Here is a 56,531-nt window from a genome sequence, read left to right on the forward strand (position 1 = left end):
ACACCGCTCTCAGTGGAGGCTTCAACGGCCCGGGTCCAGAAAGGCGTCGTAGCCCCGCGCTCGAACAGTCCGGCGCGAGTGTGGTCCCCGCTACTGGAGCTGTTCACAAGGAATTAGGGCCTCCTGGATCTCGGTTGGCTTCGCAACCCCGAGCTACCAAGAGGCCCTTCATGCCCGCGGCCAGCAGCGATCACCCGATCGAGACTCCCGTTCGAGAGCCGGCCCTCAAGATCGGAACGACAACAGCCACTAATGGGCGGCCCCTCCCTCTTGGCACCCGACCACAGGTCAGCGTGGGTCCGCCTGGGGATCCAAGCCGAGTAATTCCGAGGCCGCCCCGAGCAGGGGGTGGAGACGTGTAAATGTCCCCATCAGACATGGTCCGCGGCTGGTTCGACCAGGCCCAGAACCGCGATCGAGTGACGGTGCGGGAAGGTACTGGGCGAGCGTCGCCTCAGGGCAGTCGCTTCATGAAGCGCAGCCCCATCCAGTAGGCGGGTACCGCGAGGGCGATGCTGATGATGGTGGCAAGACGGTGAGCCCAGTCGGGAAAAGCCCGGCTGGTCCACTCCAGCGCCGCCGGGTTGGCCAGGAAGAAGACCGCCCAGGCGGCAAAGGCCGCCCCAGCTTTGTCCTTGGTCCAGCCGGGGCGCCTTGGTATTTCGTCGCTCACGCCGCAGTTCAAGCGAACGCCTGGTTGATCAGCAAGAGGCCAGCCCTCAGCAGGGTCCGGAGCAGTCACAGGCAAGGCCCCGATCACAGGACGACTCCCGCGCCCGCCGGCGCCTTCACGGGGCGCAATCCATCTTGCGTCTTGAGCGCCCACATCTCCAACTGCGGCCTCGTCACGTACTGGCGGTTCCCTCACACCACCGCAAACACGAGCGCCCCTACCCCACCCCCACCAGCGGAACTACACCCTCGCTGGGGCGATGCGGTAGAGCACGTTCGGCCGCAGTGGCCCTTCGGGCGCGGTGGGGTCGTCGGCCGGGTCCCGGGTCATGCCGATCCGGCGCATCACCGCCTGGGAACGGAAGTTGGCGGCTGTCGTGACAGCGAGGATCTCGGGAAGCCCAAGAGTGTCGAAGCCGTGGGCCAGGACTGTCAGCGCAGCCTCGGTGGAGTAGCCCTGGCCCCAGGCCGAGTGGGCGAGCCGCCAGCCGATCTCCACTCCGGTGAACGGCATGTCGTCGTCCACGTCGTCCAGGCCTGCGAAGCCAATGAACTCGCCCGTGGCCTGCACCTCAACCGCCCACCACCCGTAGCCTCGCTGGTCGAACTCGGCCTGGAAGCGCGCCACGGACGCATCGCTCTGTTCGCGGGTAAGCAGGTCCCCCGAGTGCTCGCGAACCACAGGGTCGGCATTCATAGCCGCCCACGGGTCAAGGTCGGAGTCACGCCATCGGCGCAGGACAAGGCGATCGGTTCGCAGTTCAGCCATCCTGCTCAGCCAACGTGACCTCTATCCCCGAGGCAATTTCTTTGTCTTCTGGGTGGCGCCGACGCCCAGAGGCGCGGATCGCTCCCGGGGCGAACACGGTGAGCCCCAACCCAGCGGACCGATGCGGTCAAAGCACGTGGTCACTGCCCTCCAACCGTGCACGGCAAAGGGGTCTTCCCATGGTTTCTTCCCTCGGCTCCGCGACGTCGGCGATCCGCACGGACCAACCGTTCCTGGTGCGGTTTCTCCGTGATCCTCAAGGTTTCGTGATCGCGACTGTGCAGTGGGGGGCGCATCACCTAGTTTCCTGGAGCCCTATAGCCATCCCAGCGTTGACCCTCTTCCTGAGCACGCTGCTCGCCGCCCGATGGTGGTGGAGTCTGCGTTGTAGACGATCGATGGCCTCCAACGCCCATGTCGTACAGATCCTTCCGCCGCCGGTCGCCGATCCCGCCGGCGCTCTCGCCCTGTGGTCACACCTCATCGGCCTGCTCCGTCCGGCCTGGCGTAGGTTCCTGCTCGGGCAACCGCATCTGGCTTGGGAGTACGTCCTGAGCCGTGACACGGCGAGGATCCAACTCTGGGTGCCCGGCGGCATCCCGCAGGGGATGATTGAGCGCGCCGTCGAAGCGGCATGGCCCGGTGCCCGAACGCGCACAGCACCGGCAACGCCGCCGGTCCGTACCGCTTCCCCGCTCGAGTCCGCCACCGGCGAGCTCCGTCTGGCCCGCAATGAGGGCCTGCCGATTCGCACCGACTTCGCCACCGACCCCCTGCGGGCCCTGCTCGGGGCACCATTCGGCCTCGACCGGTGCGAACAGGTCGTCGTACAGGTCCTCGCCCGACCGACCACCGGCCGAAGGCGCAGGAAGGCACGCCGATCCGCGCGCCAGGTGCACGCCCAAGGTTCAGCAACCCCGGCGAGCCGCCTGTTGGACCTCTTCACACCCAGCACGCGTTCAAGCGACCTCCGAGCGCCACTACCTGGCCAGCACCAATCATCCCTAGAAACCTCCGTCCAGGACCGGGCGATCGTTACCAAGCAGCGCGGCGGCGCGTACGAAGGCCGCATCCGCTACGCGGTCACAGACCTCCACAGCCAGGAGAACCGCACCGACATCCGCGCCCGGCTTCGCGGCCACGCCCACGCCGTCGCCGGCGTCTACTCCATCTACACCGACCACAATTACTTCCGCCGCAAGCGACCGCGCCGGCTGCTGCGCTCGCTTTCCGAACGCCGCCTCGGCCAGGGCGACTTGTGGTCCGTGGCGGAGCTGTCGGCGCTCGCACACCTGCCGTGGGACGCGGCCGTTCCCGGTCTGCAACGCGCCGGCGCCCGGGCAGTTTCTCCACCGCCCGGCATCGCATCGCCCGGACCATCAACCAAGCCGATTGGGCTGTCCGACACCGCAGGCCATCAATCAGTCGCCCTGCAAACCGCCGACGCACGCCACCACATCCATCTCCTCGGCGCCACCGGCTCGGGCAAGTCCCACCTCCTCGCACACATGATCCTTGCCGACGCCGATGCGGGACGCGGCCAGGTCGTCATCGACCCCAAGGGCGATCTCGTGGTGGACGTCCTCACCCGCCTGCCGGAACACCTCGGCGACAAGGTCGTCCTCCTCGACGCGGACAGCCGTTCCCACCCGCCGATCCTCAACCCGCTCGACGGCGACAACACCGCACGGACCGTGGACAACCTGGTCTCGATCTTCTCCCGCGTCTACGCCGCATCCTGGGGCCCACGAACCGACGACATCCTGCGCGCCGGCCTCCTCACCCTCCGAGCCCTGCCCGGCACGCCGCTCCTCACCGACCTGCCGAAACTCCTGTCCAACGAGGTTTTCCGCCACCGTGCCACGGCCCAGATCGACGACGAAATCCTGCGCGGCTTCTGGTCCTGGTACGACGACCTCTCCACTGCGGCTCGCGCCCACGTCACCGCACCATTGATGAACAAACTCCGCGGCTTCCTGCTACGCCCCTTCGTCCGCGAGGCCCTCTCCGGAGGTCCCTCGACCATCGACATGGACCACCTGCTCGACGACGGCGGCGTCTGCCTCGTACGCATCACTCGTGGCGCCCTCGGACCGGAGACGGCCCACCTCATCGGCTCGGTCGTCGTCGCCCGCACCTGGCTGTCAGCAACTCGCCGCGCCCGCCTCCCCCAAGCCCAACGCCGCGACGCCTCCCTCTACATCGACGAGGCGCACCACTTCCTCAACCTCCCCTACCCGCTGGAGGACATGCTCGCCGAGGCCCGCGGCTACCGCCTCTCGATGGTCCTCGCCCACCAATACCTCCGCCAGCTCCCCAAAGAGCTCGAGGAAGGCATCAGCGCCAACGCCCGCACCAAGATCTTCTTCAATTCCTCGCCAGAAGACGCCCGCGTCCTCGCCCAGCACACCGAGCCCCGCCTCACGGCTCACGATCTCTCGAACCTCGACGCGTTCCACGTGGCCGTACGCCCCGTCCTGAACGGCACCGAAGCACCCGCCTTCACCGCGGTCACCATGCCGCTCCCCCCACCGATACCAGGCCGGGCCCGACACATCCGCGCCGCCGCACGCCGCAACGCCCGCCCCACCGTCACGCGCGCAGCCGAGCGGCAGACGGAGGCCCAATCATCCGATCCACGCCGTGCACGGCCTTCACCAGGAGGTGAACTCCCTTGATCTCCAACGCCGTTCCGCCGCACACGCATCGCACCCATCGCCCCAAACGGGTCAGCCACCGAGCCGCCGCTACCAGCGACTACCTCGCACGCCTCGCCCCGCGTCTGACCTCGCGTGATCGCTGGTTGATCCGGATGCTGTACGAGCACCGGGTCTTCACCTCGGGCCAGATCACGGATCTCGCCTGGCCCTCCGTGCGGGCCGCCAACCATCGGCTCCACCAGCTGTACGTGTGGCGGGTCATCGACCGCTTCAAGCCGTTCGTCTCCTACGGCTCGGCCCCCATGCACTACGTCCTCGACGTAGCCGGCGCCACCGTGCTCGCCCATGAGGAGTGCCTGGAGGTTCGCTCCCTCGGCTACCGCCACGAGCGCGCGATGGGCATCGCCTACTCGCTCATGCTGGCCCACGCGGTAGGCGCCAACGGCTTCTTCACCGACCTGGTCGCCCTGTCCCGCCAAGCGGACACGCATGGGCATCTGGCAGCGTGGTGGTCCGAAGCGCGCTGCCGACGCCACTTCGGCGACGTCGTATGTCCCGACGGTTACGGCCGCTGGCAGGCGCCCGACGGGGAATTCGAGTGGTTCCTGGAGTACGACCGCGGAACCGAGCGCCCAGCCAAGCGAGTGGGCGACAAGCTGCCCCGGTACGCGAAGCTCGCCGAGAACACCGGCATCATCACGCCGGTCCTCGTATGGACCCCGACACTGCGTCGGGAGACCGCCGTCCGCCACGCACTCGACCAGGCCCTCGCAGCTCTGCCCGATCCGGCGGCTGTCCCCGTAGCCGTCACCAATGGTGAACTCATCGCAGATGGCGACGCGTTGAGCGCCCGCTGGCTGCCCTTGACCGCCTGCTCCGCGAACCGTCTCCGGCTGTCCGACCTGAGCTCGGCCTGGCCACAGCTGCCACCTCTTCCGGCCACCCCGGACGAACCCGCGGGCAGGAGCGGGACCGCCTCGCTCCTGCCGCCGCCCATCCCGCAGTGCCCGAAGGCCGGGAGCGATCGCGGGTGGTGGTGACTCGATGCTCAAACACGCCCTGCTCGCTATGGGGGCGCTGCTCCTTGCCATCGTGGTCACGGCCGCCGGAGCGGGCGGCATGCTCTCAACCCTCGGCGGACAGGGCGCTGGTCCGAGCGCTTATGCCGCTGCCGACATCCCGGCGGACTACCTGCTGCTCTACCGGCAGGCGGCAACGACCTGCCCGGGGCTGGACTGGTCCGTGCCCGCCGCGATCGGCAAGGTGGAGACCGACCACGGCCGCTCCACGCTCCCCGGCGTCCACAACGGGACCAACTACGCCGGGGCGCGCGGCCCGATGCAGTTCCTCGGCTCCACCTTCGCCCAGGTCATCGCGAAGCACCCACTGCCGCGCTTCGCATCTCACATGCCGTCCCCCTACGACCCGCGGGACTCGATCTACGCGGCCGTCGCCCTGCTCTGCGACGCCGGCGCACGCAACAAGCACGACCTCCAGCACGCGATCTTCGCCTACAACCACGCGAACTGGTACGTGGCAAAAGTTCTCGCCGTGGCTCAGTCGTACCGTCGAAGCAGCCCAAGCACGTCGAGCGCTGCAGCGCTCCAGGCCGTCAACTACGCCACGGGCCAACTCGGCCTGCCATACGTCTGGGGCGGCAACGGTCCCACCGCCGGAGACGCCGGATTCGACTGCTCCGGCCTTACCAAGGAGGCTTACGCGAGCGCTCACATCGTCCTGCCGCGCACCGCGCAACAGCAATTCGACGCAGGACCGCGGGTGGCCGGACCATCCGCCCTCTCACCAGGCGACCTGGTCTTCTACGGCCACTCGTCCAACGGAATCCACCACGTCGGCCTCTACATCGGCGAAGGACAGGTGATCGACGCACCCGCCCCGGGTACGAAGATCCGCATCGAGCCGTACCGCTACCCCGGCGACGACTATGCAGGTGCTACGCGACCTGCCACGTGATTGCTAAAGGCCCAGGTCGCCGTGCTGCCCGAAGATCTGAAGCAGGTGTCGTCCGGGCATCCTTTCACTCGGCTGCACTGCGACGGTGAACACCTCCAGGTCACCGAACACGGGATCCCCGCTTGGGCGTCGGGTGTACGCCTTGAAGCCGTAGTCCACTCCATCCTGCGCATCACAGGTCATCCAGGTGATCGCTTCTCTTTCCCCTTCTCTCAGGGGCAGATTCGAAACCGCGCGCGCTGCTATGCCGCCCTCAATCAGCGCCAACACCTGTGGCACGGCCAATGCCCACCGGACGGCGTGGATCTCCTGTGCTCGCTGGGCGGCCCGTTCCTCGAACGCAACGGCCGTGGCGTCATCGCGGAGATAGTCGTAGTCGGACAGCACCAGCGATCGCTCCCCCTCGAGCGAGACAATGGCCGGACACTGCCGGTCCTCGATCCCTCGCTCCAAGCGGGTCACGACATCACGCAGGAGGGCCTCGGTCTCGGGGTTCACCCGAGATCCTTACCTCCCGGCTCGTCACGTTCCTTGAAGACGTAGTACGCGTCCATGATTTCGACCGACGCACGATCGCCGAGGTGGGCCAGACGCTGGAGCGTGCGGCTCACCTCGGTGCGTTGTGCCCGGCCCGCGCGCGTCGGCGTCTCATCCACGGCAGTCCCGTCGAGTGCTTCCAGCGCAGCGGAAAGCTCCCTAACGGTCGCCCGGGCCTTACTCAGGTCGATCTCCACAGGCGCTTCCTCCTGGCTCGTCGAGTACTCGAGCAGGAGGTTAGCCCGACAGACGGCTTGACGCAGGGCAGCGAAGCGGCTCAGAGACCGTTCGGTGCCTCCGCCTCAGCCAACGGTGCTCACAGCAGCTCTTGGAGCTCGTCCGCCAGGTCATACGCCGGGTCGCCCGGGAATCGGTTCGCCAGATCGGGCCACAGGGCCTGCCAGACCGTTGGGGCCGCTCCGTAGACAAGGCGGATGACGCCCAACTCTTCCGGATGACTCACCAATCGCAATCGCAGGTCGAGCCCAAGCTCAAGGAGGTTGCGGACCTGGAGTCCGGCGGACGGCGGTGTGTCGTTCTCGCTCAGTGCTTCAGCGAGCAAGTCCAGCACACCGGCCGAGGCCGCCGGGCCCAGCCCGGAAACGGCGAGTTCATAGTCACGGCCACCGCTTCGGTGCAGGCCGATCGTGTAAGCGAAGGGGCGAGCACCGGTTTCCGGGTCGCCTCCCACGTACTGCACGGCATGGCCATAGTTGGCGATGATCGCCTTGATGGCGCGGAGGTACGTGTCTTCCAACATCATGGTGATCCTTCTTGGGGTGCGTCACGGAGGACGGAGGGCCCCTTCCGGGAGCGAATCGGAAGAGGGCCCTCCCCACCCCGGCGGGGGGATGGCCGACGGCAGGGAATGCAGCAAAGCTGCCGCCGGGTCCGGTGGTTGCGGCGGGACTCGAACCCGCGACCCAGGACTTATAAGATCCGCGCTCTACCAACTGAGCTACGCAACCGAGCAGTTCGACCACATCCGGTTCAGAGCGGTGCGTCCTTGAGGCGTCCGGAGGAGGGGGAACTGCTCCTCCGGACGCCGTTCATGGGGTGGCGGTTACCGGGCCCGCGTGCTTGTGGACGACCCAGGTGACCGCCTGCACGGTGCTCGGCAGTTCACCGAGGCGTCGCGCCGCCTCGCGGTAGCAGTCCGCAAGCAGCGAATACCGCCGGGAGTTGGACAGACCCCGGCCACGGTTGCCGTAGGTTTCGCCCACGGCGATGTCGTGGGCGTGCCGATCGATGACCACCGCATCCGGGTCTTCGGGATCCGCGATACACCGGAAGAACATCCCTGTCTTGCGCTCTATCGGGAGCACTTCCAGGGGATCCGCCCCTGCGATGATCTTCGAGGCTTTATTCAAGGCATCGCCGACATGCCCGGACGGAATCCCTGTCGCCATTGCCCGCTGGGCCAACTGGCAGTTCTGCGCCCATGACTTGTTCGCCGAGAGCGCGGCGAGTACGCCAGCGCCGGAACGTACGTCACCGTTGGCGATGAGCGCGGCCAGTTGGTGAGCGGCCCTGTACCAGGTTCGCCCCCGCTCCTCCTGAGCGGGTGTTGCTGCATGCCAGACGCCGATGATGTTGCGCACATATCGCTCTCGCGTCTCCTGCGAAGCACGTCCAGAGACCAATGGGTCCTCCTCTCTCGCCCTCACTCAAATACGGCGCGGGAAAGTACCCAATTACCGATCTCTGAACAGAATCCAGCCCCGAGTCCCGCATTCCCTCACGAGGGCCGGAGGGGATGCGGGACGCACCATAGGTCGCGACCGAACTTCACGCCAAACCGAATTGAAGATCGGCAAGCAGATCCGAATTCCCCTTGCGAACGGCCCACCGACGCATGCCGTCGACCCGATGCGGGTGGAACGGGGCCCAATCCGTGGGCGCGACACGCAGGAACTCTCGACTTTCATGTTCCTCAATGGTCGAGATCACTCGCAGCAAATCCGCGTACAGGTCTTCGTCCGTCGATTCTTTCACCACGATCGGGAATTCCGCATACGCGCTGATCTCGTCCGGGTACCCGCTTCGGGCCTGATCCCGGTTGCTGTTGCGTGCCGGATAGCTCACCCGAACGGCAATGGTTCCCTCGAACCGGTTTACGTGATCGCGGGCTTCGAACGACCAGCCCGGCTTGTAGATCACGCGATGGATGAGTTCAATGGCGCTCGCATTCTCCATGATTCCCTCCGATCGACTGACGCTCACATAAATACGCCAGCCAAAAGGCCTCGATTACCGATCAGGACGGGACTTTCTCACGGCAGAACCGACGCCGGGTTCCGAATCCTGAGATCCGGAACCCGGCCGCCAGAGCAAGGAGCGGCTAGTCGATTTCCCCTACTCCGGCGCCGCGGTACACAAGGTCTTCTCGCACGGCGTCGAGCGACGCCGTAAGCGCGCGCCATTCCTTCAGCGCGACGTCTTTGGCCCGCTGCACCTTCGAAGAGGAGTTGAGAGGCCCTCCGTACAGCTCTTGGGCGGCCCTGCCCATAATGCCAGCGCGCCCTAAGTCGGTCGCCTTTTCGGCGATGGCGAGAACACTGCGCAATGCGGGATACCCGCTGCCGTCACCCCAAGCAGTGCGAAAGATGATTTCGCCGAGGCCCGACAGATAGGGAGCGGACGCAAGAGTGGAGAGTTTGTCGGCGCGCGCAACGCCACGGATCAGCTGCACTCCGGGCGCAGCGTCGACCCCCCTCGCGTATGCGTCCAGCCGGTACCCGTTCCTAGCAGCCGCATCCCTTACCGCCCAGTACTGGATCGCCTTACGGGTCACGACGATCGTCTCTCCGTCGCGCCGCACGTACTGCCAAGCAGACGGTTCGCGCGTTGCCACCCACACCGCTGCAACCTCGCAGTTCACTATGATCTCGCGAAGCCGCTTCGCAAACATCAAGACGGCGTCCTGCGCGACATCGTCGCTCACATCGTCTGTGCCGTACAGCGCGCTCCCATTCCGCGCAGCTGTGCTGCTGCCATCCATCCGCTTACGCGACCGAGTGGAGTCGACGGCACGACAATATCCACGCGCCGCCTTTTGCAGATCCCTGAAGTCCTCCGGCGTCACGCGCTTCATGTCATCTGCCGTAACGTCCGCACCTCGACCAGATTTCGAGGTTTCCCTCGAAAGGGATTGGTTCACGAGGATCGTCTCCGATCGCTCCCGGCGCGCGCCCGATGCGCTGCGCCTTACCAATTCCATTTTCCCGCAATTCGAGAGCAATTCAAGAGGCGAAAGCAAGATTCTTGAGAATTGGGCACCGGCAATTGAACTGTCCAGGATTGAGTGTTGCGACTCAAAACACCCAACAAAGTCGACCAATCTAGATAAGAGTTCGAAAATAACAAATCATTCACACCGTAGAAGACTTGCCAGGAATCCCGGATAACTCAACCAGTTTCATATTCATTTTCCAGAACACGCCGGCTTTGTTCCCCTCCCCCTCGCGGCCACCTGCTGACAGAAGACCTGTCTCAGACAAAGTTGCAGGATGCGCAGGAAGCCCCTCTGGCACCGCTGACCTGCAAGAAGACACGCTCAGGGGGCTACCGCTCAAGCAGGGGGAGGCATTGGCAGACCTGTAGGAAGGGTGGACGGTACCCCCAAGTTCACAGCACCGCGGACCATTTGCCCCGGGACAAACGGGTCTGTCCGTCGGGCGTGATGAGGACATTGGCACCGCGCAGAGGGAGTTCGCCGTGCTGAAGCCAGTAAGCGCGGATCTCGTCGAGCGTGTCCCACAGTCGCCGGGGGCCGCTCTGGTGCACGGTCGGCCGCTCACTACCCAGAGCCGTCGCCCTTGCCCAGGACCCGTCCTCATGCGCCAGCCACGTCGTATGCCGCTCCCCCATCTCCTCATAGCCGTGGAGGATTCCCGGCACGGTGATTTCGAGCATGGAAGCCAGATCCCAGGCCTGTTCTGTGTCGATGACGGGATAGGGGCCGGTGTGGATCTCCTCTCCTTCCGCCGTGCGCGCCATGTCGACCAGGGCATCGGACCGCGGTAGGAAGTCCTCACCCTCTCGAGTCCGCATGAAGCCGGCCCGATCCCACTCGACTCGACCGACGGCGCTGCCGTCACCGCGTTTGTCCGCCGTCACGATCAACGAGGTGCCACCGATCGTGGTCACAAGCCGCCCGCTCGGCTTGAGCGCAGCCAACCAACTGGCGGGGATGGGTCGGACGCCGACAGTGGCGACGATGCGGTCGTAGCCTCCGGGCAGTTCGTCGGTGGCGTCTGCGAGCACGACGTGGGGACGCAATTGAAGACGCTCCAAGCGCCGTCGGGCGGCGTCGACGAGGTAGGGATCCACGTCGACGCTGGTGACACGATGGTTGCCGAGACGCTGAGCGACCAGGGCGGTGCCATACCCAGACCCGGTGCCGACATCCAGCAGTTCGTCACAGTCGTCGAGGCGCGCGTGCTGGAACATCCGCACGAGCAGGCTCGGCAGCGTGGCCGACGACGTGGGCATGCCCTGCGGTTGGTCGTCCGGCTTCGCGTGGTCGGCATGCAAGGGGCCGACCCGCGTGATCAGTGAGATGTCCCGGTAACCGACTGCCAGCCAGGTACGCGTGTCGTCCGCTCCGCGCTGAAGTGCCCAGCCAGCCGGGGTGCGCTGCCACCAGTTGGGGACGAACTGGTGGCGCGGCACCGAGGCAACGGGGCCACGCCAGCGGGACGTGTGGTGGGTCACGCGCGTCGCGAGTGCGGCGGCATGCGGCTGCCAGTTCATGCCCAGAAACCGTACGCCGGGTCACAGGCCGGAGTGTTCGCCGGATCGCAGTCGCCGGAGTCGTCCGGTGTACAACCCCCGCCAAAGGCGACCGGGACTGCACGGCGGGCTTCAGCCCAGCGGGCCCCGGAGAGGACTTCCTTCAGCGGCTGCTCCTTGACGTTCCCGGTGGGCAGGAAACGGCTGAGGATGCAGCCGTACACCTCGCCGTCCGGGGAGACGGCAACGCGATGGTGGAAGCAGTGCCCGCACAACTGGTCGACGCCCGGGATCACGGAGGCGCGCTCGGCAGCCCGACCCACCTTCCTCTCCCCGTCCACTTGGATCCGAGTCACGCCGAGCGCTCGCAGTTCAGCCTCAGCCTGCTCGACCCGCTGTCCGTGAAGGACTCGTACGATTCCGACCCGCAGTGGGATCCCGCGCTCCAGCGCTTCGGCGATGTTGGCGCGGATACGGGCGTGGGTCCCCCGGGTGCCCGTGATCTGGTCGTGCTCGGTCGCAGTATCGCTGTAGTAGCTCGTGGCCAGACGTACGCCATCCTGGGCCAGGGTCTCCCACAGGATGGGACGGATGTGCACGAGGTTGGAGTACACCTCGACGGCCAGTCCCCGCGAGCGGGCGCAGTCGATCAGTTCGATCTGACGCGGGTAGAGCGTCGGCTCACCGCCAATGAACTGGATGCCGGGAATGCCGAGTTCAGCGACGGAGTGTACGACCTTCACCCAGCCGTCATGGGTCATGGTGCCGGGGCCCGCCTTCGGACCGGAATCGGTGCAGCAATGCCGGCACCGCTGCTGGCAGCGGGCGGTCAGCTCGCACTCGACGGAAAGGATCCCATCGGCAGGGGAAGGAATGCGCGCAGACGCGCCTACGACAGTGCTCACGGCGGAACCCTCCTGGTGTGAGAAATGATGAACTGGCCCCGCCCCGGCCGGGGAGCCCTGGGCTGACCGGGGCGGGAGTTTGTGTCCCTCTCCGGCCAGCCTTGCGGCGAAGGCTCGGCCCTGGAGAAGGCGATGGAATCGGATGTGCCCCTGTCTCGCTGAGGCGCAGCCGCCTACAGCTCGTCGAGCCTCGCCTTGTGTACGAGGAGGGCCTCGACAGACCGGGCGAGACCTTGTGCGTACCTGGTCTCACTCGTGAATGTGGAGCCCACAGCGAGTCCAAGACGTCGCCGCGCTTCTTCCACGCCAGCGGTGGCGGGGGCGCTCACGGTGACCTGGACACCCGGTCGGTTGGATCGGTCCTCGATCTCCGGGATCAGCGCTGTCAGGTAGCCGCGCAAGTCAAGCATCAGGCTCAACATCGCTTGTCGCTCTGGGAGTTCGGCATCATCGGCGATCAGGTGCCGAGCGACCGTGAGCATCCCCGCTGGGCTCGCGGCGACGTGCAGGATCTCCTCCAGCGCTCTTCGCAGCGTCGCCGCCCGGGTGATGCCACGTTTGGGAGGGACGAGCCAGTACGGACCCGGAGGTGAATCCTTACCAGCGGGTGGCAGTACGACGTAAGCGTGTGTGCCGAGCCGGCGAGTGTGCGGGACGTCCCAACCTTCCGTGCTGCCGGGCGGTAGAAGGAAGTAGAGGACCGGCTCGGCGCATGCAGGATCGACAGCAACGGCTCCGGGCTGAGCGATCCGTTCGATGGCCTGTACGCCGAGATAGCGGCCGACCCGAACGGCATCCCAGTCGATTCCCGCCGGCGTCAACCGCATGCCGGTCGCCCACGTGATGTCTTCCGCGTTGCTGATCATTTGTTCCGTCCTTCATCGCGCTGTGCGGTGAAGGTAGAAGAAGAGCAACGGCGCGCCCCGAACTGAGAGTTCGGGCGAACCACGGGTTCGTGTCAGACGAGTTGGAGTCGTTGGGTGAGATCCGTGACCTGACGACGGAATGTGGGGCGGACTCGCTTCTGCAGGTCAAGGATCATGCTGCGTGCGAGCGCGCTGCGTACAAGGTCTTCGGGCGCAATCTCTTCGAGGTCGAGGAGGTGCACGAGCACCGCGGCATCTTCGCGGCGCAGGTCATGGCACCGAGCCAGCTCCAGTCCGAACGTGAACTGCCGCTCCCGGCTGGGTAGTCGGCTGGTGTCGATCTGATCAGCCACGCGGAGTCCTTCGACGGCTTCTCCGGCCAGCATCTCGATACTCATTGCGTGCATCTCGACGTTGGTCGGCCCGAAAACCGTCCATTGGACATTGCCCTCGCCGACCTGACGGGCAAGCGGGGCGGCGTGCTGCTCAAGCCGCTGCCGCGCTTCCCACCAGCGATGTCGGCGCGCATCGGATACGACCGCGACAAGTTCGAGAGCACCCTCAACTGCCTTGCTCGCGATAGTGACCGGTGCCTGCCTCAGTTGTGCGACCGCCGAAAGGGCAACGTCCTTGGCCTCGTCGACTGCTCCTGGCTCGTCGTGGGACAACAGGACATGGCCAAGATTCCATTGCGCGGCAGCAATACGCACCGGGTCATCGGCACTCTCTGCTGCACGGATCGCCCGATCGGCGACCATCAGCGACAGGTCCAGCCGTCCCGCGCGGCGGCAGTACGAGCGCAACAGACCGTACAAGTCCGCTGCCACCCGCAGGACTTCGCGCCGTGCCGCAGCGTCATTTCCCGTCCGGTGGGCCCGTACGGCCAGCTCCACCTCGGTGATCAGATCGGGCAGAATCTCTGCGGCCTCGGTGAACCGAGTCCGTGAGGACTGCCATATCCCCCAGGCCTCTCCCACGCGCTCCCGCAATTCCGCGGCGTCCGGAGGCTCATCGTTGCGTGGCGGCCCGCATCCCATGAGCGCGCGAGCCACCGCCGGCGCGGCGGTGAGTGGTGCCGTGGGACACACGACAGGCTCGTCGGCGAGCAGCGCGGCGACGGGGACTCCGAGCTCTGCGGCAAGGCGGGACAGAACACGGGCGGACGGAACCTTCGTACCGGCTTCGATCTGCTGAAGGTAGCGCTCTGTGATGCCGCACAGGCCGGCCACGGCCGCCTGGGAACGGTTGCCGTTCTTGCGCCGGTAGTACTTCACTCGCGCACCAACCGGCAGTGTCGCCGGGTCCACTCCTGGGCCCCCTTCCGCAATCACGGCTCCTGGAGTCAGCGTAGAACGGGAAAGGCGCGCTCGAGCATGATCCGTGCACCCCGACGTGACATCTTGTTACCAGCAGCGGACGGGAAGTTGAGGCTCTCCATGGCATGGCTGGTTCTCTGGGACATCGACCACACCTTGATCGATACCCGCGGTGTCGGCCGCGAGCTGTCGGCCTCGGCGTTCGAACGCACCACGGGACGGGCGATGCGTGAGCAGGCGAAGATCGACGGCATCACGGAGCCCGTCATCTTCCGCGAAACGGCGAAGCTGCACGGACTGTCGACGAACCGGACGGACTTCGAGCGCTTCGCCGAGGCACTGGCCGACGAACACGTGAAGCGCGCGGAAGATCTCCAAGTACGGGGTCTTGCGCTCCCGGGCGCCGCAGCGGCCCTGCACGCGCTCGACGCCGCCGGTTTCCAACAGACCGTCGTGTCCGGAAACATCAAGGCCGTTGCCGAGCTCAAGCTGCGGGTATTCGACCTCGACCGGCACATCCGCTGGGAACTCGGCGCGTACGGAGAGGACGACGACACGCGCGCCGAACTCGTCCGGTTGTCCCTCCAGCGCGCCGGCGCAACTGCCGCGGACTCGGTCCTGATCGGTGACACCCCAGCCGACGTGGAAGGCGCGCACGCCAACGGAGTGCGGGTGATCGCGGTGGCGTCGGGCCGCAGCAATGAATCAACGCTTCAGGCCGAGGGTGCAGAGGCGGTGCTGTCCGATCTGCGCGATACCGAAGTGCTCGTAAAACTCGTGCGTGGCGATGACCGGCAATCGAAGTGACTGTCGCGAGGTCGCGAGGTTCTACGATCCGCACCTCAATGGTCGGGTGGCCCGAGGGAGTCTCACCCCCGGGCTCCCACAGAACGGAGCGTGACAGTCTCCCGTCACTCCGCTCTTGTCACTCTGATCACCAGAAACACGGCGTCCATGCCCAGTGGGCGAAGAGCCTGGGATGCCGGCTGGTGATGCGCTGCCAGCACCTGTGGGCTGCCTTGAACGACCGAAATCGCTTGTACTTCTTGCGGATCCAGCGCATCAGGTAGGCGCTGATACGCCGCAGGAGGGGCAGCAGTTCGGAGCGGTAGAACGCTCCGTAGTACTGCATCCAGCCGCGCACGATCGGGTTGATCCTGCGGGCCAGTTCGGCGAAGGTGAGGCCGATCCGCAGGTGAAGCCGCCAGGAGCGGACCTCCCCGCTGATCTTCTTCAGGGCCTCCTTGCTGATCGCGGGCAGGAAGTTGGTGAAGTTCTTCCCCTTCCTGTTCCGCGCTCTGCGGGCTTGGAACGTGAACCCGAGGAACGTGAACGACGTGTGCTCGTAAGCGCCGCGCCGATTCCCGTCCTTGCAGTACACGATCTTGGTCTTGTCGGGGTGCAACCGCAGCCCGACCTCTTCCATCCTGTTCCTGAGCGCTGTCAGGACCTGTTGAGCCTGGCGCTCGCTGACGCAGTGCACGACCGCGTCATCGGCATACCGTTCGAACTGGACATCCCGGAAGTTGCGGGCCAGCCACAGGTCGAACGCGTAGTGCATGAACAGGTTCGCCAGCACGGGCGAGACCGCGGAGCCCTGCGGGGTCCCCCGGTCCCGCTTCTGCAAGGAACCGTCGGGCAGTTGAAGCGGCGCCTGGAGCCACCGCTTAACATATAAAATCACCCAGACGGCATCGGTGTGAGCCTCCACGGCCTTGACGATGAGGTCCCACCGGACGCTGTCGAAGAACTTCTGAATGTCGAGATCGATCACCCAGTCCTTCCTCCAACACCGTGTCCGGCAGCGCTCCACCGCATCCAGAGCCGACCGTCTTGGCCGGTAGCCATAGGAATCCTCGTGGAACGCAGGCTCCACCCGAACTCCGAGATGCCTGGCCACCACCGTTTGCGCAACGCGGTCGGCGACAGTGGGAATGCCGAGCATTCTTGTGCCGCCACCATGCTGCTTCGGGATCTCCACCGCTCGCACCGGAGGGGGAAAGTACGTCCCCGATGACATCCGATTCCAGATCTTGTACAGGTTGCCCCGCAGATCTGATTCGAAGTCAGCGATGGACTGCCCGTCTACCCCTGGCGCTCCCTGATTCCTCTTTACCTCCTGGAACCCCTCCCAGACTTCCCACTTCGAGATCTCAAACGACTTCTCCGGTGACTTCAACTGGTTCATCGACTCCTCCCGGAGAGCGTCCGGTTGGTCAAACTCCCACAGTCACGAGTGACCCGGCCCCTTCGCTCCACCCCCATTACAGGGGCTTCAGCACTACTACGGGCCGGTCCGCCGACATGCCCCGCGCCGGTACTCAGCTCCTCACGGTGTTCGCCGCTTGGAGTGCTCCCTCTCGCGCCCCCACCGGGATGCAGTGTCGGGGCATGACTTCCCACGTTCCGTACAAGAGCATTAGATCAGACTCACGTCACCTCCATGCCGGACACCGCCTGGCCAATAAACGGGAACCCGCCAGACTCATCCCGAAGCAAAAGCCATCGCCCCGGTTTTGATGCCACTTGAGTTGGATAACGACACGTCGTCAGTGATTCGCTCGCGCTCGTCTTCCTGATCCCTACCTGACACTTCAAAGAGTGCCTTTTCCACATCGCTCACCACAGTCGCGTCGCCGCTCCCGCAGCATGTGGCGGTTTGAAGCCTCCCCCCGCAGGGCGGCTCCGAAGGGCCAAATCCTTCATCTCTTGCACAGCATCAATCGCAGCGGCTCTCCTACATTGAGCCCCTCCTCTTGTTCGTGGCACACGGCCAATTCCAACCTGAACACGCTGGTCATGGGGCTGGTGTGAGTGGTGGGTGGGATTTTCGTGCTGGTCGCAGCACAGATCGCTGGCAGGTGATCGTCTGTCACGGGGCGGTTCCTGTGGATCCCGTCGAGCAAGTTCGGTTGTTCGCAGGGTCGCTCCCGGGAGAGACGTTTGTCCACGCGGGGTCATGAACCTGCCGATCGGACTGTAGCCGGCGTCAGTCGGCTGACGGCGGGGGCAGGGTGTCGACGAGGCTGAGGAGCCTTCGCAGTGCCGGCGCGGCGCTTGCCGACTGGTGGGCCAGGGCGAGGTCCACGGTGGGCATGGGCGCGGCCACGCGCTTGAGCCGCACCCCTGGTATGCGCAGCGCACGGGCACGCCCCTCGGGCACCGGGGCGATGCCGGTGCCCGCGGCGACGCTGAGGAGGAGTTGCTCGTCGTCGGGTTCTTCCCGCACGATGCGCGGCCCGCTGTCGGGCCACAGCTGCCGGGTGATCAGGTCGTGCATTCCGGGGGCGTTCTCGCGCGGCCAGAGGATCACGGGTTCGGCGGCGATGCGTCCGCGGGTGATCCTGCGTTCGCGGGCGAGGGGATGATCGGCGGGGACGGCCACGAGGAGTTCCTCGCGGGCGATGTGCCGACACTCCAGGCCCTCGCTGTCCAGCGGTGGCCGTACGAAGGCGGCGTCCAGTCTTCCGGCCAGCAGCTCGGTGATGTTGTGCGCGGTCCACCCCGTCCGTACGACGAGTTCCACGTCCGGATGGAGGGTGCGGAACGCGGCGAGGAGTGCGTCGACGGGGCCGCCGCGGGCGGAGCGGGTCAGGGCTAGGCGGAGCTGCCCCTGCCGTCCGCCGACGGCTGCCTGGATACGTTCCTTCGCCGCGGCCGCGTGGGCCAGCAGTCCGCTGGATTCGTGGGCTACGACCCCGCCGACGACGGTCAACCGGCAGCCGCGGCTGCCCCGTTCGAGCAGTGGAGCGCCGATGTCCCGTTCCAGTGCCTTGATCTGCTGGCTCAGGGCGGGCTGGGCGATGTGCAGTCGGTGCGCGGCCCGCGTGAAGTTCAACTCCTCGGCCAGCACGAGGAAGTACCGCAGCCGCCGCAAGTCCATCCGCCAACTATAAGCGCGGCTTATTGCATTGAACGTGACTGGTCTTGGACAGGCCGTCAGCTCCCCGCCGACAGTGGCAACACACGGTTCGGCGATCGAGGGGGAGACATGGGCGACAGGTTCGACGCGGTCGTCGTCGGCGCCGGGGTCATCGGGCTCACCACCGCACTGCGCCTGCAGCAGGCCGGTTCCCGCGTCGCCGTGGTCACGGCCGAACCGCCCGCCGAGACGACGTCCTCCGTCGCCGCGGCGGTATGGTACCCGACCCACACCCGGTTCGAACCGCGCGTGCTGGAGTGGGCCACCCACACCCACGACGAGTTCGCCCGCCAGGCGGCGGACGGGGTGCCCGGCGTGGTCATGCGCCCCACCCGAATGCTGCTGCGCGGCCCGATCCACGACATCCCCTGGTGGGCCTCCGCCCTTCCCGACCTCCGCACCCTGCGCGGGGACGAGGTAGGGGCCCCGTTCACCGGCGCCTGGGCGTTCACCGTTCCGACCGTGGAGATGTCCCACTACCTGCCCTGGCTCCAGCAGAGCCTCGCCGCGGCGGGCGGCACGCTGATCCATCGCCGTATCGACGCCCTGGAGCAGGCATGCACATGGGCTCCCGTGGTGGTGAACGCATCCGGCCTGGCGACCCGCGCTCTCTGCGGCGACACCGAAATACGGCCGGCACGAGGACAGTTGGTCCTCGTCGCTAACCCCGGGCTGTCCACATCCGTGCGCGACGAGGACAACGCCGACGGCTACACATACGTCCACCCCCGCAGCACGGACGTCGTCCTCGGCGGCACCTTCGAGATCGGCGAGTGGGACACCACGCCGTCCCCCGCCACCGCCGCCGCGATCCTGCGCCGCTGCACCGAACTGCTGCCGGAACTGGCGGGCGCCCCGGTCCTGGGCCACCAGGTGGGCCTACGTCCCTTTCGCGACAGCGGAGTTCGCCTGGAGGCCGACCCGCGCCCGCCCGGCCGGATACGCCGGCTCGTGCACAACTACGGCCATGGGGGCGCCGGAGTCACCCTCGCCTGGGGCTGCGCGGACGCCGCGACCGCCCTTGTGCACCAGCCCCGTTAGCACCGCTCCCCTACTCAGGAACCGGGTGTACGCCGATGGATTCCACCGAACCCGCCAAGACCGACACGCCCGCCACGTCTGTCGGCGGGACACCACCGCAACCCGGCCGGCCGCCGACGGGGCCCCGCGCCAAGGTGCGGCGCCGCACGCTGCTGCTCGCCGCGCTCGGTCTGACCGCCGTCACCGTCACGTTCGCGGAGATCGAGTCGAGAGCGGGCGACGACGAACCCCGCAAGATCGTGTTCACCGTCCCCGACGGCCACGCCCGCAGCGTGGCGTTCAGCCCGGACGGCAAGACACTCGTCGCCGGCCTGTCCGGAGTCCGGGGTATCAACAGCACGCTGCGGTCGTGGAACCTCGCCAAGGGCGCCGCGACCACCCCCTGGCCCCACCAGGTCGAGGACGTCACAAAGCTGGCCTTCAGCCCGGACGGCAGGACGCTGGCCGTGGCCGGCACCCTTCAAGTGTCCCTGTGGAACGTGGCGAAACCCACCGGCGTCGCGCTGCCCATTCCCACCCTGGACCTGGCGTTCGCCCCGAACGGCAAGACCATGGCCACCGGCGGCCGCGACGGCGTGGCCCGGCTGTGGGACCTGGCCACCGGCACCGTCACCGACACCCTGACGCCCGAGGGCATGACCGTGGTCAACGCAGTGGCGTTCAGCGCGAACGGATACATCCTGGCCACGGGCGGCGACGACCGGAGCGACAGCCCGGTACGGCTGTGGGACCTGCTCGACCCCCTCGGCGACGCCACCCTCGAACTTCCGCATGGGCACGGCTTCAAGCCCCTCGCGTTCAGTCCGGTCGGCGACCTGCTGGCCACGGGCGGCGCCGACGGCACCGTACGCGTGTGGGAGACGCCCGAGACGGACACCGCAGTCGCCACACTCACCGGCCACACCGGCCCGGTGACCGCGGTGGCGTTCAGCCCGGACGGGGACACCCTGGCAACCGGCAGCGACGACAGGACCGTGCGGTTGTGGGACACGAGCTCGCTCGACGTCGTCCCCGTCGACACCCTCACCGGCCAGACCGACAAGGTGACATCAGTGGCGTTCAGCCCGGACGGCAGGACCGTGGCCTCGGGCAGCCTCGACGGCACGGTGCGGCTGTGGCCGAACCGGTGACCACGACTCCCTTGTAGACCACGCCAGTCGACCATTGTGGGGACCAAGTGATGACTGTCAGAGACGCGGAGCCCGCAGCCGGAACGATGTTGCGCGGCAGAGGCGGAACAGCCCACCTGAAACGCAAGGCCGTCGCGTTGGACTGGGCAGGCATCCGGCTGGTCATTCCCCTCCACGCGATCGAGGCCGTCCATGTCGCCAGGAACAAGCGCCCAACTGCCGAGATCCGGCTGAACTCGGCGGCCGCCGGAGCCCGTGCGGCAACGGTCTGCGCGATCAGCTCCCGCAGCATCAAAGAGGTGGAAGCCTTCGCCAACGCCGTCAACGCCGCCCTCCCGCAACGGGACGAGGCCGAAAGACGCATCGACGGCGCGGCCCTGGTGAAGGCGTAGGAACGCCCCCCCACGCCCAGAACACCCCGCAGACCATTCCTGTCCACGGACGAATGGTGGGCCTGCTCCGCGCTCACCTTTCTCTTCGCCCTCGGCCTGCTGCTCCCCGCGCGGGCGGGAGACGGGCACCTCGCCAAGTTGTGGGCCGCCACCTTCGCGGGAGTTGTGTTCGGCTGCGCAGTAGCCCGCAGCACGTGGCGCGCCACGGTGACCTGGTGGCTGCTGCACCGGTACGGCGTGACAACCATCGCCACATACGCGGACTACATGCCCGGGGATGACGACAACACCCCCGGGATCGTGGTGTACGAGTTCACCGACACCGCCGGCACGACTCACGAAGTCCGTCGCAGCGGCGCGCGCTCGGCTCCCGACAACATAGCGATCTCCTACGACCCAGCCAGACCCGACTTCGCCATGGGACCGGGACAACCGTGGGTCAGGACCCTGATCCTGCTGATCCGCCTCCTCGTCGGCGTGCCGATCACGCTCGCCATGGCCGCCTTCCTGCTGTGGTACTTCACCACCGCGATGCACGCGTAGAGCAGGCACAAGCCCCTCCGTCCGACCGCCGAACGATCGGCCCGCGTGGCATTGAGCAAGGGTTTCCATCTCCGCGTGGATCGGTGCAGGCAGCCTCAACCGTGGCTATCAGCCGGTACATCGCCTGATCCGTTGTCACGTCTGCATCGAGGCGTGGTTCCAGTGAGCCTGCGTCATCTTGAAGTTGTAGGTCACGGGGCTGGCGTGGGTCGAGGCTGGGATGCTTGTACTGGTCGTGGGCGTGATCGGTAGCGGGTGATCGTCTGGCGGCGGTGGGCCTCGGCGTTCGTCAGTACGAGGAGAGCCGCAGCGGCGTGGTCGCGTGCCGCGCGTTCATGCGCACTTTGGTGAGCAATCGCCAGACACCTCACGTTGCCAACGTGTCAAGCAGCGGTGGGGAAAGCGGTGCGTTCGTCGAACAACTCGTGCTTCTGAAGACAGTGATAGAGCTGTCCGAGCATTCGATTGAACAGGTTCCGCCGGGCGGCGGCGTTCCAGTCGCCGTGTTCGTCGCGGCGTCGACGGTAGTGGGCTTTGGCCCCGGGTGATCCGTTCGGAGCGGCGAAGGCCCATAGGTAGCCGGCGTGGTTGAGCCGGTCGTTCTTCACCCAGCGGCGGGTGATGCTCGTCTTCTTGCCAGAGGCCCGGGTGATGGGCGAGGAGCCTGCGTATGCCTTCAGCCCCCGGGCGTCGGCGAAGCGGGTGCGGTCGTCCCCGATCTCGGCGAGGATCCGGGCGGCGAGCTGGATGCCGAGCCCGGGAAAGCTCGTCAGGATGTCGGCGTCCGGGTGCTGAGGGAACGCTTCTTCCACCGCCTGGGCGAGTTGATCGGCGGCAGCGCAGGCGGCGTCGAGCTGCATCAGGAGGGCGAGCATCTGCTTGCCGAGGGCGTCCTCGATGAGCGGGGGCTGGTGGGCCCACTCAGCGTGGAAGACGTCGCGGAGCCGGTCGGCCTCGGCTGCAAGACCACGCTGGCGGCCGGCGCGCTTGAGGGCCGCCTGGAGCTGGCTGCGGGTCAGTCGTGCCGCCCGCGTCGGGGTCGGGGCGGTCTTGAGGAGTTCGCGTGCCTCGGGGCGGCACAGGCCGTTGGTCCAGGTAGCGAAGGCGTCCAGGGCGGCCGGATAGTACTCCCGGAGCAGGGAGCGTAGTTGGTTGGCGAGCTGCTGCCGGTTCCACAGGGCGTCCTGCTGGGCACGGGCGAGGACGGCGATCGCCCGGCCGAGGTCGGAGTCGTCGGGCAGCGGCCGGTGTGCGTGCATGTCGGTGCGCAGGATGTTCGCCAGGACGAGGGCATCGCCGGGGTCGGACTTCTTGCGCGAGACGCTGTGCCTGTCGCGGTAGCGGGCGGCGGCCAGCGGATTGATCGCGTACACCTTCCGCTTCCCGGTCCGCAGCACGGCGACGAGCAGGCCGCGGGAGGTCTCGATGGCCACCGGGATCGGGTTCTCCTCGGTGTCGCCGTGCTCGGCGAGCAGCTCGAGCAGCAGCTTGTAGCCGACGGCGTCGTCGGTTATGTGCCGCTTGGCAACTAACGTGCCGGCGTCGTCGACCAGGGCGACGTCGTGGGTGCGTTCGGCCCAGTCGATTCCGCAGTAGATCAAGGCAGTTCCTTCCCGATGTGCTGATGTTTACGCTGGTCACGAGCGCATGCGGGCCACGCGTCGCACTAATCCCAGGCATCAACCGCCACTGCGGATGTGCCGCCACCTCACGAGCCGTTCGTGGCACCAGCGCACCCCACGGGCCTCGGTCTGCGCAGGAGCTCGAACGGCCCGGGCGTATCAAGAAGTCACCGCGGAGTGGGCTCACACCACCAACACCAACGAGCGGCCGAGGTGTTGGGTGTTGACGCTCGCGGGTGCTGGATGTCACCGGTCTGGCGAGAGGCATCAAGGCCCGTTCTTCAGAAGGCATACGTCCAGCACCCGACTCGAACACCCAAGGAACGACGGGGCTCCCTCGGGTTGCCCTTGAAAAGGGATTAGTTCTTCAGGTCGGCGAAGCCGTGCTCGTTCGCCGCTCGCTCGCGGCTGTCCAGCTGGTTCGCTTCCTTCTGGGCGGCAGTGAGCGGATGGCCGCGGGGCGCCCGTCGGCCGGTGATGAACCGGTCCAATCCGTACACGACTTCCTTGGACGCAACCGAGGATGGGCACGAGAGTGGGCATCGTCATCTCATGTATCAGCTGTTCATAGCAGGTCTCGTCATAGCCGCCGTGATGCTCTCGGTGCTGGTCGTCGGGTTCCTGGCGGTGACTGTCAGATTGTGGGACGCCTGGTGGGCCAGAGCGGCCCATGCCTTGGTCTTCCTGGCGGCCGCGGCGGCCGTGGCGTTCGGGATCCACTGGGTGATCCATGCCCTGCCGCCGGGCGGATGCGTGCACCATCCATGCGTCACCGCCCCCGGCGACTAGTCGGCACGGGCCTCGATCGCGTTGCGGACCTCCTGTCGACAGAACTCCTCGCGACATCGCAGGTCACCTCAACCCACCACCTTCCCCAGCTCCCATCCCGCGCACGCCACCCCTCGCCGGCGCCCCCGCCATCTCGGAGCCCGAGCGCCCCCGCCGGAGGCTGCTCTGACCGTGGCCGCTCTCCACGGTGATCGACCCATGACCCGGCTAGCCTCGTGGGCACGCGTCGGCGCAGCGTGAGCGGAGCGGCCGGCGGGAGTGCGGTGCAGCCAGCCCCGGTCCGCCAGGCGCTTGAGCCTGTCACGGACCGGCTCGACCTGCCCGGGCCCAGTACCCTTGCCGAGCTGGATACTGACGTCCTTGGCCCGGACAGGCTCCGAGGCTGCGGCCACGATCTTCCTGATTGCCTGGTAGCCGGCGGGCAGCACGCTCTCGTCCATGCTTGGCTAGCGGTGCGGGACCAGAAGCATCCCGCCAGCCCCCGGAGTGGCCGCGATCCGTTCCAACTCCTCGGCCATGGCGGGGTCATCGACCTGCCCCTCCGCTCGGCCTCGATGAACCGACCGATCACCACCTCGGCGGCATCCAGCCGGGCCACCTCGGCATCGATCTCTACGAGCTCCTTACGCAACCGCTCGGCGCGGTCGGCCAGCACGACCCTCCGCTCCATCACCCAGACCAGTACATCCACCACCAGCAGCCCCTTCCCGCCCGGATCTTCGCGGAGCCTACGAGGCACTCGAACCCAGGACCCCGATTCCGGTGAAGAGGCCCCGCGGCAGACGATCACCTGCTACCGATCACGCCCGCGACCACCACGAGCATCCCAGCCCCAACCCACGCCAGGCTACTGGGTCCATCGACACGTCAAGAGGAAGGTCACCGCAGACCAGGGCACGTTCCTTGAGTCGGTGGGACTCGAACCCACGGCCAACGGATTATGAGTCCGGTGGTCACGGCCCCACGTCAAGGGCCTCGCTGTATCGCGCAGCGCCAGCTCCGGCCAACCCATCAGGCCTGGTCGCCTCGTAAGCTGACACCCCCATGTCCACGCAGCAGCGCCTCACACAGCCCGATGGTGCTTGGGCTAGGTTCCTCCTCTATCTCTGCAAGACTCCTTTTGAGCAGCTCGAGGGTCCGGCGGACAGCATCCAAAAGCCCCAACTGCGCCTGTAGGCGTGCGATATCTCGATAGATCGCCTCGTTATAGGTGTCCCGCTCTCGCGCACGCTCCAAGAGATGCAGTGCCTGACGTGGATCGGTCCGACTTACATGGCGCACCACGGCCGAGACAGCGTCCAAGAAGTCCCGCCTCAATGCCTCTCGAGGCGTTTCCGCCCACTCGGCGGAGACATCTTCGGCGAAGTCTCCCGTATAGAGGTCGACTGCTTGATGCAGTGCCGCGCTCGCCCTCTCCTCGTCGTCCACGAGCTGGCGGGATAGCGCAAGAGCGGCCCTGAACTCCCACAGATCCACGACCACATGGTCCTTGTCCAGGGCGTAGCGGCTGTCGCTCTGCACGGTCACATCCGTGAGGCCGCCATGCGTCACCGTACGGAGGGCTCGGCGCACCTGGCTCAGTGTCGCGTGCAGGCTGTTGTACGGGCGGCTGTGAGGGGCTTGGGGCCACAACGTGGCAGCGACCGTTTCCCGGCGTGCTCCCTCTTGGCGCAGAGACAGAAATGCCATCAGTTCACGCTGCTTGTGAGCAAACGCGTTGGTGATTCCCACAGCCACGGGAGAGTCAGGCGGGACATATCTCAGGCAAACAGCGCCAAGGACACTGACCTGGACTACAGGCTCGTGGCTCTGGGCCGTTGAGCGCGGAACGGCTTCTTCGTCGGGTGGATGCTCGGGAGTCGGGTGACGATGGATAGGCTCCGGGACCTGTGCCTCCGAAGTCGCTGCTTCCGCTTCGATCAGTAGCTCAACCAACGCACCCGCGTCCTCGGTTGACAGCCTGAACAGCCGGGCCCCAGCGAAGGCACCTTCTGAATCGGCAGGCACAGCAACCGCGACGCTACCGTCCTCTCGAATGCGCAGCGTAGTCCCCGACGGCCACTGTCCGATCAAAATGCCCGCCATGCCGAGCGTGGAGCCGTTGTCGAGTACGGCTTGCAGGCGACGTTCATCCATGGCCTGCGCCGTAGCGACGAGCACGAGTTCGGTCCAGCCGGTGTCACTGACCCCCTCTTGTCCGTGCCTTGCGCGCGCACGGGAGAGCAACTCGCCCTCCATCACGTTCAGCGCCTCATCTTGGTCGGCGACAACACGAAGTCGGCCCATCGGCCTCAGCGTGCTCGCTTCTCTGCCCAGAAGGCGCGATACATCGGGTGCCGGGACTACGAGTTCGACCTCACCCTGGCCTGGAAGCCGTTGTTCGCCCAGCAGTTGGACCAGCAGAGCACGTGCGGCGTCCAGGGCGCCCGGTCCGACCAGCCCCAGCCCTCGAGTCCGCGCCAGGTCCCAAGCGAGTGCACGCCCCTCCTTGGCTCCGACGACGTGCGTGGGCTTCCCGAACTCGGACAACACAGGGGCGCCGCTTGGCGTTTCACGTTCATCCGGCGCCTTCTCCTGAGCCTGCCGCAGAGCTCGGATCACGGGCGCGAAGTGGACGTCGTCGCGTCTGCCGCTCCCCGGTCGGTAGCGCATCCTCCGGCGTCGTCGTACGACCACGAGGGCCACCACGATCGCCGTGGCCAAGCCAAGCCCTACCAATGCGCCGTCCGGCAAACTGACTCCCGGAGCCGATCCATTGCCCCGCTTATCGGAGTTGGTGGCAGAACTCGAGGCTGAGTGCTCGGTCGGTGTTGGCGAACCCGACGATGGCAATGGCGACCCAGCGTTGGGCGAGCCGCCCGGCTTTTGACCAGCGTGGTCGTCGTCCGGGGTCGGGGCGGACGGCACGGGCAGGCGCAGTATCCAACCCGGCTGGATGAGGTTCGGGTGTGTGAGTGCCCCGCCGTCGGGCTGTGTCCGGTTGCGGTTCAGCTCGAAGATCTGCGGCCAGAGCGAACCGTCACCCAGCCGACGCTCGGCGATGCGCCAGAGGCTGTCGTGGATACCGTTGCGGGGTGTCCGTACCACGACGGTCGTGTTCGTGTCGTTCGCTACGCCGTCTGGTCCACGTAGGCTTCTGCCCGATATCCCTGCCTCCCAAGGGGAGTTGGGCGATCCACTGTCGGCCAAAGGGTGCTTCTGGACCGCCAGTGCCCAGTGAAGGTCACGCGTGGGTGTGAGCGCCAGCACGACGCCACTGACGAGCGCCGCGGCCAATACCCTCAACGGCCCTGTCCTGGACACGCGAGTGCGCAAGCGAGGCAACAGGCATGCGGCCTCGCCGAGCACGTTGAGAACGGCGGCGGCAAAGGCAGCCCAGAGCACCCACAGGGCACACTCGAGCGCATCGAGCAGCATGCCGGTGCTCAACGGCGAAGCCAGGAACGAAACCACTTCCCCGATCCGCGGCAGACGGCGCGGCAAAGGCCAACCGACATACCGAGCCAATCCCCACGGGATCCCTACGACGAGAAGTGCAAGAACGCCGACCGCCAGGATGCCGCGCGCCAAGGCGCCCCCGCGTCGCAAAGTCTGTGCCCCCATCTCAGCCCCATGTTTACGGTGCCCGGACCGCGACTCCGCGTACTGGGCGGGCGCTGCCGACGGCAGTGACGGTGAGCTCATCAACGCCGAAGAACCGGAGGAACTCGGTGGATTGGCGGGCCGTGACGGTCACATTCACGGTCGTGGTCGTCGCGGCGACGCTGCCCTCATCACCTGTGGACGACAGGTAGGTGCGCGCACGCTTCCGTGCCTCGTTGGGGGCCAACGCCCACGTCCCGTCACGGCGATACGCGGCAATGTCGATGGCCTGGGCACCTGCTCGAGCCGCCTCCTGAGCCTCGCCGAGAGCACGGCTCTTGGCCGCCAGCGCGAGGCCGCCGTCGAGGACCAGGCCCGCGAACATCACGGTCGCCGCAGTGATGACTACGCCGAAGACCGCAATCTGGCCCTTGTCGTCGTACGGCCCACGGCGTGCGAAGCCAGTCACGGAGTCCCGCCTTCCTGGATCGTCGCCCGAGAGTCGGCTGTCGGAAAGGCCGTAGGTTCAGGTTCTGAAGCATCTCCATGAATCATGCGGATCTTCCGAAATCCATGAAGCACCGGCACTCCTGGTGAACTGGAGCGGTCATGACGCTTGACCAATACGCACTGGCTCTTGCCACCGCGGACGCGGGAGACAGCTTGTGCACCAGCCAAGTACGCAACCTTCGACTCGTTGACGTCAGCGCCGGCTGGCTCCACATCGACGACCGCAAGATCCCCCTGGCCGATCCGGTTCGCGAACGGATCGCCGCCTATCTGGACTACCGCACCGCCACCAGGCCCAACATCGCCGAGCCGCACCTGCTCATCAACCCGGGCAGGACCCTGGAATCCCGCAACGTCGGCATCCGCGCCGAAGCGATGGCCAGCACCGGAGACGCCAAGCGTCTGCTCAACATGTTCGGCCTTTCCATAAGCGCCAGGCTCCGCTACGCCGACGTCGTCGGCCACCCCGGCTTCACCGACGCCGCCCCGTCGACCTGATCGAGCAACCTCCCCCCGAGCTTGAAGTCCACCCGCTCCCGTAACCTCACGGCTATGCCCACCGGTCACACTGCCTGCCACTGCGTCGCCTGCCAGGACACCAACGAACTGGACCCACGCACTCAGTCGACCGTCGACGCCATCCATCAGCACGGCTGGCAAGTCGTGATGATCCCCACCGATGACCACGGACCAGGCTGGGCCTACACCATCGGCCTGTGGCACTGCCACCGGATACCCGAGCTTGCGATGTTCGGCCTGGACATCCACCTGATGCACACAGTCCTCAACGACCTCGGTCAGCGCGCCGTCGAAGGACAACCTCTGGAGGCCGACCAGGAGCGGCACGACGTCGCCAGCGTCCCGGTCGTCCTCAAACCCGTCGACTACCGCTGGTACAAGGCGTTCTTCGGCACCGCGATCGGCTACTACCGCAAGCCGCCGTTCCCGTTCCTCCAGGTCGTCTGGCCCAACCGCGACGGAGCCTTCCCCTGGGAGCCCGGCGGAGAAAATCTGTTCAGCCGCCAACCCCAGCTGTCGCTGCACCCCGACGAACACCCTGTCGGGGTCTGGACGCAAGATCTGTGAAGAGGCGACCGGGACGCCCTCACGGACAATGACGCCATGACGCGCTGGTTCCGCGCCTACTGGGCCGAGGAAGACACCTGGTTCTACTTTGAGGTCGACGCAGACGGCTGGGTCACTCGCCAGGTCGAACTCGCTGGACCGCTCGAGAAGCCCATCGCCGCAGCGTCGTTGGCCGAATGGGAAGCCGCCCAGCAAGCCGGAACCCTTCGAGACTACGAAGCAACGTTCGGCTTCACCGCGGAGATTGCCGTCCACGAGTGGGACGCACACGAGCCGCAAACCCTCGCAGCCGGAGAGTTTGAGACCGTCTGGCTCACAGCACGAGCAGCCTGCCAAGCAAGAGCTCGAGCACGCTCCACGCACGGAATATGAACGAAAGCATTCCCGCGCACTCACGGCTCAGCACCCACACTTCGGTTCGGCCCCCATGGCACTTGAGAATTTGCGAACCCAAGAGCACTACCTCGGTACACATCGACCGGAGAGGCCATGGAGACACGGATGATCGCAGTGCCCGGCACCTGCAGCAGGGCCAAATCGCTGAGATCGACGAGACACGTGACCACGGCGGTGACGGTGTCCCCCGGCTGCAGGCCGCCCTCAACCTCGACGTCCAGTGACCGACAAACAACGCCCGCATCCCCCAGCGCGGCAGCGGCGGTAGCGCGGGCCCGGTTCTTCGCGACGCCGACGGAGGGAGCCGTACTCGCCGCTCGGGCGGCTTGATGTGCAGCATCGGCGACGCGCAGGCGGGACTCCGTCACACGTCCGCAGAGAACCATGAAGGCCAGCATGAGCAGAGGCACAGCAACGACCATCACAAGCTCCACTGTCGCCAGTCCACTGTCCGTCCGACTGTGCTGACTGCCGCGTCCTCTCGTGCGCCGCTTCCGCACAGGAGCAGCCCTTGTCATGGCTGCCCTCCCCTACCTTCGAACGCCTCGACTGGGCCGGCCGCCCGTGCACTCACTGAGATACGAACGAACGGAACGACACTCGTTACCTCGCCCAACACACGGACCTCGGCCCGGTCCTCTCCTCGGCGCACCGCAACCTGCGTGTGGTGAAGAGGCCCGCGCCCTATCTGGTCGAGGACGTAATGGGCCTCGTCCTCCCCCGCCGCTGCGCTGCCGTTCTCCACCCGGGTGACCGCCAGTGCGTGCGAGGCCGCCGCCTGCGCTATGTGGGCCGCGTGGAAGTACAGGGCGGTCTGGGCGAGCAGGAGGACGAGGAGGAACATGAGCGGCATGCCGATCACCATCTCCACCGTGGCGCTCCCGTCGCCGCGACGCCGCTCTACTTGAACAGGGTTTCCCGGGCTGCCGCCAGGATCTGCGGACCCCAGAGCGATGTGACCGCGAGTGCCAGTGCCGCACCGAAGGCCGTCCAGATCACCATTTCCGGTGTGACGGAACCGTCGTCGTACGACATCCCTCGAAGAACAGCTCGACGGAGAACCCCGACGATGCGAGCGATCAAACTCCCTCGCGTGGTGAACAGACACATGACCGAACTCCTCTCTGCGCCGTGGCGGGGTCATAGCGACGCCGTGATCTGTGTGAAGGCCGGATAGAAGACGAAAATGACGAAGCCGAAGGCCATGAGCATGCAGGGCAACGCCATGCGTTCGGTCGCCGCGTTGGCGCGGCCTTCGGCTTCGGCGCCGTCCCGATGACGCATGGCGGCTGCCTTGGCCGACAGCGATGCGCGGATCTTGGATCCCTCGGAGCCGGCGAGGGAGAGGGCGGCGGCGAGTTCGGTCAACTCCTCGATCCCCAGCCTCGTGCCGAGTCCACCCAACGCTCTCCAGGGCGAACTGCGCGTGATCCGGGCCGTGTTGAGGGTCCGACGGAGTTGCTCGAAAGCCCATCCCTGCCCGATGTCGACGGCGTCGTGCAGCGCGGATTCGAGTCCTGCGCCGCCGGCCAGAAGGATGTGAATGAGGTTGAGGTACGAGCCGAGAGCGTGGCGGAATGCTGCGCGTCGACGTCGTGCCCTGGCCCGTACGGTCATATCGGGGAGCAGGAATCCAGCGGTCGCGAAGGCCAGGGCAGCGCCTGCGGGTACGGCCCACGGCTGCGCGTTGCCGTCGAGTGCGACCATGGTTTGGACAGTCGTGGGGAGGAGGAGGCCTATCAGGCCGAGGCTTGCCTTCTCTGCGAGATGGGAGTCGGCCGACTGTTCGGTGAGGGCCAGATCCGCCGCGATGCCTCGGCGGGGCAGCCCGAGAGATCGCAGCGGCCCGATGAAGGGCGTCCCCAACCGGGCGGCCCAGCCTTCCTGTTGGGCCATCGGCCGGATCGCGGGTTTCGCGTGGGAGCGCAGCCGTGCGACCAGGTGGGCCAGGCGCGGTCTCGGTGGGACGAGCCACACGATCAGCGCCCAGAGTCCCAGGCCGACTCCCGCTCCCAGAAGCATGGTCAGCTTCATCGTCTGACCTCCCGGCTCGCCGATCGAGCCCTGTCAGGGGCACCGGCTGGACCTTCGAGTCGGCCCAAGAAGCGATCCGGGTCATCGGATCGGGCCAGGTGTCGAAGCCACAGGAACCCGCAGCCGAACAGCCCGCCGATGGACGCCAGGACCAACTGTCCGGCAAAGGTGTCGTACGGATCCAAGAAGGGCCGGTTGAGCAGTACGAGCCCCAGCGCGAAGGACAAGGACGTGATGACGACGACGCGCACGGTCGTCCGCGTACGGGCTCTGGCCGCGTCCACGCGCTGGTCGATGGCCACCTGGGCACGCGCCGTTGCCGCGAGTTCGCCCAACAGAGAGGACAACCGCCGGGCCGGGTGCTGTGAAGACAGCACGAGCGCGGCCAGGACGAGGTCGGCCGTCGGCTCTGCCAGTTCATCGGCAAGGAGTCGTGCCGCAGTGGCGAGGCCTTCGCCACGCTCCAGACGCACTGAAAGCTCCAGGATCTGGGGCCGGATCGACTCAGGCGCAGCACTGGCCGTGGCGACGATCGACTGCTCCAGACCCGCAGCCGCAGCGAGGGTGTCGCGCAGCATCTCGCTCCAGGCCGCCATGCCTTCGATCCGCGCGAGTCGCCGCTGGTCGACCGTGGCCAAGCCGAACAACGCCGGCAGGCTCCAGACAGCCATGGCAGCCAGCAGGCCTCCCGCCACCCAGCCCGTAAGAGCCCCGCACGCCAGACCCGCGGCAAAGGACACAGCGAGCCGACGGCCGAGGCGGGCCCGCTGTTCCCGGGACAACAGGCGCCGTCGGACGGCCACAACCGGTGCGGGTTCACCAGAGCGACGCCATCCTCGTACGACGAGAAGCAGCCCCAGGCCGAAGCCGAACCCGAGCAGGGCGGCGGCCGAGACCGCGTCGGCGCTCACGGCAGCCGCCCCCACTCCCCTGGCTCTGGCTCTGGCTCCAATCGATCGGGGTCGAGCCCGGCCGTCTCCAGCTCGTCCAGCGTCTCGGACCGCAGGGGTACACCGGGTATTGCTCGTCGGTCAGGTCCCGGTCTGAACACCTCGTTGGAGACGATTTGTGGGCCGTCGGCGTCGACAACCTCCCGTATGGAGGAGACCACACGCAGACCGGCCTCCCCGAGCGGACGGTCCAAGTGCACGACGAAGTCCAGCGCGGAGGCGACCAGAAGGTTGGTGGCCTCCAGAGGCAACTGTTCGGCCCCCTGCACCGCGTACGCGGCAAGCCGAGTGAACGCGCCCCGGCTGCTCGAGGCGTGCAAAGTAGCCATGGACCCGTCGTTGCCTTGGCTCATCGCGTTGCACATGGGGATGACTTCGGGCCCGCGTACCTCACCGACGATGACCCGGTCCGGCGCCATGCGCAGGGCCCAGCGCACCAACTCGGCCTGGCTGATGGCTCCTTCGCCCTCGATATTCGCTTCACGGGCCTGCATCGCGACGACATCGGGATGAGCTTCGGAGTCGGCATCCAAGCCGAGTTCGAAGACGTCCTCGATGGTGACGAGGCGCTCCCATGGTGGGATCTCTGCCGCGAGCGCACGCAGAAGCGTGGTTTTGCCGATCGATGTTCCGCCGGTGATCAGCACGTTCTTCCTGGCCCGGACAATCGCTGCCAGGAATGCTTCCAGTCGACGGTCGAGGGTCCCGTTCCTACGCAGCTCAGCAAGGGAAACCGCCTTGTATCGATGGCGCCGGATCGACACCGACGGACGAGGCGTCACCGCCATGACAGCGAACACTCGCTCACCGCCTGGGAGTTGGAAGCTCACTCCGGGGCTTCCTCGGTCGAAACGCCGCTCCTCCACGCCGGAGCGCGCTGCCAGTTCCCGGATGAGCTGGACCAGTTCGGCATCGGAGCCCACAGGGGACGGCTGCTCTCCTCGGCGGCCGTCGGAGTGGCGTACGAAGACTCGATCGCCGTTGATGTTGATGTTCTCGATGTCGGGGTTATGGAGCAGCGGTTCGAGGCCGGCCAGGCCGAAGAGTTCGTCGAGCACGGTCGCGATCACACGCTGCTCGACATCAGGCGGCACGACCCGCCCACCCCTGGTCATCTGTTCCCGGGCGTACTCCTCGGCTGCATCGGCGAGGATCTCGTCCGCTGCTGCCCTGCGGGCGGTGGCGGTCCAATGGGTCTTACCCGCGCCTTCCTTCGCACGGATGCGCTCGGCAAGCCCTTCGGACACCTGGAGGCGAAGTCGCTCTCGGAGCCGTTCCGCGGCGCTGTTCTCGTCTGACCGCATGCCCGGCACGTCGGACGGATCGTGTACGCCCGAGCCCGGCAGCGAGTGCGGCAGTCCGTTGTGCCTCGGAGAACCGTAGATCTTGGACTCACGCACCTCTTCCGCCGTCATCACGCCACTCCTGCTTCCGAAGCCGCGGCCTCACTCCTGGGCTCCGCGGCCGCCTTGTCGACGAGTCGTACCGCGAGGACGGCCAGTGCTTTGCCGAGCTCCGACCGCACGAGAGCCGAACGCCGGCGGCCGACACCGCGCAGCACCGCCGCACCTCTGGGGTCCTCCGGAAGATGCGCCAACACGTCGAATCCCAGTTCCCGGGACACCTCTTGTGACCGATAGCCGTCGCCCACAAGCACGAAGGAGGGCCGCCGCGACCACTGGGAAAGCACGTCGACCTTGCTCGCGGCGTGCGCGAGGGCATCGTCTCGGGCGCGCATGAGCAGGAGCAGGTCATCGGCGCCTCGGACGAGCGGCAAGACGGGCGAGTGCGGATCGATCCGTCCGCAATCCGCGACGATCACAGCTCCGGCGGGTGCGGCCGCACGCCCGAGCGCCGACTGCTCGACGCTCGCACCCATGAGTTGCGTCAGGGCGGCGTGTGCCTGGTCGGCTCCGGGAGGTCCGGCCACGACGCGCAGCTCTCCGGGCAGCTGTTGCGTGTGCTGCCACAGCAGGTCGGACGACTCGGTGCGTCGTGCCGCAGCTGCCAGGCTCACCAAGCCTGGCTCGAGGGCCAAGCGAAAGCGGGCCACCAGGTCGCCACCTGCCGGATCGCACTCCACGACAACGGGTCGATATCCGGTCGGCCATCGGCTCGCGAGCCCCAATGCAAGCGTCGTCGCCCCGGGCGATCCCTTCAGACTGCCAATCGCGATCAGCGTCACGGCCCACCACCTCCGTGCACGACGACGATGCGGATCGTGCCGTCGGCTGCTGCGGCGAGCTGCTCGGCGTCGTCTTCGGCGAGCAGGAGGGTCACCACCGTCAGCTGCTCGTCCCGGACAGGTCGTACGTCGTCGACCACGGCCGACCACGACCTGTTGCCGGCGCTCACAGGCGGGGCATTGGTGGCTTCGCCGTTCCCGGGGACGGCCACCGCCGAGACGTGGCTGCCCGGTCCGATTCCCGCGGGTAGCTGACCGGCCTTGAGGCCTACGGCCGCCACAGCCTGACCAGCGGGCGGGACTCTCGTACGCCCCAACACGCTCTCGGTCAGCAACGCTCCGGCGGGCAGGCTGTAGGCCAAAGAGCGCCCTTCCACTGCCGTTCGAGATCCAGCCGACAGGACGTCGAGACCGCTGTCGCGCGCCACCCTCACTTCTCGCAGGTCGGCGCCGCTCAGCTTCTGGCCGACAGCCACAGGCCGAGCGAGCGCGAGCACGTTCTCGCGCTCCCCCAGCCGATCGGTCAGCAGCACCGCTCCCGTTACACACCCGAGGACCAGGAGGGCACCGATCACCAGGTACGGCAACTGCCGCCGTCGTGCGACGACCGACAGCCGGCTCGGGGCGCGATCTGTACGGTGCCCGGAGTCGCGAAGAGCTGCCCGCGCGGACGGGGGCTTGCCGTGCTCCTTCGCGCGTACTTGCGTTCTCACCCTTCGACCTCCCCTCCGTACCGCCTCCCGGTGTTCAGCGCATGGCTCTCGGCGACGCGCACATGCACATTCGACGTCGTAGTGAGATCCGGGAACACTCCGGACTGCCCAGCACCGGTCCAAGTGACCGCCCAGTGCACGGTCACCGAGAATGCGTATGCCTCACCCGGATGTCCCGCGGACGAGGTGCGATACGTATGGCCGCAGTCCGGAGAAGGACTACTCGCGTGTACGGCATCTACGGAGTCATACGGCGTTCCCGGCCCTCCGCAGGTGACTGTGCCGCCGTCACCCGGTCGCCAGACCGCCTGCGTGGGCCGCGCCACGGCAGTGACGGCAACCCCGGGCACCGAGGCCGTCGCAGAGACATCACGCCAGTCCCCGCGGTCCAGCCAAAACCACGTCGGCAGATTCACCAACTGCTCCCCGCGCGGGCTCATTTCTATCGCCAGTGATGGAAGGCGGAGTTGCTTCCGCGCTTGCTGCGCGAGGTCCGCGGGCGTGGGCGCCGCGTGAGCCCCTCCACCAATCTGAGCGCCGTCGGGAATCCATACAGGTGGCCGGTAGAACGCGTCCCGTGCTCCGCCCTCGGTGCACTTGTACACGTACCAGGCGCCCTTCTCGCCCGGCTTCGGATTGCCGGCCCGGCTGTCCGCAGAAGGCCCGAGCCGGCTGACGAACACCGCCCTCACCGCCCGGGCCCTCTGCCTGTCCGCCGGCCCGTGATAGGCGGCCGTGGCCACCACCGGCGGAGGCTCGTAGTCGCTGCGTTCGTAGGCACACATCGCAAGATTCGGATCGCGCGCCGAACTCCCGCCGCTCCCACCGTTTTCGCTGCCGCCACCACGCGGCGAAGGCACCCGAGGCTTCGCACGCCGGGGCACGTCGCTTCCGCCGCCCCCTTTGCCGGCGCCGAGTTCACAGCCCGCGTACGGATTCTGCGAGCAGTCGACGGATCCCCAGCCCCCGTCCGCGAGCGCCGGGGCGGTGCCCGCGACCAGGAGCACCGCGGCCACGCATGACACAACGGATGCACACCTCAACACGACCCGACCCCCTCGACGGCGAAGCGGGCGACCTTCCACGTCCCGTCGTCCTGCTTCTTGACCTCCGCGGTGATCTGTTGCCGTCCTCCTGGGGCGTCGTCCGCCAACTGGCCTGTCCTCTTGCGGTACTTCAGCCAGTGGGTGGAGTCGCCGCAGTCGGAGATCAACACCACAGCGGGGTCAGCGGACGGGGAAATCTGGGTGACCGACGGTGAGTTCTTCGGCTCCCCCTTGGTGATGAGGCCGTTGAGATGGTCGGCGTACATGCCGCGAGTGATCGCTCCGAGGGCCTCGCCCGTGGCGTGCCGGGCGAGCAGCGGCGACTGCCAGTTCGAGGTTTCTGCCTCCGTGGCCATGTCCTGCCACATGCCCCGGTACGCCTGCGTCGCCTGCTCTTGGGCGGCTTCGGCGCGCGACCACGTGTGCGACGTGCTCGGACTCGTCACGCCTGAATCGCGTCGGTCGACGGCACTTCCGGCGCCCGGCGTGCCGTGGCCCGAGTCCGTGCAACCGGCGACGACCAGGGTCAGTCCCGCGCCGACACCGGCGTACACGGCCCGGCACCTCGCTCTCCCCAAACCAGGCACGGTGGCACCTCCCGAAGAGGACGGACGCTGCTGCCCACCGCACGCCATGCGTGGGCATATCCATCCCTACTCCGGGCCGACGGACCTACTTCAAGGTGCGTGGACGTACCGACTTTCGAGTCGGTCCGCTCTCGTTGCCGACTCTTTACTGTGCGGCGAGCTTCTCGTGCCAGTCGATGTGATGACGGGTGAGCCAAGGAGCCGCGTTGCGCGGGCCGTTCTTCAACAGCCTCGGCAACATGAAGTCCCGCAAGACGCGTTGGAGGGGGGCCGGGATTGCGCGCTTCCTCATCTGGGCGCTCGTGGCGACGAGGCGTTCGACGCGTTCGCGGCGAAGCTGTTCGTACCTCCCGAATGCCTTTGGGATGTCCGGCAGGTCACGAAGGCACATGGCCAGCAGCACGCTGTCCTCCAGGGCCATCGCCGCTCCGTGTCCGGCATTGGGCGATGCAGGGTGAGCCGCATCGCCGACGACAATCATGGAACCCGCATGCCAAATGGGTGTCGATGCCATCTCGTATACGCGGATGCCTATGACGTCGTCGCCAGTCGCTTCAATGAGATCGGTGGCCGGGTCCACGTCGGCGCGCACCCGTTCCAGGGCGAGCCGTTTCCAATCCCTGGAAAGAGCAGTGGCCGAACCGTCCATGCCGGAGATGTTGGTGAACCACCAGGTGTCTCCCCCGGGTGTGGTCAGGAAGGCGAAGAAGGCCCGCTTCCCGTAGATCATGCGGAACGTCTCCGGCGGAGCCAGCACCGGCGCTTTCCTTGCGTACCCGCAGACGACATCTTCGCCCGTGTACCGAGGAGCGGGAGCATCGGCATCGATGGACCGTCGAACGACCGAGTGGATGCCGTCGGCTCCCACGAGGAAATCGCCGACGTCCATGGTGCCGTCCTCGAACGTCGCCACGATACGCCCCGCGGGCGTACGCCTGGCGAACGCCAGACGCTTGCCTCGTTCGACACGGATGCCACGACGCACTGCTTCGCCCTGTAATGCCTCGCAGAGGTCAGCGCGTTTCAGGATGCGCGGCCCAGGCAAGTCGCCGTGCACGTCGCGGTCGAGGCGAGCGGTTGCCAATTGTTTTCCGGCGCTGGTGGTGAACTCAATGCGGCTGCCGGAGAAGGACCGCTCGAGTACGGGCTCGTGGGCGTCGATCGCTTTCAGTGCGTCGATGCCGTTTGCGAAGAGCGACAAGAAGGCTCCGCGCTCGTCGGCGCCCGAGGGATACGCCTCGTACACCACTGAGGTTATGCCGGCCTTTTGCAGCGCAATCGCGGTCGCGGGACCAGCGACGCCTCCGCCGATGATCAATGCATGCATCATTTTTCTCCGTTCGGGCGTTCCGTGCGGAGTGCATCCGACAGGGCCACGAGCTCGCGGACGTCGGCCTCCAGGGAGGCGTCCTCGGGTACAGCGATGGGTACGGCATTCGCGGCGGCAGGCAGTCCGGCAGCGCGGGCTCGCAGCGCCCGTCGCAGCCCGTCCGAGAGTTCCTGGGGAGAGCGGATGCCGGTGCCATCGGATGCGATGACGTACGGGCTGATACGCACGAGACCATCACGGCATTCGATGGCTCGGCGGTAGTAACGGCGGTGTACCGCCCGCGGGTTCAACGCGTCTCGCCAAGGCCTCACCGGGACCCTCGACAGAGCGTTCTCCGGGAAGTGCTCGTGCAGAGCGGCCCACAGGGGCCCCAGCCGCCGGTACTGCCGCAGGTGGCGCCACCACAGGCTCAGTGCGATGCCGTGCATAGCCGCGGCCGGGTACGCGACGCCGACCAGGAAGATGACGACGCCCGGCAACAGAAAGAACACCGCTGCGAACCACCCGAGCGCGGTGGCTGCGGCGCCATGCGTGTGCAGGGACTTCGGCGCGGCGCCACCGCCTGCCCAGTGCAGGACGACGGCCACCACGAAGAGGACGCTGGCCGCCACGATCGCAACCATGCCGGCAGCTGCCAGACGGAGTCCGCGTCTCAGCCGAGGCCCGGCGCCGCGCGCATATCGCCGGTTCCATACCCAGGCCCTGCTGAAGCCGAAGACGCAGTACGCGTCCGCAGCCACGAAGAAGACCGCAACGCTCGAGACCCGGTGATCGCGGGTTCCCACGCCCTCTGGCGTGAGCAGCGCTGCTGTCATCAGCACCGCAAGCGTCACGGCGAGCGGGATACCGTACTGCCAAGCCCTTTTCCTGGCCTGACGACCATTCAGCGCCGAATAGAGATAGAAGCAGACCAGACCGTGCACGCCGATCACCACAAGTGAGTGCTCGATCAGGCGCGATTCCATCGCTGTGGTACCAAGAAGACCGACTTGGCGGTCGGCGGCTCGACCGAAGGGGAAGGACACGGTCCAGCCGGTGATGAGTCCGCACAACGACCACAGAGCTCGGTCCTTCGGGGCTCGTATCAAGCGGACGACCGTCCAGGCCAGGACGACGCATGCGGTGATTCCGTAGATCGCAAGGAGATCGTTCACAGCCACCCCAGCCGGTCGCTGAGCGCCATACCCATTCGCTCGGCCGCACCGTCGTCCGGGTTCTTGGGGACGACGTGGTCGAGTACGGACGCCCACTCGAGAATGATCGTGGCCACGGTCTCGGCTTCGCGCTCCTGCGCGTCGTCATAGACCGAACGTCCCATGGCCCATCGAATGGTGCTCTCCTGCAAGAACGGAAACTCGCCTTGCTGCGCCGCCGCTTCGATGCCCCGCCCGAGAAACCGCAACAGGCCGGGAGGAGCACAGCTCTCATGCTGAGCAAATTTGTGGCCGAACTCGTGGAGGATGATGTGCCGTTGATGAGCTCGGCTGGTCTGCCGCTGGTAGACGATGAAGTCGGCGTCATCAGTGCCGATCCAGAGACCGAAGGGCCCGGGAAGAGGTATGTCGTAGGGCACCAACCGGATTGGCTTGCCCTGCTGTTGGGCGAATCGCCGACACAGTTCCTCTACGTCCAGGGGTGGCCGGATCTCCAGATCGTTGAGTAATCGCCGACAGCGTCTGCGTAAGTCACGCTCACTCATCGGTCTCGGGTCCCTCCCGTTCGCAGCAGGTAATGGGGGTTCCGTGCCGGATTGCGGGTATCGCTCGCGTCAGGCGTCCGGGTCCGTGGAGTTCCGGGTCTGATTCTGGGTAAGGACATGCTCAACGATCTGCGTCACGATGGCCAGACCTTCAGGGCTTAGTTCCAGGGCCCTGAGGGCGAGGTTTCTGACCTCGGGATTGTGGCCGACTCTCGCCAGGGCGACCGCCGCGTCGGTCTGTGTGTCCGACACGGGCTCCAGGAAGTACGACACCGAGACCCGGAAGAACTGCGCCAGCACCGCCATCAGATCCATGGACGGGTTGCGCTTCGTGCCATTGCGCAGGGCGGACAGGTACGCCCCGCTCACCCTGAGATCCGGCTCGATCTCCTTGAGCGCCGAGGCGACTTCGTCATTGGTGTACCGCCGCCCCTTGGGCCCCTCCGGACGGATCTCGTCGAAGAGGCGCTCCAGCCGCTCAGCCAGTGTTGACCGTCCCTCAGCACCAGGCACAAGCACATCCCCTTGAACATGAAGCTCACCTGACGCCCTTTCATTTCCCTTTACCCGAGCGTCGGTTGACAGGACTGAACGGTTCCACCCTAGACTCACTCACCGTCAGATTCAACCAGTAGTTGAGCCACAGAATCTACAGATCACCCCAGAGTTGTTCAGTCTTGAACCGCTGAGGTACGAACGGCCGCTCAGACGCCCCGGGGAAACGGCACCTCACTCCAGCTCCCCAACCCGCGGAGCCGGCCCAACGGCGCTGCAGCGCAACCGCGTGCCACACCGCGAGGGGACGATGACCATGGCTCCACAGACGACCTCGATCCACCGTTCTCGTACGATGGGCAGTCCGCCCTTTGATTCACCGTTCGACGAATCCACCGACTTCGCGACCGAGACAACGGCGCAAGGCCGGGCCGCCCACTGCACCACCTGCGGAGAGTCCTTCGTCGACGCCGTCACCGGCACTCTGTACCGACATGCCTGGGACCGTTGGGCGGCCTGCACACTCGCCGACGCCCGACGCGAACGCCGTTCGCTCGCGTTGATCCTCGCTGACGTCGACCGGTTCAAGACGATCAACGACACCTACGGCCACCCCGCGGGCGACACGGTGCTCCGTGCCATCGCCGACGTGCTCCGCAGCGGAAGCGGTGACGCCGGCCTCGTGGGCCGCTACGGAGGCTGCGCCGGCGATGAGTTCCTGATGCTGCTCCCCGACCTCGACCTCAACCGCGCACTCGTCATCGCCCGGAGAATGCGCGACCGGGTCCGCGGCCTCACCGTCGACGTACGCACACAGCGAGGCGTCACGGTCAGGCTGACGGGTCAGACCGTCTCCATCGGTATAGCCGTGGCCGCCGACCTCCCACCCGGGGCACTGGCCGATCTGCTCCTCGACTGCGACGCCGCTCTACGTCAGGCCAAGAGAAGCGGCGGCGACCAGGTCCGCGTCGCGCTCCCCTGCGCGAGCCCCCTCCCCGACGACACCGGCAAACAGCCCCTCGACCCACGCGGCGTCGGCGTACGCCTGATGCTCGCGCCCCATCACTGCCTCCCGCGCACCACGGAACAGGAGCTCGCGCTTTCCCCTCTCGGGGTGGAGCACGTCTACACAGTCCTCTCCACCCTCCTCAATCGCTGCACAGCACCTTTGGAGGCGCCATGAAGACCCATGATCAATTGCAGTCCATCCATTACTCGGCCTGGGTGCCCGTGGAGGGAGCGTCGGCGGTCGCTGCCGGCGAGTGGTGGGACGCCGTACGCGTGGAGGCAGGTCTCGGCATCCCGGTCGTCCACTACTTCCGCGCACTGAGCCCCGACCGGCTCGGCCCCGTCATCGCCGACCCCGACATGAGGATCCCGAGCCTCTACTTCCTCATTCCGCCCGGCACGGCGGCTGACTGGGCCGCGCCAGGCTCCCGTGGCCTGGGACGCAATTGCTATGTCGTCGTCCCCAATCTCTGCCGCACCGCCCCTCCGGGGGCGTACTGGCTGGTCAGACCGCAGTACGCGAACCGCCATACCGACCCTGAGTCCTTGCGGCGCTTCCTCGATACGGCCGCGGCGTAACCGATCCTGCCAACTGACCGCTCGGACAAGGAGCTTGCTGTGCGAGATCCGGCGGAGAGCGATGCCCAACGACGCGCCCGACTCGCGCGCTGGCCTGGTCTGCTGCACCGAAGGACTCACGGCCGGCACCGCCACGACGAACAGCACCGACACGACCATTCCCAAGACCGTTTCATCTCCCACCAATGCAGATATGCGTTGCGGATCCTGCGTCGAGAGTGGGTCACGGACATCCTGGAAGTGCTTGCGGCAGGCCCGATCCAGTACGGCGCACTGCTCCAGGCCGTCCGGGACCGAACACCGGATCCTCAACATCCGTCGGAGCAGCGCTACATCCAGGACTCGGTCCTGAACCGGACGCTGAACAAGCTGCGGGACGAGGCCCTGGTCCTGCGCGACCGAGAGGAGCGTTTTCCATACCACACGACGTACCGCATCACTGTTGCGGGACGACAACTGCTCGATGCGCTTGGACCGTTGGCGAGCTGGTCGGAACAGCACCAAGGGCTGTAATCGGGGGCACGAGCTACGTCGCTCAGGGCTTCTCCAGGACGTCATGCTCTCTTATCCATGCACTCCTGCAACCGCGGCGCAATGATGCCGTCTACCAGGAACTGCGACGAAACGTCTCTCTCGTGCCCTCGACGCCACCCTGCCCGTGACCAAGGCCTTGTGCGCGACCGATCCCGCTGCAGCCGGGTTCGAGACCTGGGAGGCGTAGGTTACGGCCATGCAGGTCGGCTCGGCGTTGTTCGCTGCCAGTACAGCGTCCAACGGGCCTGCCTTGTGCCGGATCGGAGTCGACGGCAAGAGCAAGGATCTCCCGGTCACCGGGCCTCAGCCCTACCTGCACGTCGACGCATGGCTGACGTCGTGGTACCTGGCAACCGTCTGCCGCGAGAACGGGCGTCTTGAACAGTTGGCGAGCGCTCCTGTGTCATTCCTTCGTCAGTCGGGCGCGGTCTTCGACGAGTTTCTGTACGACTGGGTGGAGGCTTTCCAGAGTTTCTGGCACGGGCAGCCTGAAGTCATGTGGGACAAGGTTGTGTCTGCAGTCAATGGGACCGATCCAGCCGTGCCTCACAACACGGGCAGCGACGTGCTGCTCAAGATCCTGTATCCGCCATTGGAACTCTTTCACCTCTATCAGCGCCAAGAGGTCGAGCGTTTCAACGCCGCTCTCGCCAATGCCGTCACCCGGCACAAGGAGTTCTGGACGGCAGACGAGGAACGCGCTCAGAGCGTCGACGGACTGGTGGCCCTGGCCCCGCTCGCCCTCGCTTCGATGTCGCGCGATGCCGACTTTCCTAACGACGTCGAGTCCCACTACCTGCCCGAGGAGTTGCTGAGGTTCGGCTGGGCTGGCGAGGTTGACGCCTAATCCCCTCCTGCAGCCCGCGTGGGTTCGGCAACTTCCTCACCTGATGCACCCGAGACCGACCAATGCGGGTGCCAAGTCCAGGATTCCGTCCTGAACCACACGCTCAGCAGTATGCATTGGAACCCTTGGCTGGCTGGCCGGAACAGCGCCACCGGCTGCGGTCTGGGGATGAGTTCGTGTGACAGCGCATGGCGGACGCTCTGGGGGACCCCGACCCGGCTTCGCCACCGCTTGATCGCCATCCACTCCCGCACGCAGGCCAACAGCCCACGGACACCGGCACACCCCGCAGCACTCCCCTTACCGGTCCGGAACGTCTCGCGGCGACGTCGCGTCAGGGCTTCGTTCCGAGATCGACGGCGCGCCGTTTAAAGCGTTTTAACCGGTGGGTACCATCACCGCCACCACAGACGCATGCCAAGAATGCGACCAGAATCCGGAGGGGAGGGAAAGTGGACGTGCCGAAATCCGCCGCCCCCACGGGCGGCAATGGCGCGGTCCCGCGCCCCCGCCTGGAGGACGTCGCCACCCGTGTGGGTATGTCCACGGCCTCCGTGTCGCTGGTCCTGCGCAACGCCCCGGGCCCCAGCGAACGGACCCGGCAGCGCGTACTGAAGGCTGTCGCGGAGCTGGGCTATCGCCCCGACCGCACCGCCAGTCTGCTGGCCAGCCGACGCAGCCGGCTGCTCGGCGTCATGGTCAACATCCACAGCCCGTTCCACGCCGAACTGGTCGAGCATCTGCACACGGCCGCCGAGGAGGTCGGCTACGACCTGGTCCTGTCCACCCAGACCCGTACCCGTGACGAGCACACCGCCATCGGGACGCTGCTCGCCTTCCGCAGCGAGGCCCTGATCCTCCTCGGCCCCGTGGCCCCTGCCGACGCCCTGGCCGCACTGGACCGCAAGACGCCCGTCGTCGCCGTCGGCCGCCGTATCGCCGACGCCGCCCTGGACGTCGTACGCACCGCCGACGAGGACGGCATCGGCCAAGTCGTCGACCACCTGGTGGAGTTGGGGCACCGCGAGATCGCGTATGTGGACGGCGGCAGGGGTGTCATCGCGACCGATCGGCGCCACGGCTATCGCACCGCCATGCGCCGCCACGGGCTCGACGAGCACATCCGGGTGCTCCCCGGCGACATCACCGAGGAGGCCGGCGAAAGGGCCGCACAGCATCTCCTCGACAGCGGCCCGCCGCCCACGGCAGTGGTCGCATACAACGACCAGTCGGCCATCGGTGTCCTCGCCGCGTTCGGCCGGGCCGGGATCGCCGTCCCCGGCACCGTCTCCGTCGCCGGCTACGACGACAATGCCCTGTCCCGGCTGGACTGCTTCGACCTGACCACCGTCAGCCAGAACGCCGAGGAGCAGGCCCGTCATGCCGTGACGGCCGCCGTCGAGCGCCTCGACGGCGGCCGCACCGCACCCCGCGAGATCGTCCTCCCGCCCCGTCTGATCGTGCGAGGGACCACGCGGACGCCTTCGCGCGTATCAGGCACCTAACGCGTGTATCAGGCACCTAACAAGACAAGGTGCGCATCGGGCACAAAGTCTTGACACGCCCCCGAAACAGAAGCATGCTCTGCGCACCGCTTAAAGCGCTTTAAAGAACACAAGATCGCCTGGTTCCCCGACGGAATCGCAGCGGGAAACTCCCGTGCGGCAAACCGTCGGAGCGTCACAAACGACGACCTACGAGAAAGTCGGCAGCGGGACGGCTCTGCCACCGCGCATCCCCGTTCACGCGCCCCTTCGGCGCACCCTCCCTGGCACCCCCATGCCCTCACACCCGTACCCGTACCCAAGGCTCTCCCGGCCCCGCTCAAGCCCTCGCCCGGCTTCACATGAAGGAGCAACCCAGCACATGGAACGCATGCAGACCCGGCGGCCGTCCGGTCGCCGTCTCTCCACAAGAGGCCTGACCGCAGTGACTCTGCTCGCCATGGCAGCCGCCGCGCTGACCGGGTGCGCCAGCGGCAAGGGCTCCGGCGGCGACGGGGGCCAGTCGACGGCACCGGCCGGGGGCGGATCGACGTCCGGCACGAAGAGCAGCGGCAAGAACTCCATCTACGTCATCGGGGGCAAGGCCGACGACCCGTTCTGGTCCGCGATCAAGCGTGGCGGCGAGGACGCCGCCAAGCTGGTCACGGCGGGCGGCGGCAAGGTCACCTTCCTGGGCCCGCAGAACTACGACAACCTCGGCCCGGACGCCGCCAAGCTGACACTCACCGCGCTGGCGCAGAACCCGTCCGCCATCGTGGTGCCGGACTGGGTTCCCGAGAACCAGGACGCCGCGATCAAGCAGGCCATCGCCAAGGGCGTCAAGGTGTTCGTCTACAACTCGGGCGGTGTCGAAGCGGCCAAGCGTACCGGCGCCATCAAGTACATAGGCTCGGACGACTACGAGGCGGGCAAGGCCGGCGGCGCCAAGTTCGCCGAGGAGGGCGCCAAGAACATCCTGTGCGTCAACACCGTGCCCGGTGCGGCCAATTCGGAAGCCCGCTGCAAGGGCATCAAGGACGGCGCCAAGAGCAAGGGGGGCACGTCCAAGCAACTCCCCCTGCCCTCCTCGAACTTCGGCAACCCGTCCGCCGTCACACAGGCGATCAAGGCCGCGCTGCTGAAGGACGGCAGCGTCGACGCCGTGGTCACCATCGGCGTCCAGGACGCGGACAGCGCCGCCGCCGCAATCGACCAGGCCAAGGCCGGTGACAAGGTCAAGCTCGGCACCTTCGACCTCTCACAGAGCCAGCTCGACCGCGTCAAGGCCGGCAAGCAGCTCTTCGCCATCGACCAACAGCCGTACCTGCAGGGCTTCTACGCCGTGTCGATCGCCAACCAGCTCCTGTCCTACGGCGTCCTCCCGCCGCAGAACCCGCTGCTGACCGGCCCGCTCCTGGTCACCGCCGACAACGTCGCCGCGGCGATCGCGGGCACCAAGGCCGGCGTCCGCTGACCCATCCACCGGTGCCGGGCCCGCCCCTGGGCCCGGCACCCCTCCCTGAGCTCCCCTCGCACCACATCCGGAATCACGAAGGTGACACCACTCCGATGACAACCTCTCTTCCCGACACGACGGCCGAGAACGACACGGCCGTCGCCCCACCGAAGCAGTCCGAGAGCCCGCTCGGGCAACTGCGGCATCGCCCCGAGGCAGGCGCACTCATCGGAACCCTCAGCGTCTTCGTCTTCTTCGGGATCTTCGGCGGCGCCAAGTTCCTCGCCCCCGCGGGCGCCGCGAGCTGGCTCAACATCGCCGCCGAACTCGGCATCATCGCCATCCCCGTCGGCCTGCTGATGATCGCCGGCGAACTCGACGTGTCCGTCGGCTCGGTGCTCGCCGGCAGCTCGATGACCCTGGCCATCGTCTCCGGGCACTGGGGCGCCCCCATGATCGTCGGAATCGTGCTCGCCCTCGGCCTCGGCCTGTTCACCGGCCTGCTCAACGGGGTCATCGTCACCCGCACCAACGTCCCGTCCCTGGTGGTCACGCTGGCCACCCTGTCCGGCATGGCCGGTCTCACCCTGGGCCTGTCCCGCGTGACCACCGGCACCACCAGCGTCGCCATCACCCCCGACCCGCTGTCCAAGGCCCTGTTCGGGAAGCTGATCGCCGGCCAGTTCGAGGTGGCGATCTTCTGGTGGCTCGGCCTCGCCACCGTCGTCACCGTGCTGCTGCAGATGATGAAGTACGGCAACTGGATCTTCGCCATCGGCGGCGACAAGGAGAGCGCCCGCGCCACCGGCATCCCCGTCAACCGCGTGAAGATCGCCCTCTATATGGCCAGCGGCTTCGGCGCCGCCCTGGTCGGCGTGATCCAGACCATCCTCTACAACGGCGCCCAGGTCGCCAACGGCCAGTCCTTCGTCTTCAACTCCATCATCGCCGTCGTCATCGGCGGCGTGCTCCTGACCGGCGGCTACGGCTCCGTCTTCGGCATCGTGCTCGGCACGTTGACGTTCGCCATCGTCAACCAGGGCATCTACTACACAGGTTGGAACTCCGACTGGGCCAGCCTCATCCTCGGCATCCTGATCCTCACCGCCGTCCTGATGAACAACACCTTCCGTCGCCTCGCCCTGTCCTACACACCCCGCACCACGAAGAAGGCCCGCCCATGACCACCCCACCCCTGCTGCGCCTGACCGACGTCAGCAAGTCCTTCCTCGGCACCCACGCCCTGCAGGACATCTCCCTGGAGGTGGAGGCCGGCAAGGTGCTGTGCCTGCTCGGAGACAACGGCGCCGGCAAATCCACCCTCATCAAGATCCTCTCCGGGTTCCACAAGCCGACCACCGGCACGATCGAGGTCAGCGGGAAGCCGGTCATGTTCGACAGTCCGCGTGACGCCAGCGACCGGGGCATCGCCACCGTGCACCAGTTCGGCGGCACCTTCCCGCTGATGGGCGTCGGCCGCTGCTTCTTCGTCGGCGCCGAACCCACCAAGGGCTACGGCCCGTTCAAGCTCTTCGACAAGAAACTGGCCGGCGAGATCGCCGTACGCGAGATGCAGTCCCTCGGCATCACCCGCGTCACCGACGGCAACCGCCTCGTCGGCAGCCTCTCCGGCGGCGAACGCCAGGCCCTCGCCATCGCCCGCGCCGTCTACTTCGGCGCCAACGTCCTCATCCTCGACGAGCCCACCGCCGCCCTCGGCGTCAAAGAAGCCGCCCATGTCCTGCGCATCATCATGCAGGCCCGCGCCAAGGGCGTAGCCGTCATCCTCGTCACCCACAACGTCCGCCACGCCATGATGGTCGGCGACCACTTCGCCGTACTGATCCGCGGCCAGAAGGCCGACGACTTCCGCAAGGGCGAACGCACCCGCGAGGAGATCACCGACCTCATGGCCGGCGGCGAGGCCATGGCCCATCTCGAAGCAGAACTGGCCCAGATGCAGCTGCAGGCGGAAGCCGACGCCTGACAGCGGGCAACAGGAAGAGGGCGCACCCGCACGAACCGTGGGAGCGCCCTCTCCGTCACACACCCCGCTCCATGTACGACGGTCAGGACGGTGCGATGCCGGATGCCCGCTCCCCTGGCTCGGCGCCTGTCGGATTCGTCCCGGACCGTTCGAGCCGGGAACCGCTCCATCAGCAGCTCTCCCGGCAGTTGAAGCGCGCCATCGACCAAGGCCATCGGGTGCGGCACGCGGACGGTGTGCGCGTCGCGTAATGGTGCTCGTACGTACCTGTCGGCCTCCTGAAGCCGGACACGGAGTGGTTGGAAACCCTGGGCCTGTACGAGATGCTGCAGGCGGCCGGGCTCGACGTGCACAGCGCCCAGCAGTCGATCGGGGCGCACGCCGCCACCGCGAGGGAGAGCGAACTGCTCGGTGTCGCCGAGGAAAGCGCGTTGCTGACCCTGCGGCGCACGATCGTCGACCGCATCGGCCGCGTCATCGAATACGCCACCCACTGCTACCCGCCCTCGCGGCCCGGCTTCGCCTTCTGCCTCACCTCACGCGCCCACGGAGGATGACAAGTTGCTGGGTCGCCCGGGTCATCGCGACATAGCGGTCGACCGCTCCTTCGATGCCCGTGCCGAAGGTCTCCGGGGCGATGAGGACGACCAGGTCGAACTCCAGCCCCTTCGACAGCTCCGGGGTCAGCGAGCGGACACGGGATGTCGCCCGGAACGCAGGGTCGCCGATGACGCAGGCGATCCCCTCGGCGTGTGCCGCGAGCCAGGTGTCGAGGATCGAGTCGAGGTCCGCAGTGGATCCGTGGACGACGGGGATGCCGCTGCTGCGGATGGAAGTCGGCACGTTGGCGTCCGGGAGTGCGGCACGGATGACCGGCTCGGCTTCCGTCATGACCTCTTCCGGCGTGCGGTAGTTGATGCTCAGGGAGGTCACCCTGACCCTGTCGAGTCCGATCCGTTCGAGCCGTTCCTGCCACGACTCCGTGAACCCGTGCCTGGCCTGGGCGCGGTCCCCGACGATGGTGAAGCTCCGGGACGGGCAGCGCAGCAGCAGCATCTGCCACTCCGCGTCGGTCAGTTCCTGGGCCTCGTCCACGACGATGTGCGCGAACGGGCCGGCGAGCACGTCCGGTTCGGCGGTGGGCAGTGCGCTCTCGTCGATCAGGCTGTCCTGCAGGTCCTGTCCCCGCAGCATCGTCACCGCGCCCTCACCGTCGTCATCGGCCGCGAGCACATTGCCGATGACGTCTGCCATGCGGGCGCGCTGGGCGGCGACAGACGCCTCGTGCCTGCGCTTTCGTCGCGATGCCTCCGGGTCGCCGAGCCGCTGCCGTGCCGCGTCCAGGAGCGGCAGATCGGACACCGTCCAGGCCTGGGCGTCCGCGCGCTGCAGGCTGCGCACCTCGTCGCGGCTGAGCCAGGGAGCGCACATCCGCAGGTAGGCGGGCACCGACCAGAGGTCGCCGACGAGGTCGGCCGCTTCGAGCAGCGGCCACGCCCGGCTGAGGGTGTCGTTCAGTTCCTTGTCCTGCCGCAGGGCCCTGCGGAACAGGTCGGGCGGGACATCGCCGTTGTGCTTGTCCATCAGGATCGCCAGCAGCTTCTCCCAGATCTGGTCGCGCGCTTCGTTGTGCGGCGTGCCTGGCTCTGCCGCTTCGAACGCCTCGGCCCAGTCCTCCGCGCTCAGCCAGAGGTCGGAGGAGTCGATCGTGACCGTCATCCCTTCGGTGGGCGGCTCCTCGTAGAACCTGACGGCCTTCTCGATCGCCTTCACCATGTCCGCGGACGACTTCAGGAGGGCCACGTCCGGGTCGGTCTCGATCGCCGCTGCGGCTCCCTCGGCGACGAGGTCCCGCACGGTGCAGGTCTGCACGCCCTCCTCTCCGAGGCTGGGGAGGACGTCGGCGACGTAGGCCAGGTAGGGCTGGTGCGGGCCGACGAACAGTACGCCGCCCCGACGGTGACCGAGGCGGGGGTCGGAGTAGAGCAGGTGGGCGGAACGGTGCAGGGCGACGACGGTCTTCCCGGTGCCGGGACCGCCGTCGACGACGAGGGCGCCGCGGGATCCCGCCCGGATGATGGCGTCCTGGTCGGCCTGGATGGTGGCGAGCACGTCGCGCATCCGGGCCGACCGGTTGCTGCCCAGGCTGGCGATGAAGGCGGACTGATCGTCGAGCGCGGCGTGCCCTTCGAGCCCGTCGGCGGTGAACACCTCGTCCCAGTAGTCGCTGATCCGGCCGCGGGTCCAGCGGTACCTGCGGCGGCTGGCCAGGCCCATCGGGTTGGCGTGGGTCGCCGCGAAGAACGGCTCGGCCGCGGGAGAGCGCCAGTCGAGCAGCAGCCGACGGCCCGTGCTGTCGGTGAGGCCGAGTCGTCCGATGTACAGGGGCTCGGGGTCGTCCGCGCCGACGATGTGCCCGAGGCACAGGTCCAGGCCGAAGCGGCGCAGGGTGCGCAGGCGGCCGGTGAGCCGGTGGACCTCGATGTCCCGGTCCATCGCCTGCCGGCCCATGCCGCCGGGTGCCTTGAGCTCGGCGTCGAGGCGGTCGGACAGTTCGGCGATGGTCTGCTCGAGGCTCTCGGCGATGGCCGCGAAGTGCTGGTCGTCGGCGGCGATCAGCGTGGGGTCGGCCTTGGGGGCGAGGCGGTCGGGAAGGTCGAACGCGCTGGTCTTTGGGCACGACCCATGAACCGACAACGGCAAATGCACTTCGTGAATCTCCTGTTTCCGCAGCTTCGGGCTTCGGCCTGCGATTCTGCGGTACGACCGGGGCCTTGCCGCAAGCCCCCCAGTGCGCTATATGTTGAAAGTGGCAAGGAGTGGCGAACTCCTTGCCTTTATTTTTCCTGGGACGCACTGCGCGCGTCCACGCTGAGCGAAGTGGACGCGCGCTGTCGGCATTCAGCCGCTCGCTACTTCTGGTCGATCCAGTAGTGCGTGAGCTTGCCACCGGCGCAGGTCAGTCGGACGGTGGTCGAGTAGTTGTACCAGGCCGTCCACTGGTAGGCGCCAGTGCTGCACCTGATGCCGAGACGCCAGGTCGTGCCGCTGCCGCACCACCCTTGCGCCGTATAGCTGCTGATCTTCGATGTGGAGCAGCTGGCTGCTGCCGCGGCCGGCGCGGCTTGGGCTGTCGCCGACGCGGTACCGGCCAGGCCGAGTGCCAAGGCCCCTGTCGCGGCGGTGGCTGCCAGCCCCCGAGCGATCCTCATATTGGTCCCTCCCGTTTGTCTGCCGGGCCGCTTCAGGTGCTGTGCATTGCCCTGTGGCGGCCTTCTTGGTCGCGCGCAACGCTATGGCGCGCGAACCGAGGTCCGCGTCAAACAGTGATGGCAATTGGCCGTAAACCCTCGCGGTACCTTGAACAGGGAGTGCCACAGCCGCTGTAGGCAGATCGCGGCAGACCGAGGAGCTTCAGGCCGGTTCGCCGCGCAGGATGCTGTAGCGCACGCCGTCGCGCCACTGGCCGTCGCGGAAGGCGATGCTGCGCAGGACGCCCTCGCGGGTGAACCCGACCTTTTCCAGGGCGCGTTGTTCGGGGATGTTCTGCGCTTCGGTGTCCGCCTCGATGCGTACGGCCGTTGTGTTCGCGAAGAGGTAGCGCACCAACTGACGTTGTGCCTCAGTCCCGGCGCCCCGTCCGCGGGCCTCCGGCAGCAGGTTGATGCCCATGTTCCAGTAGGTGGTGGTCCGGGTGGGCCTGACCAGCCGCCAGGCGACGAAGCCCAGCCGCTCCGTGCCGCGCACCACCATCAGATGCCCTCCCTCGTCGCCGAGCAGGCCGTCCTGCGCCCACTGGCGCCGCCAGCGTCCGGTGTCCCACCAGCCGAACCACTGGAAGGGCGCGGCGGTCTCCGGGTCGGTGAGGAACCGTTCCATGACAGACAGGTCGTCCTCGGCCACCGGACGCAGCGCAACTTCGTCGATGCTCATGTGTGCCACCCTACGGGGCCGCTCCATCGGGTTTCGGTGCTACGGCGGCGGGGTCAACTCCCTTGCAGGACGGTCGCGTTCACTCGGCCAGGTCCAGTCCCGTCATGAGTTCCGCGAAGGCGTGGGCCGCGGTGGGTGAGGTGAGCAGTCGGTCGAGGCGGGCGCGGGCCAGGCTGCGATGGAAGGGGCCGGAGTCGGTGTCGTCGCCGGCGTCGTGGAGCGTGCGGGTCAGCCAGTGGGAGAACTCCTGGTCGTTCCAGACGCGGCGCAGGCAGCGCTGCGAGTAGCTGCGCAGGGCGGTGTCGTCGTGGTCGTGGACGGAGTCCCGGACGGCCCGGGCGAGGAGATCGGCGTCGTAGAGGGCGAGGTTCATGCCCTTGCCGCCCATCGGCGAGACGATGTGGGCGGCGTCGCCGACGAGATAGAGGCGGCCGTACTGCATCGGGTCGTGGACGAGGCTGCGGAGCCGGAAGGTCTCGCGGTCGGTGATCGGCCCGGCGGGGAGGGCGGGGTCGGCGAGCCGGGTGTGCAGGGCGTCCCAGATGCGGGTGTCGGGCCAGGCGTCGGGGTGGTCGTCGGGCGGGCACTGGAGGTAGTAGCGGCTGGTGTGCGGGCCGCGGGGAAAGTGGGCGGCGAAGCCGTGCGGGCTGACGGCGAGGAGCGGGTGGGCCGGGGGCGGGGCGTCGGCGAGGACGGTGAGCCAGCCGATGCCGTGGTCCAGGGCGTACGCGGTGAGGGCGCCGTCGGGGACGGCGCTGCGGCTGATGCCGTGGTCACCGTCGCAGCCCGCGACGAAGGCGCAGGTGATGGTGCGGACGGTGCCGTCGGCGGTGCGGTAGCGGACGGTCGGGCGGTCGCCGGTCAGGTCGTGCAAGGAGACGTCGGCGGCCTCGAAGCGCAGGTCGCCGCCGTCGGCGAGGTATGCGGTGGTGAGCTTCTGGACCAGTACCTGCTGGGGGCACAGGCGGGCCCGGGGGCCTTCGGAGCCGTCGTTGTCGGACACCAGGTGGCTCTCGCCGTCCACCCGGAGCTCCAGGATGCCGTCGTACGGGATCCCGCCCAGGACACGGTCGGCCAGCCCCCAGGAGTCGAACATCCGGACGGCGCGGGTTTCGACGATGCCGGCCCGCTGGCGCTGCGCGACGTACTCGCGGCTGCGGCGTTCCAGGACGACGCAGTCGATGTCGCTGCGCCGCAGCAGGTTGGCGACGGTCAGCCCGGCCGGGCCCGCGCCGATCACGACGACGGTCGTGGATTCCGGCTTCTCCTTCAACTCCCGTGAATTTTCCGTCACTTGACCACCTCCGCTGTCAGGCTAGCGGAATCTCCCGGGTCAGCTGCCGCGCAGTTCCTCAAGCGCGGCGTCGAGGTCGGCCGGGCGCGGCCGGTTGTGCGGGAGTCTGCCGAGCAGGGCCGCCATGCCGCAGGTGCCGGTGAGCGCGGAGAAGACCAGGCCGCCCGCTATCGCTGCGGAGACGAGCTGGAACGCCGGGTGCACGAGGAGGCCGAGCGCCAGCCCCAGGAGCACCAGCGTGCCCGCGGTGAAACGCACCTGGCGCTCCATGCCCCAGGCGGCCCGCGCCCGGGGGGCCGCCGGCCGGTGCAGGTCGTGTCCTGCGGCGGCCCAGGCGTCGGTGCCGCCGGTGAGCGTCGCGGCCGGGATGCCCTGCTCGGCAAGGAGCTTGCAGGCGTTCTCCGAGCGGGCCCCGGAGGCACATACGACCAGGACGTCGCCGCGTTCGGTGGCCTGCCGGATGTCGGGCAGGGCGCGGCGGATCTGGTCGAGGGGGATGTTGAGGGCGCCGGGCAGGTGGCCGGAGGCGTATTCGCCGGGGGTGCGCACGTCGATGACCGTCAGGTGGTGGAGCCGGTCGCGGACCTGGTCGGTGACGAGGGCGGAGGGAACGGGGGAAGCAGTCACGGCAGTTGTGATCCCTACTGATCGTTGTGATCGTTGGTGATTCGCTCTGAGTCCGTTGGGGTTCGACGCCGTCCCGAGCCGGGACGTACAGTACCCCTAGGGGTATACGTTTATGGAGGAGTCGTTGTGGACATGGAGCTCGCGGGTGCGGAACTGAAGTCAGTGCTGAACCGGCTGCGTCGCGCTCAGGGCCAGATCGCCGGTGTGATCCGGATGATCGAGGAGGGGCGCGACTGCGAGGACGTCATCACCCAGCTCGCCGCGGCTTCCCGGGCCCTGGACCGGGCGGGTTTCGCCATCATCGCCACCGGTCTGCAGCAGTGCCTGACCGATGTCGAGTCCGGCCGGAAGAACGGCGAGGACGTCGAGCAGATGCGCGCCCGTCTGGAGAAGCTGTTCCTCTCGCTGGCGTGAGGGGTCGGTCCGTCGTCGGTTTCCTGGCGTGAGAGGTCCCACGCCGGTGGCCGTCACACGGCCGAGCCGATCAGCATGAAGCCCGCCACGCCCAGCAGCACCAGGGCGAAGATCCGCTGAAGCGCCTGCCCGGACACCTTTGTCGCGAGGCGTTTGCCGTCCCAGGCGCCGAGGATCGCGGCCCCGGCGAACGGTCCGATGACGGCCCAGTCCAGTCCGTCGGCCGTGCCCGCGCGCAGGGCCAGGGCGGCGACCGAGTTGATGGTGATGACCAGCAGGCTCGTCCCCACCGCCGCCCGCATGCGCAGCCCGAGGACGCTCACCAGGGCCGGTACGGCGAGAAATCCGCCGCCCACACCGAGGACTCCGGTGACCGCCCCGAGCCCGGCCCCCGCCGCGGCCGCCCGGCCGGGCCGTACCGCTCGTACGGCATCGCCCGATCCGACCCGCGGGCGCAGCATCCGCACCGCGGCCACCAGCGCCACCAGGGCGAAGGCCGCGGTGAGCGCCGCTGCCGGCAGCCGTGCCGCCACCAGCGCGCCGAGCATGGCCGGTCCTGTGCCCGCGGCCGCGAACAGCAGTCCGGTGCGCCAGCGGACGTGACCCTCCCGGGCGTGCGCGGGCAGCGCGGTGGCCGTGGTGACGGCCACGATGACCAGACTGGCCGTGGTCGCCGCGACCGGGGTGAAACCGAGCAGGTAGATCAGAGCGGGGACGGCCAGGACGCTGCCGCCTCCCCCGAGCGCGCCGAGCGCCAGACCTATGACGGAACCGGAGACCAGGGCGAGTACGAGAACGCTCACGCCACCGTTCCGCTCTCGCCGTGCCGGTCCACGACGGGCAGCCCCAGCCGGGCCCAGTCGCGCATCCCGCCGATCACGTCGACCGCGTCGGCGCCCCGCGCGGCCAGGAGTTCGGCCGCCTGCCGGGAACGGTTCCCCGAGCGGCAGATGACCACCAGGGGCCGGCCCGCCGCCCGCTCGGGCACTGGTGCGCCCGCCGCCAGCGCGGACAGGGGGACGTGGACTGCGCCGGGGGCGTGCCCCGCCTGCCACTCGTACGACTCACGGACGTCCAGCAGTACGGCATCCCGCTCCGCCGGGACACCGTCCACATGCCCGGTGCACTCCGCGGCCCGCCGTGCATCGACCCTGCCGGGTCCGCGCCTGAACAGGTTCAACGGCACGGTCCGCTCCCTCCCACTGACCTGGTGACTCGACTGATTGCTTGACCTCGGTTGCTCACTGCAGACCCCCGCTCAGGCGGTCCGGACGGTCAGTCCGGCCTTCTCCGCGGCGTCGAAGGTGTCGTCGACGGCGACGACGTCCCGGCCGGCGGCGTGCAGCAGGGAGGCCGCGATGGCGGCACGCATACCGCCGGCGCAGTGCACCCACACCTGGCCGTCGGGGACCTCGCCAAGCCGCCGGTTCAGCGCATGGACGGGTATGTGGACCGCCCCCGCCACGAAGCCGCCCGCGCGTTCGGTCTCCCGCCGGACGTCGAGCACGACCATGTGCCCGTTCCCGTCGTGCAGGCGGCCCGCCAGGTCGGCGAACGTGGCGCGCGGGAAGGAGACCGGGGCCTCGCCGGCCCGCACCCAGTCCGAGGGATCACCTGTGGCCGCGGCGGCCGGGCGGTCGATGCCCACCCGGGCCAACTCGCGCTGGGCGGCAAGGAGTTGACCGTCCGACTCGGCAAGCAGGGTCAGCGGCCTGCCCCAGGGGATCAGCCAGGCCAGGTAGGTGGCGAGCTGCCCCTCCGCCTCGAAGTTGAAGGAGCCGGCGACATGCCCTTCGGCGAAGGCCACACGGTTGCGCAGGTCCACCACCCACTCCCCCGCCGCGAGCCGGGCGGCGATCTCGTCGGCGTCGGCGAGGGCGGGC

Annotated in this window: 60 protein-coding genes, 1 tRNA gene and 1 pseudogene (1 of these 62 running past the window's edge); 22 read left to right on the forward strand and 40 right to left on the reverse strand. The window is 67.5% G+C overall.

Features of this window, described 5'->3' with window-relative positions:
• Positions 1-454: 454 nt before the first annotated feature.
• Positions 455-673, reverse strand: a complete 219-nt coding sequence (locus P2Q00_RS33305; protein WP_275777263.1) for a hypothetical protein — start codon at positions 671-673, stop codon at positions 455-457.
• A 240-nt stretch (positions 674-913) separates the two neighbouring features.
• Positions 914-1,441 (reverse strand): GNAT family N-acetyltransferase, encoded by a 528-nt coding sequence (locus P2Q00_RS33310; RefSeq protein WP_275777265.1) that lies wholly within the window; start codon positions 1,439-1,441, stop codon positions 914-916.
• 398 nt (positions 1,442-1,839) lie between these two features.
• Here P2Q00_RS33310 and P2Q00_RS33315 point away from each other — a divergent pair, with 398 nt between their 5' ends.
• The 3 genes from P2Q00_RS33315 to P2Q00_RS33325 are packed head-to-tail and all read left to right on the forward strand — an operon-like array spanning position 1,840 to position 6,075.
• Positions 1,840-4,119, forward strand: a complete 2,280-nt coding sequence (locus P2Q00_RS33315) for a type IV secretory system conjugative DNA transfer family protein (RefSeq protein WP_275777267.1) — start codon at positions 1,840-1,842, stop codon at positions 4,117-4,119.
• Positions 4,116-5,141: a replication-relaxation family protein gene (locus P2Q00_RS33320; protein WP_275777269.1), complete on the forward strand. Its 1,026-nt coding sequence runs from the start codon at positions 4,116-4,118 to the stop codon at positions 5,139-5,141. Before P2Q00_RS33315 ends, P2Q00_RS33320 begins: the two co-directional genes overlap by 4 nt.
• A 4-nt stretch (positions 5,142-5,145) precedes the next feature.
• On the forward strand, positions 5,146-6,075 hold the full coding sequence (locus P2Q00_RS33325) for a C40 family peptidase (RefSeq protein WP_275777271.1): 930 nt from the start codon (positions 5,146-5,148) through the stop codon (positions 6,073-6,075).
• 3 nt (positions 6,076-6,078) lie between these two features.
• Here P2Q00_RS33325 and P2Q00_RS33330 read toward each other — a convergent pair whose 3' ends face one another.
• The 11 genes from P2Q00_RS33330 to P2Q00_RS33380 all read right to left on the reverse strand — a co-directional run bounded on the left by P2Q00_RS33330 (position 6,079) and on the right by P2Q00_RS33380 (position 14,391).
• Positions 6,079-6,573 (reverse strand): hypothetical protein, encoded by a 495-nt coding sequence (locus P2Q00_RS33330; protein WP_275777273.1) that lies wholly within the window; start codon positions 6,571-6,573, stop codon positions 6,079-6,081.
• Positions 6,570-6,809: a hypothetical protein gene (locus P2Q00_RS33335; protein WP_275777274.1), complete on the reverse strand. Its 240-nt coding sequence runs from the start codon at positions 6,807-6,809 to the stop codon at positions 6,570-6,572. The genes P2Q00_RS33330 and P2Q00_RS33335 overlap by 4 nt, the downstream gene beginning before the upstream one ends.
• A gap of 119 nt (positions 6,810-6,928) precedes the next feature.
• Positions 6,929-7,375 (reverse strand): DUF4262 domain-containing protein, encoded by a 447-nt coding sequence (locus P2Q00_RS33340; RefSeq protein WP_275777275.1) that lies wholly within the window; start codon positions 7,373-7,375, stop codon positions 6,929-6,931.
• Between the two features lie 132 nt (positions 7,376-7,507).
• Positions 7,508-7,580: transfer RNA gene (locus P2Q00_RS33345), tRNA-Ile, on the reverse strand.
• A gap of 81 nt (positions 7,581-7,661) precedes the next feature.
• The gene (locus P2Q00_RS33350) at positions 7,662-8,279 is read right to left on the reverse strand and encodes a DUF7178 family protein (RefSeq protein WP_425579653.1); all 618 of its coding nucleotides are present in this window, start codon (positions 8,277-8,279) and stop codon (positions 7,662-7,664) included.
• A 121-nt stretch (positions 8,280-8,400) separates the two neighbouring features.
• Complete coding sequence (locus P2Q00_RS33355) at positions 8,401-8,808, reverse strand: hypothetical protein (protein ID WP_275777278.1); 408 nt, start codon at positions 8,806-8,808, stop codon at positions 8,401-8,403.
• 145 nt (positions 8,809-8,953) lie between these two features.
• A complete protein-coding gene (locus P2Q00_RS33360) occupies positions 8,954-9,706 on the reverse strand; it encodes a hypothetical protein (protein ID WP_275777279.1) in 753 nt (250 codons plus the stop codon).
• Positions 9,707-10,239: 533 nt separating this feature from the next.
• Positions 10,240-11,367 carry a methyltransferase domain-containing protein gene (locus P2Q00_RS33365; protein WP_275777280.1) on the reverse strand — a complete coding sequence of 376 codons (1,128 nt, stop codon included), beginning with the start codon at positions 11,365-11,367 and terminating at the stop codon, positions 10,240-10,242.
• On the reverse strand, positions 11,364-12,251 hold the full coding sequence (locus P2Q00_RS33370) for a radical SAM/SPASM domain-containing protein (RefSeq protein ID WP_275777282.1): 888 nt from the start codon (positions 12,249-12,251) through the stop codon (positions 11,364-11,366). The genes P2Q00_RS33365 and P2Q00_RS33370 overlap by 4 nt, the downstream gene beginning before the upstream one ends.
• A 173-nt stretch (positions 12,252-12,424) precedes the next feature.
• On the reverse strand, positions 12,425-13,117 hold the full coding sequence (locus tag P2Q00_RS33375; protein WP_275777283.1) for a DUF6415 family natural product biosynthesis protein: 693 nt from the start codon (positions 13,115-13,117) through the stop codon (positions 12,425-12,427).
• A gap of 92 nt (positions 13,118-13,209) precedes the next feature.
• Positions 13,210-14,391: a helix-turn-helix domain-containing protein gene (locus P2Q00_RS33380; protein WP_275777285.1), complete on the reverse strand. Its 1,182-nt coding sequence runs from the start codon at positions 14,389-14,391 to the stop codon at positions 13,210-13,212.
• 162 nt (positions 14,392-14,553) lie between these two features.
• Here P2Q00_RS33380 and P2Q00_RS33385 point away from each other — a divergent pair, with 162 nt between their 5' ends.
• The gene (locus P2Q00_RS33385) at positions 14,554-15,240 is read left to right on the forward strand and encodes an HAD family hydrolase (RefSeq protein WP_275777286.1); all 687 of its coding nucleotides are present in this window, start codon (positions 14,554-14,556) and stop codon (positions 15,238-15,240) included.
• Between the two features lie 127 nt (positions 15,241-15,367).
• Here P2Q00_RS33385 and ltrA read toward each other — a convergent pair whose 3' ends face one another.
• Complete coding sequence (gene ltrA, locus P2Q00_RS33390) at positions 15,368-16,621, reverse strand: group II intron reverse transcriptase/maturase (protein WP_275777288.1); 1,254 nt, start codon at positions 16,619-16,621, stop codon at positions 15,368-15,370.
• Positions 16,622-17,422: 801 nt separating this feature from the next.
• Positions 17,423-18,316 carry a LysR family transcriptional regulator gene (locus P2Q00_RS33395; RefSeq protein WP_275777290.1) on the reverse strand — a complete coding sequence of 298 codons (894 nt, stop codon included), beginning with the start codon at positions 18,314-18,316 and terminating at the stop codon, positions 17,423-17,425.
• A gap of 108 nt (positions 18,317-18,424) precedes the next feature.
• Here P2Q00_RS33395 and P2Q00_RS33400 point away from each other — a divergent pair, with 108 nt between their 5' ends.
• The 4 genes from P2Q00_RS33400 to P2Q00_RS33415 all read left to right on the forward strand — a co-directional run bounded on the left by P2Q00_RS33400 (position 18,425) and on the right by P2Q00_RS33415 (position 21,461).
• Positions 18,425-19,396: an FAD-dependent oxidoreductase gene (locus P2Q00_RS33400; RefSeq protein ID WP_275777292.1), complete on the forward strand. Its 972-nt coding sequence runs from the start codon at positions 18,425-18,427 to the stop codon at positions 19,394-19,396.
• A 35-nt stretch (positions 19,397-19,431) separates the two neighbouring features.
• Complete coding sequence (locus tag P2Q00_RS33405) at positions 19,432-20,526, forward strand: WD40 repeat domain-containing protein (RefSeq protein WP_275777293.1); 1,095 nt, start codon at positions 19,432-19,434, stop codon at positions 20,524-20,526.
• Positions 20,527-20,576: 50 nt separating this feature from the next.
• Positions 20,577-20,918 carry a hypothetical protein gene (locus tag P2Q00_RS33410; RefSeq protein WP_275777294.1) on the forward strand — a complete coding sequence of 114 codons (342 nt, stop codon included), beginning with the start codon at positions 20,577-20,579 and terminating at the stop codon, positions 20,916-20,918.
• A 237-nt stretch (positions 20,919-21,155) separates the two neighbouring features.
• Positions 21,156-21,461: a hypothetical protein gene (locus tag P2Q00_RS33415; protein WP_275777295.1), complete on the forward strand. Its 306-nt coding sequence runs from the start codon at positions 21,156-21,158 to the stop codon at positions 21,459-21,461.
• A 383-nt stretch (positions 21,462-21,844) separates the two neighbouring features.
• Here P2Q00_RS33415 and P2Q00_RS33420 read toward each other — a convergent pair whose 3' ends face one another.
• Together P2Q00_RS33420 and P2Q00_RS33425 are read right to left on the reverse strand one after the other, a co-directional pair.
• The gene (locus P2Q00_RS33420; RefSeq protein WP_275777296.1) at positions 21,845-23,062 is read right to left on the reverse strand and encodes an IS110 family RNA-guided transposase; all 1,218 of its coding nucleotides are present in this window, start codon (positions 23,060-23,062) and stop codon (positions 21,845-21,847) included.
• Between the two features lie 380 nt (positions 23,063-23,442).
• Positions 23,443-23,583 carry a hypothetical protein gene (locus tag P2Q00_RS33425; protein WP_275777297.1) on the reverse strand — a complete coding sequence of 47 codons (141 nt, stop codon included), beginning with the start codon at positions 23,581-23,583 and terminating at the stop codon, positions 23,443-23,445.
• A gap of 52 nt (positions 23,584-23,635) precedes the next feature.
• Between P2Q00_RS33425 and P2Q00_RS33430 the strand changes: the two genes are divergently transcribed.
• Entirely contained in the window at positions 23,636-23,872 is a 237-nt protein-coding gene (locus P2Q00_RS33430; protein WP_275777298.1) for a hypothetical protein, read from the forward strand.
• Between the two features lie 1,011 nt (positions 23,873-24,883).
• Here the strand turns inward: P2Q00_RS33430 and P2Q00_RS33435 are convergent.
• Both P2Q00_RS33435 and P2Q00_RS33440 read right to left on the reverse strand, forming a co-directional pair.
• Positions 24,884-27,442, reverse strand: coding sequence for a BTAD domain-containing putative transcriptional regulator (locus tag P2Q00_RS33435; RefSeq protein WP_275777299.1), 2,559 nt, complete (start codon positions 27,440-27,442; stop codon positions 24,884-24,886).
• A 46-nt stretch (positions 27,443-27,488) separates the two neighbouring features.
• Positions 27,489-27,923, reverse strand: coding sequence for a pilus assembly protein TadG-related protein (locus tag P2Q00_RS33440; RefSeq protein ID WP_275777300.1), 435 nt, complete (start codon positions 27,921-27,923; stop codon positions 27,489-27,491).
• A 140-nt stretch (positions 27,924-28,063) separates the two neighbouring features.
• Between P2Q00_RS33440 and P2Q00_RS33445 the strand changes: the two genes are divergently transcribed.
• The 3 genes from P2Q00_RS33445 to P2Q00_RS33455 are packed head-to-tail and all read left to right on the forward strand — an operon-like array spanning position 28,064 to position 29,422.
• Positions 28,064-28,462, forward strand: coding sequence for a hypothetical protein (locus P2Q00_RS33445; protein WP_275777302.1), 399 nt, complete (start codon positions 28,064-28,066; stop codon positions 28,460-28,462).
• 54 nt (positions 28,463-28,516) lie between these two features.
• Entirely contained in the window at positions 28,517-29,050 is a 534-nt protein-coding gene (locus tag P2Q00_RS33450) for a DUF4262 domain-containing protein (protein ID WP_275777304.1), read from the forward strand.
• A 36-nt stretch (positions 29,051-29,086) separates the two neighbouring features.
• Positions 29,087-29,422 (forward strand): hypothetical protein, encoded by a 336-nt coding sequence (locus tag P2Q00_RS33455; RefSeq protein ID WP_275777306.1) that lies wholly within the window; start codon positions 29,087-29,089, stop codon positions 29,420-29,422.
• Between the two features lie 20 nt (positions 29,423-29,442).
• Here the strand turns inward: P2Q00_RS33455 and P2Q00_RS51010 are convergent, their stop codons facing one another.
• From P2Q00_RS51010 to P2Q00_RS33515, 13 genes are all read right to left on the reverse strand, one after another.
• On the reverse strand, positions 29,443-29,964 hold the full coding sequence (locus P2Q00_RS51010; protein ID WP_369293695.1) for a TadE/TadG family type IV pilus assembly protein: 522 nt from the start codon (positions 29,962-29,964) through the stop codon (positions 29,443-29,445).
• On the reverse strand, positions 29,961-30,317 hold the full coding sequence (locus P2Q00_RS33460; protein WP_275777308.1) for a TadE/TadG family type IV pilus assembly protein: 357 nt from the start codon (positions 30,315-30,317) through the stop codon (positions 29,961-29,963). The genes P2Q00_RS51010 and P2Q00_RS33460 overlap by 4 nt, the downstream gene beginning before the upstream one ends.
• 29 nt (positions 30,318-30,346) lie before the next feature.
• The gene (locus tag P2Q00_RS33465; protein WP_275777309.1) at positions 30,347-30,481 is read right to left on the reverse strand and encodes a hypothetical protein; all 135 of its coding nucleotides are present in this window, start codon (positions 30,479-30,481) and stop codon (positions 30,347-30,349) included.
• A gap of 105 nt (positions 30,482-30,586) precedes the next feature.
• Complete coding sequence (locus tag P2Q00_RS33470) at positions 30,587-31,480, reverse strand: type II secretion system F family protein (protein ID WP_275777310.1); 894 nt, start codon at positions 31,478-31,480, stop codon at positions 30,587-30,589.
• On the reverse strand, positions 31,477-32,391 hold the full coding sequence (locus P2Q00_RS33475; protein ID WP_275777311.1) for a type II secretion system F family protein: 915 nt from the start codon (positions 32,389-32,391) through the stop codon (positions 31,477-31,479). Before P2Q00_RS33475 ends, P2Q00_RS33470 begins: the two co-directional genes overlap by 4 nt.
• A complete protein-coding gene (locus tag P2Q00_RS33480; protein WP_338059368.1) occupies positions 32,388-33,845 on the reverse strand; it encodes a TadA family conjugal transfer-associated ATPase in 1,458 nt (485 codons plus the stop codon). Before P2Q00_RS33480 ends, P2Q00_RS33475 begins: the two co-directional genes overlap by 4 nt.
• A complete protein-coding gene (locus P2Q00_RS33485) occupies positions 33,845-34,615 on the reverse strand; it encodes a MinD/ParA family ATP-binding protein (protein WP_275777313.1) in 771 nt (256 codons plus the stop codon). The genes P2Q00_RS33480 and P2Q00_RS33485 overlap by 1 nt, the downstream gene beginning before the upstream one ends.
• On the reverse strand, positions 34,612-35,328 hold the full coding sequence (locus P2Q00_RS33490) for an SAF domain-containing protein (RefSeq protein WP_275777314.1): 717 nt from the start codon (positions 35,326-35,328) through the stop codon (positions 34,612-34,614). The genes P2Q00_RS33485 and P2Q00_RS33490 overlap by 4 nt, the downstream gene beginning before the upstream one ends.
• A gap of 1,039 nt (positions 35,329-36,367) precedes the next feature.
• Positions 36,368-36,928 (reverse strand): hypothetical protein, encoded by a 561-nt coding sequence (locus tag P2Q00_RS33495; protein ID WP_275777316.1) that lies wholly within the window; start codon positions 36,926-36,928, stop codon positions 36,368-36,370.
• Between the two features lie 178 nt (positions 36,929-37,106).
• Positions 37,107-38,291, reverse strand: coding sequence for an FAD-dependent oxidoreductase (locus tag P2Q00_RS33500; RefSeq protein ID WP_275777318.1), 1,185 nt, complete (start codon positions 38,289-38,291; stop codon positions 37,107-37,109).
• Positions 38,288-39,541: an MAB_1171c family putative transporter gene (locus P2Q00_RS33505; RefSeq protein ID WP_338059369.1), complete on the reverse strand. Its 1,254-nt coding sequence runs from the start codon at positions 39,539-39,541 to the stop codon at positions 38,288-38,290. The genes P2Q00_RS33500 and P2Q00_RS33505 overlap by 4 nt, the downstream gene beginning before the upstream one ends.
• The gene (locus P2Q00_RS33510) at positions 39,442-39,864 is read right to left on the reverse strand and encodes a hypothetical protein (protein WP_275777322.1); all 423 of its coding nucleotides are present in this window, start codon (positions 39,862-39,864) and stop codon (positions 39,442-39,444) included. Before P2Q00_RS33510 ends, P2Q00_RS33505 begins: the two co-directional genes overlap by 100 nt.
• A 195-nt stretch (positions 39,865-40,059) precedes the next feature.
• A complete protein-coding gene (locus tag P2Q00_RS33515; protein ID WP_275777324.1) occupies positions 40,060-40,503 on the reverse strand; it encodes an XRE family transcriptional regulator in 444 nt (147 codons plus the stop codon).
• A gap of 298 nt (positions 40,504-40,801) precedes the next feature.
• Here P2Q00_RS33515 and P2Q00_RS33520 point away from each other — a divergent pair, with 298 nt between their 5' ends.
• The 9 genes and pseudogenes from P2Q00_RS33520 to P2Q00_RS33560 all read left to right on the forward strand — a co-directional run.
• On the forward strand, positions 40,802-41,668 hold the full coding sequence (locus P2Q00_RS33520) for a GGDEF domain-containing protein (protein ID WP_275777326.1): 867 nt from the start codon (positions 40,802-40,804) through the stop codon (positions 41,666-41,668).
• The gene (locus tag P2Q00_RS33525; protein ID WP_275777328.1) at positions 41,665-42,072 is read left to right on the forward strand and encodes a hypothetical protein; all 408 of its coding nucleotides are present in this window, start codon (positions 41,665-41,667) and stop codon (positions 42,070-42,072) included. Before P2Q00_RS33520 ends, P2Q00_RS33525 begins: the two co-directional genes overlap by 4 nt.
• Before the next feature lie 39 nt (positions 42,073-42,111).
• Positions 42,112-42,585 (forward strand): winged helix-turn-helix transcriptional regulator, encoded by a 474-nt coding sequence (locus P2Q00_RS33530; RefSeq protein WP_275777329.1) that lies wholly within the window; start codon positions 42,112-42,114, stop codon positions 42,583-42,585.
• A gap of 217 nt (positions 42,586-42,802) precedes the next feature.
• The gene (locus tag P2Q00_RS33535) at positions 42,803-43,453 is read left to right on the forward strand and encodes an immunity 49 family protein (protein ID WP_275777331.1); all 651 of its coding nucleotides are present in this window, start codon (positions 42,803-42,805) and stop codon (positions 43,451-43,453) included.
• Positions 43,454-43,905: 452 nt separating this feature from the next.
• Positions 43,906-44,958, forward strand: a complete 1,053-nt coding sequence (locus P2Q00_RS33540; protein WP_275777333.1) for a LacI family DNA-binding transcriptional regulator — start codon at positions 43,906-43,908, stop codon at positions 44,956-44,958.
• Positions 44,959-45,319: 361 nt separating this feature from the next.
• Positions 45,320-46,411 carry a sugar ABC transporter substrate-binding protein gene (locus P2Q00_RS33545; protein ID WP_275777334.1) on the forward strand — a complete coding sequence of 364 codons (1,092 nt, stop codon included), beginning with the start codon at positions 45,320-45,322 and terminating at the stop codon, positions 46,409-46,411.
• A 95-nt stretch (positions 46,412-46,506) separates the two neighbouring features.
• Positions 46,507-47,577, forward strand: a complete 1,071-nt coding sequence (locus P2Q00_RS33550) for an ABC transporter permease (RefSeq protein WP_275777335.1) — start codon at positions 46,507-46,509, stop codon at positions 47,575-47,577.
• Entirely contained in the window at positions 47,574-48,380 is an 807-nt protein-coding gene (locus P2Q00_RS33555) for an ATP-binding cassette domain-containing protein (protein WP_275777336.1), read from the forward strand. The genes P2Q00_RS33550 and P2Q00_RS33555 overlap by 4 nt, the downstream gene beginning before the upstream one ends.
• Positions 48,381-48,649: 269 nt before the next feature.
• Positions 48,650-48,937: pseudogene (locus P2Q00_RS33560) on the forward strand (UTRA domain-containing protein); the annotation flags it as partial.
• Here P2Q00_RS33560 and helR read toward each other — a convergent pair.
• The 5 genes from helR to P2Q00_RS33585 all read right to left on the reverse strand — a co-directional run bounded on the left by helR (position 48,912) and on the right by P2Q00_RS33585 (position 54,234).
• Complete coding sequence (gene helR / locus P2Q00_RS33565) at positions 48,912-51,089, reverse strand: RNA polymerase recycling motor ATPase HelR (protein ID WP_275777337.1); 2,178 nt, start codon at positions 51,087-51,089, stop codon at positions 48,912-48,914. The pseudogene P2Q00_RS33560 and the gene helR sit on opposite strands and share 26 nt — an antisense overlap.
• A gap of 203 nt (positions 51,090-51,292) precedes the next feature.
• A complete protein-coding gene (locus tag P2Q00_RS33570; RefSeq protein ID WP_275777339.1) occupies positions 51,293-51,592 on the reverse strand; it encodes a hypothetical protein in 300 nt (99 codons plus the stop codon).
• Between the two features lie 202 nt (positions 51,593-51,794).
• A complete protein-coding gene (locus P2Q00_RS33575) occupies positions 51,795-52,313 on the reverse strand; it encodes a GNAT family N-acetyltransferase (RefSeq protein ID WP_275777341.1) in 519 nt (172 codons plus the stop codon).
• Between the two features lie 79 nt (positions 52,314-52,392).
• Entirely contained in the window at positions 52,393-53,607 is a 1,215-nt protein-coding gene (locus P2Q00_RS33580) for a 4-hydroxybenzoate 3-monooxygenase (RefSeq protein WP_275777343.1), read from the reverse strand.
• A 39-nt stretch (positions 53,608-53,646) separates the two neighbouring features.
• Positions 53,647-54,234 (reverse strand): rhodanese-like domain-containing protein, encoded by a 588-nt coding sequence (locus P2Q00_RS33585; protein ID WP_275777345.1) that lies wholly within the window; start codon positions 54,232-54,234, stop codon positions 53,647-53,649.
• Between the two features lie 126 nt (positions 54,235-54,360).
• On the opposite strand from P2Q00_RS33585, the gene P2Q00_RS33590 reads away from it, so the two are divergent.
• The gene (locus tag P2Q00_RS33590; protein WP_275777346.1) at positions 54,361-54,648 is read left to right on the forward strand and encodes a metal-sensitive transcriptional regulator; all 288 of its coding nucleotides are present in this window, start codon (positions 54,361-54,363) and stop codon (positions 54,646-54,648) included.
• Positions 54,649-54,701: 53 nt separating this feature from the next.
• Here P2Q00_RS33590 and P2Q00_RS33595 read toward each other — a convergent pair whose 3' ends face one another.
• The 3 genes from P2Q00_RS33595 to P2Q00_RS33605 all read right to left on the reverse strand — a co-directional run.
• Positions 54,702-55,451: a sulfite exporter TauE/SafE family protein gene (locus tag P2Q00_RS33595; RefSeq protein WP_275777348.1), complete on the reverse strand. Its 750-nt coding sequence runs from the start codon at positions 55,449-55,451 to the stop codon at positions 54,702-54,704.
• On the reverse strand, positions 55,448-55,828 hold the full coding sequence (locus tag P2Q00_RS33600; RefSeq protein ID WP_275777667.1) for a rhodanese-like domain-containing protein: 381 nt from the start codon (positions 55,826-55,828) through the stop codon (positions 55,448-55,450). The genes P2Q00_RS33595 and P2Q00_RS33600 overlap by 4 nt, the downstream gene beginning before the upstream one ends.
• Positions 55,829-55,906: 78 nt before the next feature.
• On the reverse strand, positions 55,907-56,531 hold the 3' end of the coding sequence (locus P2Q00_RS33605) for an MBL fold metallo-hydrolase (protein WP_275777350.1). 749 nt of this gene lie beyond the right edge of the window; 625 of the gene's 1,374 nt are visible here — the last part of the coding sequence; its start codon lies beyond the right edge, outside the window — the gene reads right to left on this strand; it ends in the stop codon at positions 55,907-55,909.

The sequence above is a fragment of the Streptomyces coacervatus genome (assembly GCF_029223485.1).
Classification (GTDB): Bacteria; Actinomycetota; Actinomycetes; order Streptomycetales; family Streptomycetaceae; genus Streptomyces; species Streptomyces coacervatus.

Coding starts and splice junctions, on each gene's coding strand:
- P2Q00_RS33310 (WP_275777265.1), bottom strand. CDS start 1,441: ATGGCTGAACTGCGAACCGATCGCCTTGTCCTGCGCCGATGGCGTGAC.
- P2Q00_RS33315 (WP_275777267.1), top strand. CDS start 1,840: ATGGCCTCCAACGCCCATGTCGTACAGATCCTTCCGCCGCCGGTCGCC.
- P2Q00_RS33325 (WP_275777271.1), top strand. CDS start 5,146: ATGCTCAAACACGCCCTGCTCGCTATGGGGGCGCTGCTCCTTGCCATC.
- P2Q00_RS33340 (WP_275777275.1), bottom strand. CDS start 7,375: ATGATGTTGGAAGACACGTACCTCCGCGCCATCAAGGCGATCATCGCC.
- P2Q00_RS33355 (WP_275777278.1), bottom strand. CDS start 8,808: ATGGAGAATGCGAGCGCCATTGAACTCATCCATCGCGTGATCTACAAG.
- P2Q00_RS33360 (WP_275777279.1), bottom strand. CDS start 9,706: ATGAAGCGCGTGACGCCGGAGGACTTCAGGGATCTGCAAAAGGCGGCG.
- P2Q00_RS33365 (WP_275777280.1), bottom strand. CDS start 11,367: ATGAACTGGCAGCCGCATGCCGCCGCACTCGCGACGCGCGTGACCCAC.
- P2Q00_RS33375 (WP_275777283.1), bottom strand. CDS start 13,117: ATGATCAGCAACGCGGAAGACATCACGTGGGCGACCGGCATGCGGTTG.
- P2Q00_RS33385 (WP_275777286.1), top strand. CDS start 14,554: ATGGCATGGCTGGTTCTCTGGGACATCGACCACACCTTGATCGATACC.
- ltrA (WP_275777288.1), bottom strand. CDS start 16,621: ATGAACCAGTTGAAGTCACCGGAGAAGTCGTTTGAGATCTCGAAGTGG.
- P2Q00_RS33395 (WP_275777290.1), bottom strand. CDS start 18,316: ATGGACTTGCGGCGGCTGCGGTACTTCCTCGTGCTGGCCGAGGAGTTG.
- P2Q00_RS33400 (WP_275777292.1), top strand. CDS start 18,425: ATGGGCGACAGGTTCGACGCGGTCGTCGTCGGCGCCGGGGTCATCGGG.
- P2Q00_RS33405 (WP_275777293.1), top strand. CDS start 19,432: ATGGATTCCACCGAACCCGCCAAGACCGACACGCCCGCCACGTCTGTC.
- P2Q00_RS33410 (WP_275777294.1), top strand. CDS start 20,577: ATGACTGTCAGAGACGCGGAGCCCGCAGCCGGAACGATGTTGCGCGGC.
- P2Q00_RS33430 (WP_275777298.1), top strand. CDS start 23,636: ATGTATCAGCTGTTCATAGCAGGTCTCGTCATAGCCGCCGTGATGCTC.
- P2Q00_RS33445 (WP_275777302.1), top strand. CDS start 28,064: ATGACGCTTGACCAATACGCACTGGCTCTTGCCACCGCGGACGCGGGA.
- P2Q00_RS33450 (WP_275777304.1), top strand. CDS start 28,517: ATGCCCACCGGTCACACTGCCTGCCACTGCGTCGCCTGCCAGGACACC.
- P2Q00_RS33455 (WP_275777306.1), top strand. CDS start 29,087: ATGACGCGCTGGTTCCGCGCCTACTGGGCCGAGGAAGACACCTGGTTC.
- P2Q00_RS51010 (WP_369293695.1), bottom strand. CDS start 29,964: ATGACAAGGGCTGCTCCTGTGCGGAAGCGGCGCACGAGAGGACGCGGC.
- P2Q00_RS33465 (WP_275777309.1), bottom strand. CDS start 30,481: ATGTCGTACGACGACGGTTCCGTCACACCGGAAATGGTGATCTGGACG.
- P2Q00_RS33470 (WP_275777310.1), bottom strand. CDS start 31,480: ATGAAGCTGACCATGCTTCTGGGAGCGGGAGTCGGCCTGGGACTCTGG.
- P2Q00_RS33480 (WP_338059368.1), bottom strand. CDS start 33,845: ATGACGGCGGAAGAGGTGCGTGAGTCCAAGATCTACGGTTCTCCGAGG.
- P2Q00_RS33500 (WP_275777318.1), bottom strand. CDS start 38,291: ATGATGCATGCATTGATCATCGGCGGAGGCGTCGCTGGTCCCGCGACC.
- P2Q00_RS33520 (WP_275777326.1), top strand. CDS start 40,802: ATGGCTCCACAGACGACCTCGATCCACCGTTCTCGTACGATGGGCAGT.
- P2Q00_RS33525 (WP_275777328.1), top strand. CDS start 41,665: ATGAAGACCCATGATCAATTGCAGTCCATCCATTACTCGGCCTGGGTG.
- P2Q00_RS33535 (WP_275777331.1), top strand. CDS start 42,803: ATGCAGGTCGGCTCGGCGTTGTTCGCTGCCAGTACAGCGTCCAACGGG.
- P2Q00_RS33545 (WP_275777334.1), top strand. CDS start 45,320: ATGGAACGCATGCAGACCCGGCGGCCGTCCGGTCGCCGTCTCTCCACA.
- P2Q00_RS33550 (WP_275777335.1), top strand. CDS start 46,507: ATGACAACCTCTCTTCCCGACACGACGGCCGAGAACGACACGGCCGTC.
- P2Q00_RS33555 (WP_275777336.1), top strand. CDS start 47,574: ATGACCACCCCACCCCTGCTGCGCCTGACCGACGTCAGCAAGTCCTTC.
- P2Q00_RS33570 (WP_275777339.1), bottom strand. CDS start 51,592: ATGAGGATCGCTCGGGGGCTGGCAGCCACCGCCGCGACAGGGGCCTTG.
- P2Q00_RS33575 (WP_275777341.1), bottom strand. CDS start 52,313: ATGAGCATCGACGAAGTTGCGCTGCGTCCGGTGGCCGAGGACGACCTG.